This window comes from Agrobacterium vacciniicorymbosi (genome assembly GCF_040427045.1).
In the GTDB taxonomy this organism is placed as follows: Bacteria; Pseudomonadota; Alphaproteobacteria; order Rhizobiales; family Rhizobiaceae; genus Agrobacterium.
In genome coordinates, this window is the sequence record NZ_JBETMF010000002.1 from 442,741 (window position 1) to 499,357 (window position 56,617).

At 57.0% G+C, this 56,617-nt stretch carries 53 protein-coding genes (2 of these 53 running past the window's edge); 22 read left to right on the plus strand and 31 right to left on the minus strand.

What is annotated here, in order from left to right; translation table 11 throughout:
* The 3 genes in view from mltG to gmk are tightly spaced (at most 56 nt apart) and all read left to right on the plus strand, a layout consistent with a single transcriptional unit that may run on beyond the window.
* Nucleotides 1–553, plus strand: the end of a protein-coding gene (gene mltG, locus ABUK73_RS05480; RefSeq protein WP_353576368.1) for an endolytic transglycosylase MltG. Its footprint begins 668 nt before the window's first position; 553 of the gene's 1,221 nt are visible here — the last part of the coding sequence; the start codon falls outside the window, past its left edge; it ends in the stop codon at nt 551–553.
* A 56-nt stretch (nt 554–609) separates the two neighbouring features.
* Complete coding sequence (locus tag ABUK73_RS05485) at nt 610–1,497, plus strand: YicC/YloC family endoribonuclease (protein ID WP_353576369.1); 888 nt, start codon at nt 610–612, stop codon at nt 1,495–1,497.
* Between the two features lie 4 nt (nt 1,498–1,501).
* Nucleotides 1,502–2,173: a guanylate kinase gene (gmk, locus tag ABUK73_RS05490; protein ID WP_113086864.1), complete on the plus strand. Its 672-nt coding sequence runs from the start codon at nt 1,502–1,504 to the stop codon at nt 2,171–2,173.
* Between the two features lie 3 nt (nt 2,174–2,176).
* On the opposite strand, the gene ABUK73_RS05495 is transcribed toward gmk, so the two are convergent.
* The 8 genes from ABUK73_RS05495 to lptF all read right to left on the minus strand — a co-directional run bounded on the left by ABUK73_RS05495 (nt 2,177) and on the right by lptF (nt 10,701).
* Nucleotides 2,177–2,635, minus strand: coding sequence for a type II toxin-antitoxin system VapC family toxin (locus ABUK73_RS05495; RefSeq protein ID WP_353576370.1), 459 nt, complete (start codon nt 2,633–2,635; stop codon nt 2,177–2,179).
* Nucleotides 2,628–2,882: a type II toxin-antitoxin system Phd/YefM family antitoxin gene (locus tag ABUK73_RS05500; RefSeq protein ID WP_353576371.1), complete on the minus strand. Its 255-nt coding sequence runs from the start codon at nt 2,880–2,882 to the stop codon at nt 2,628–2,630. Before ABUK73_RS05500 ends, ABUK73_RS05495 begins: the two co-directional genes overlap by 8 nt.
* Nucleotides 2,883–2,959: 77 nt before the next feature.
* Complete coding sequence (rsmA, locus tag ABUK73_RS05505) at nt 2,960–3,790, minus strand: 16S rRNA (adenine(1518)-N(6)/adenine(1519)-N(6))-dimethyltransferase RsmA (RefSeq protein ID WP_353576372.1); 831 nt, start codon at nt 3,788–3,790, stop codon at nt 2,960–2,962.
* Nucleotides 3,790–4,809, minus strand: coding sequence for a 4-hydroxythreonine-4-phosphate dehydrogenase PdxA (pdxA, locus tag ABUK73_RS05510; RefSeq protein WP_353576468.1), 1,020 nt, complete (start codon nt 4,807–4,809; stop codon nt 3,790–3,792). The genes rsmA and pdxA overlap by 1 nt, the downstream gene beginning before the upstream one ends.
* 16 nt (nt 4,810–4,825) lie before the next feature.
* A complete protein-coding gene (locus tag ABUK73_RS05515) occupies nt 4,826–5,770 on the minus strand; it encodes a peptidylprolyl isomerase (RefSeq protein ID WP_353576373.1) in 945 nt (314 codons plus the stop codon).
* 295 nt (nt 5,771–6,065) lie between these two features.
* Nucleotides 6,066–8,447 carry an LPS-assembly protein LptD gene (locus ABUK73_RS05520; protein WP_353576374.1) on the minus strand — a complete coding sequence of 794 codons (2,382 nt, stop codon included), beginning with the start codon at nt 8,445–8,447 and terminating at the stop codon, nt 6,066–6,068.
* On the minus strand, nt 8,447–9,535 hold the full coding sequence (gene lptG, locus ABUK73_RS05525; protein WP_113086869.1) for an LPS export ABC transporter permease LptG: 1,089 nt from the start codon (nt 9,533–9,535) through the stop codon (nt 8,447–8,449). The genes ABUK73_RS05520 and lptG overlap by 1 nt, the downstream gene beginning before the upstream one ends.
* Nucleotides 9,532–10,701 carry an LPS export ABC transporter permease LptF gene (gene lptF / locus ABUK73_RS05530; RefSeq protein ID WP_113086870.1) on the minus strand — a complete coding sequence of 390 codons (1,170 nt, stop codon included), beginning with the start codon at nt 10,699–10,701 and terminating at the stop codon, nt 9,532–9,534. Before lptF ends, lptG begins: the two co-directional genes overlap by 4 nt.
* Nucleotides 10,702–10,975: 274 nt before the next feature.
* Between lptF and ABUK73_RS05535 the strand changes: the two genes are divergently transcribed.
* The 3 genes from ABUK73_RS05535 (at nt 10,976) to ABUK73_RS05545 (ending at nt 13,746) form a co-directional block, all read left to right on the plus strand.
* Nucleotides 10,976–12,466, plus strand: coding sequence for a leucyl aminopeptidase (locus ABUK73_RS05535; protein ID WP_353576469.1), 1,491 nt, complete (start codon nt 10,976–10,978; stop codon nt 12,464–12,466).
* Between the two features lie 32 nt (nt 12,467–12,498).
* Nucleotides 12,499–12,948, plus strand: coding sequence for a DNA polymerase III subunit chi (locus tag ABUK73_RS05540; RefSeq protein WP_353576375.1), 450 nt, complete (start codon nt 12,499–12,501; stop codon nt 12,946–12,948).
* A 93-nt stretch (nt 12,949–13,041) separates the two neighbouring features.
* Nucleotides 13,042–13,746: a DUF899 family protein gene (locus ABUK73_RS05545; protein ID WP_353576376.1), complete on the plus strand. Its 705-nt coding sequence runs from the start codon at nt 13,042–13,044 to the stop codon at nt 13,744–13,746.
* 17 nt (nt 13,747–13,763) lie between these two features.
* Here ABUK73_RS05545 and ABUK73_RS05550 read toward each other — a convergent pair whose 3' ends face one another.
* Together ABUK73_RS05550 and ABUK73_RS05555 are read right to left on the minus strand one after the other, a co-directional pair.
* Nucleotides 13,764–14,390, minus strand: coding sequence for a LysE family translocator (locus ABUK73_RS05550; protein ID WP_353576377.1), 627 nt, complete (start codon nt 14,388–14,390; stop codon nt 13,764–13,766).
* A 200-nt stretch (nt 14,391–14,590) separates the two neighbouring features.
* Entirely contained in the window at nt 14,591–17,026 is a 2,436-nt protein-coding gene (locus ABUK73_RS05555; protein WP_353576378.1) for a glucose/quinate/shikimate family membrane-bound PQQ-dependent dehydrogenase, read from the minus strand.
* Between the two features lie 638 nt (nt 17,027–17,664).
* On the opposite strand from ABUK73_RS05555, the gene ABUK73_RS05560 reads away from it, so the two are divergent.
* The gene (locus ABUK73_RS05560; protein WP_353576379.1) at nt 17,665–18,693 is read left to right on the plus strand and encodes a sensor domain-containing diguanylate cyclase; all 1,029 of its coding nucleotides are present in this window, start codon (nt 17,665–17,667) and stop codon (nt 18,691–18,693) included.
* Between the two features lie 4 nt (nt 18,694–18,697).
* Here ABUK73_RS05560 and ABUK73_RS05565 read toward each other — a convergent pair whose 3' ends face one another.
* The 3 genes from ABUK73_RS05565 to ABUK73_RS05575 all read right to left on the minus strand — a co-directional run bounded on the left by ABUK73_RS05565 (nt 18,698) and on the right by ABUK73_RS05575 (nt 21,399).
* Nucleotides 18,698–19,624 carry a Gfo/Idh/MocA family protein gene (locus ABUK73_RS05565; protein WP_353576380.1) on the minus strand — a complete coding sequence of 309 codons (927 nt, stop codon included), beginning with the start codon at nt 19,622–19,624 and terminating at the stop codon, nt 18,698–18,700.
* A 111-nt stretch (nt 19,625–19,735) separates the two neighbouring features.
* Nucleotides 19,736–20,578 (minus strand): polysaccharide deacetylase family protein, encoded by an 843-nt coding sequence (locus tag ABUK73_RS05570; protein WP_353576381.1) that lies wholly within the window; start codon nt 20,576–20,578, stop codon nt 19,736–19,738.
* 74 nt (nt 20,579–20,652) lie between these two features.
* A complete protein-coding gene (locus ABUK73_RS05575; protein ID WP_353576382.1) occupies nt 20,653–21,399 on the minus strand; it encodes a response regulator transcription factor in 747 nt (248 codons plus the stop codon).
* A gap of 112 nt (nt 21,400–21,511) precedes the next feature.
* On the opposite strand from ABUK73_RS05575, the gene ABUK73_RS05580 reads away from it, so the two are divergent.
* Complete coding sequence (locus ABUK73_RS05580) at nt 21,512–23,554, plus strand: sensor histidine kinase (protein ID WP_353576383.1); 2,043 nt, start codon at nt 21,512–21,514, stop codon at nt 23,552–23,554.
* Nucleotides 23,555–23,803: 249 nt separating this feature from the next.
* The gene (locus ABUK73_RS05585) at nt 23,804–26,794 is read left to right on the plus strand and encodes an autotransporter family protein (protein WP_353576384.1); all 2,991 of its coding nucleotides are present in this window, start codon (nt 23,804–23,806) and stop codon (nt 26,792–26,794) included.
* A 188-nt stretch (nt 26,795–26,982) separates the two neighbouring features.
* On the opposite strand, the gene ABUK73_RS05590 is transcribed toward ABUK73_RS05585, so the two are convergent.
* Together ABUK73_RS05590 and ABUK73_RS05595 are read right to left on the minus strand one after the other, a co-directional pair.
* The gene (locus tag ABUK73_RS05590; RefSeq protein WP_353576385.1) at nt 26,983–28,866 is read right to left on the minus strand and encodes an ABC-F family ATP-binding cassette domain-containing protein; all 1,884 of its coding nucleotides are present in this window, start codon (nt 28,864–28,866) and stop codon (nt 26,983–26,985) included.
* 62 nt (nt 28,867–28,928) lie between these two features.
* Nucleotides 28,929–29,969: a GGDEF domain-containing protein gene (locus tag ABUK73_RS05595; RefSeq protein WP_353576386.1), complete on the minus strand. Its 1,041-nt coding sequence runs from the start codon at nt 29,967–29,969 to the stop codon at nt 28,929–28,931.
* A 222-nt stretch (nt 29,970–30,191) separates the two neighbouring features.
* Between ABUK73_RS05595 and ABUK73_RS05600 the strand changes: the two genes are divergently transcribed.
* Together ABUK73_RS05600 and ndk are read left to right on the plus strand one after the other, a co-directional pair.
* A complete protein-coding gene (locus tag ABUK73_RS05600; RefSeq protein ID WP_353576387.1) occupies nt 30,192–30,884 on the plus strand; it encodes a glutathione S-transferase family protein in 693 nt (230 codons plus the stop codon).
* 101 nt (nt 30,885–30,985) lie between these two features.
* Nucleotides 30,986–31,408, plus strand: coding sequence for a nucleoside-diphosphate kinase (ndk, locus tag ABUK73_RS05605; protein WP_042618581.1), 423 nt, complete (start codon nt 30,986–30,988; stop codon nt 31,406–31,408).
* Between the two features lie 312 nt (nt 31,409–31,720).
* Here ndk and ABUK73_RS05610 read toward each other — a convergent pair whose 3' ends face one another.
* Both ABUK73_RS05610 and ABUK73_RS05615 read right to left on the minus strand, forming a co-directional pair.
* On the minus strand, nt 31,721–32,224 hold the full coding sequence (locus tag ABUK73_RS05610; protein WP_353576388.1) for a hypothetical protein: 504 nt from the start codon (nt 32,222–32,224) through the stop codon (nt 31,721–31,723).
* Entirely contained in the window at nt 32,221–32,772 is a 552-nt protein-coding gene (locus tag ABUK73_RS05615) for a CGNR zinc finger domain-containing protein (protein WP_353576389.1), read from the minus strand. Before ABUK73_RS05615 ends, ABUK73_RS05610 begins: the two co-directional genes overlap by 4 nt.
* A gap of 63 nt (nt 32,773–32,835) precedes the next feature.
* Here ABUK73_RS05615 and ABUK73_RS05620 point away from each other — a divergent pair, with 63 nt between their 5' ends.
* On the plus strand, nt 32,836–33,732 hold the full coding sequence (locus tag ABUK73_RS05620) for a branched-chain amino acid ABC transporter permease (protein ID WP_353576470.1): 897 nt from the start codon (nt 32,836–32,838) through the stop codon (nt 33,730–33,732).
* On the opposite strand, the gene ABUK73_RS05625 is transcribed toward ABUK73_RS05620, so the two are convergent.
* From ABUK73_RS05625 to ABUK73_RS05645, 5 genes are all read right to left on the minus strand, one after another.
* Nucleotides 33,729–34,184, minus strand: a complete 456-nt coding sequence (locus ABUK73_RS05625) for a molybdenum cofactor biosynthesis protein MoaE (protein ID WP_353576471.1) — start codon at nt 34,182–34,184, stop codon at nt 33,729–33,731. The two genes, ABUK73_RS05620 and ABUK73_RS05625, sit on opposite strands and share 4 nt — an antisense overlap.
* A 9-nt stretch (nt 34,185–34,193) precedes the next feature.
* Nucleotides 34,194–34,448 (minus strand): molybdopterin converting factor subunit 1, encoded by a 255-nt coding sequence (gene moaD / locus ABUK73_RS05630; protein ID WP_353576390.1) that lies wholly within the window; start codon nt 34,446–34,448, stop codon nt 34,194–34,196.
* Complete coding sequence (pgsA, locus tag ABUK73_RS05635; protein ID WP_113086884.1) at nt 34,448–35,035, minus strand: CDP-diacylglycerol--glycerol-3-phosphate 3-phosphatidyltransferase; 588 nt, start codon at nt 35,033–35,035, stop codon at nt 34,448–34,450. The genes moaD and pgsA overlap by 1 nt, the downstream gene beginning before the upstream one ends.
* Before the next feature lie 100 nt (nt 35,036–35,135).
* Nucleotides 35,136–37,178, minus strand: a complete 2,043-nt coding sequence (uvrC, locus tag ABUK73_RS05640; RefSeq protein WP_353576391.1) for an excinuclease ABC subunit UvrC — start codon at nt 37,176–37,178, stop codon at nt 35,136–35,138.
* Nucleotides 37,175–37,942: an SDR family oxidoreductase gene (locus ABUK73_RS05645; protein WP_353576392.1), complete on the minus strand. Its 768-nt coding sequence runs from the start codon at nt 37,940–37,942 to the stop codon at nt 37,175–37,177. Before ABUK73_RS05645 ends, uvrC begins: the two co-directional genes overlap by 4 nt.
* A gap of 369 nt (nt 37,943–38,311) precedes the next feature.
* Here ABUK73_RS05645 and ABUK73_RS05650 point away from each other — a divergent pair, with 369 nt between their 5' ends.
* Complete coding sequence (locus ABUK73_RS05650; RefSeq protein WP_353576393.1) at nt 38,312–38,971, plus strand: outer membrane protein; 660 nt, start codon at nt 38,312–38,314, stop codon at nt 38,969–38,971.
* Nucleotides 38,972–39,206: 235 nt separating this feature from the next.
* Complete coding sequence (locus ABUK73_RS05655; protein WP_353576394.1) at nt 39,207–42,047, plus strand: autotransporter outer membrane beta-barrel domain-containing protein; 2,841 nt, start codon at nt 39,207–39,209, stop codon at nt 42,045–42,047.
* A 55-nt stretch (nt 42,048–42,102) separates the two neighbouring features.
* Here ABUK73_RS05655 and ABUK73_RS05660 read toward each other — a convergent pair whose 3' ends face one another.
* The gene (locus tag ABUK73_RS05660; protein WP_353576395.1) at nt 42,103–42,699 is read right to left on the minus strand and encodes a glutathione S-transferase; all 597 of its coding nucleotides are present in this window, start codon (nt 42,697–42,699) and stop codon (nt 42,103–42,105) included.
* Nucleotides 42,700–42,719: 20 nt separating this feature from the next.
* A complete protein-coding gene (locus ABUK73_RS05665) occupies nt 42,720–43,448 on the minus strand; it encodes a ribonuclease T2 family protein (RefSeq protein WP_353576472.1) in 729 nt (242 codons plus the stop codon).
* Nucleotides 43,449–43,654: 206 nt separating this feature from the next.
* Here ABUK73_RS05665 and ABUK73_RS05670 point away from each other — a divergent pair, with 206 nt between their 5' ends.
* Nucleotides 43,655–44,662 carry a lysylphosphatidylglycerol synthase domain-containing protein gene (locus tag ABUK73_RS05670; RefSeq protein WP_353576396.1) on the plus strand — a complete coding sequence of 336 codons (1,008 nt, stop codon included), beginning with the start codon at nt 43,655–43,657 and terminating at the stop codon, nt 44,660–44,662.
* On the opposite strand, the gene ABUK73_RS05675 is transcribed toward ABUK73_RS05670, so the two are convergent.
* Complete coding sequence (locus ABUK73_RS05675) at nt 44,607–45,452, minus strand: 23S rRNA (adenine(2030)-N(6))-methyltransferase RlmJ (protein WP_353576397.1); 846 nt, start codon at nt 45,450–45,452, stop codon at nt 44,607–44,609. The two genes, ABUK73_RS05670 and ABUK73_RS05675, sit on opposite strands and share 56 nt — an antisense overlap.
* A 17-nt stretch (nt 45,453–45,469) precedes the next feature.
* Between ABUK73_RS05675 and ABUK73_RS05680 the strand changes: the two genes are divergently transcribed.
* From ABUK73_RS05680 to ABUK73_RS05690, 3 genes are read left to right on the plus strand one after another with little or no spacing between them, the layout of a single operon-like run.
* Nucleotides 45,470–47,668 (plus strand): molybdopterin oxidoreductase family protein, encoded by a 2,199-nt coding sequence (locus ABUK73_RS05680; RefSeq protein WP_353576398.1) that lies wholly within the window; start codon nt 45,470–45,472, stop codon nt 47,666–47,668.
* Nucleotides 47,669–47,680: 12 nt separating this feature from the next.
* Nucleotides 47,681–48,277 carry an NUDIX domain-containing protein gene (locus ABUK73_RS05685; protein WP_353576399.1) on the plus strand — a complete coding sequence of 199 codons (597 nt, stop codon included), beginning with the start codon at nt 47,681–47,683 and terminating at the stop codon, nt 48,275–48,277.
* Between the two features lie 17 nt (nt 48,278–48,294).
* Complete coding sequence (locus ABUK73_RS05690; RefSeq protein WP_353576400.1) at nt 48,295–48,900, plus strand: NUDIX domain-containing protein; 606 nt, start codon at nt 48,295–48,297, stop codon at nt 48,898–48,900.
* A gap of 9 nt (nt 48,901–48,909) precedes the next feature.
* Here the strand turns inward: ABUK73_RS05690 and ABUK73_RS05695 are convergent, their stop codons facing one another.
* From ABUK73_RS05695 to purM, 6 genes are all read right to left on the minus strand, one after another.
* Nucleotides 48,910–49,197, minus strand: coding sequence for a type II toxin-antitoxin system RelE/ParE family toxin (locus ABUK73_RS05695; RefSeq protein WP_353576401.1), 288 nt, complete (start codon nt 49,195–49,197; stop codon nt 48,910–48,912).
* Entirely contained in the window at nt 49,194–49,433 is a 240-nt protein-coding gene (locus ABUK73_RS05700) for a type II toxin-antitoxin system ParD family antitoxin (RefSeq protein WP_113086895.1), read from the minus strand. The genes ABUK73_RS05695 and ABUK73_RS05700 overlap by 4 nt, the downstream gene beginning before the upstream one ends.
* 108 nt (nt 49,434–49,541) lie before the next feature.
* Complete coding sequence (locus tag ABUK73_RS05705; RefSeq protein WP_353576402.1) at nt 49,542–49,940, minus strand: type II toxin-antitoxin system VapC family toxin; 399 nt, start codon at nt 49,938–49,940, stop codon at nt 49,542–49,544.
* Complete coding sequence (locus ABUK73_RS05710) at nt 49,940–50,179, minus strand: type II toxin-antitoxin system Phd/YefM family antitoxin (RefSeq protein WP_353576403.1); 240 nt, start codon at nt 50,177–50,179, stop codon at nt 49,940–49,942. The genes ABUK73_RS05705 and ABUK73_RS05710 overlap by 1 nt, the downstream gene beginning before the upstream one ends.
* A 75-nt stretch (nt 50,180–50,254) precedes the next feature.
* Nucleotides 50,255–50,914: a phosphoribosylglycinamide formyltransferase gene (gene purN, locus ABUK73_RS05715; protein WP_353576404.1), complete on the minus strand. Its 660-nt coding sequence runs from the start codon at nt 50,912–50,914 to the stop codon at nt 50,255–50,257.
* On the minus strand, nt 50,911–51,984 hold the full coding sequence (gene purM, locus ABUK73_RS05720) for a phosphoribosylformylglycinamidine cyclo-ligase (RefSeq protein ID WP_353576405.1): 1,074 nt from the start codon (nt 51,982–51,984) through the stop codon (nt 50,911–50,913). Before purM ends, purN begins: the two co-directional genes overlap by 4 nt.
* A 237-nt stretch (nt 51,985–52,221) precedes the next feature.
* On the opposite strand from purM, the gene ABUK73_RS05725 reads away from it, so the two are divergent.
* From ABUK73_RS05725 to ppx, 4 genes are all read left to right on the plus strand, one after another.
* Nucleotides 52,222–53,376 (plus strand): AI-2E family transporter, encoded by a 1,155-nt coding sequence (locus ABUK73_RS05725; protein WP_353576406.1) that lies wholly within the window; start codon nt 52,222–52,224, stop codon nt 53,374–53,376.
* 3 nt (nt 53,377–53,379) lie between these two features.
* On the plus strand, nt 53,380–54,093 hold the full coding sequence (gene hdaA, locus ABUK73_RS05730; RefSeq protein ID WP_353576407.1) for a DnaA regulatory inactivator HdaA: 714 nt from the start codon (nt 53,380–53,382) through the stop codon (nt 54,091–54,093).
* A gap of 145 nt (nt 54,094–54,238) precedes the next feature.
* Nucleotides 54,239–56,440 carry an RNA degradosome polyphosphate kinase gene (locus ABUK73_RS05735; protein WP_353576408.1) on the plus strand — a complete coding sequence of 734 codons (2,202 nt, stop codon included), beginning with the start codon at nt 54,239–54,241 and terminating at the stop codon, nt 56,438–56,440.
* On the plus strand, nt 56,437–56,617 hold the 5' portion of the coding sequence (gene ppx, locus ABUK73_RS05740; RefSeq protein WP_353576409.1) for an exopolyphosphatase. Its footprint extends 1,340 nt past the window's final position; the window shows 181 of its 1,521 coding nt (coding positions 1–181); the start codon lies at nt 56,437–56,439; its stop codon lies off the right edge, out of view. Before ABUK73_RS05735 ends, ppx begins: the two co-directional genes overlap by 4 nt.

Consider the following 56,617-nt stretch of genomic DNA (forward strand, 5'->3'; position numbering starts at 1 on the left):
CCAGACGCGGTTGATCCAGTCGATCTGGGAACGTCGCGACCCGGATCTACCGCTCAAGACCATCGAAGAATTCGTCACACTCGCTTCCATTGTGGAAAAGGAAACGGGCAAGGATGACGAGCGCGGCCATGTGGCATCGGTCTTCTACAATCGCATGAAGAAGAACATGCGCCTGCAATCCGATCCGACCATCATCTATGGCCTGTTCGGCGGCGAGGGCAAACCATCCGACCGGCCGATCTACCAGTCCGATCTGCAGAAAGAAACGCCGTTCAACACCTACATCATTCGTGGCCTGCCACCGCACCCGATTGCCAATCCGGGCCGCGCAGCGCTCGAGGCAACGGCCAATCCCTGGCGTACGGATGATCTCTATTTCGTGGCCGATGGCACCGGTGGCCACACCTTTGCCAAGACGCTGGACGAGCACAACACCAATGTCCGCCGTTGGCGCAAGATCGAAGCCGAAAAGGCCGCAGCTGGCGGCACGCCGGAAACGGCGGTGGACGGGCAGCCGGGCGGATCGCAAGCCGAGAAGCCAACAGGAAATTGATATTTATGCCCACTGCCGCCCCAAAGCGGCAGTGGTTGTTTCAGGGGGTATATTTCATGACATTGCAATCCATGACGGGTTTTGCCCGCAGCGAAGGTTCGTGCGGACGCTACCGCTGGGCGTGGGAGCTTCGCTCCGTCAATGGCAAGGGACTTGATCTGCGTCTGCGCCTGCCGACCGGCATGGAAGCGCTGGAGACGGAGCTGCGCGACATCGCTGCCAAAAGCCTCTCTCGTGGCAATATTCAGGCCGGTCTCAGCCTGTCTGCTTCCGAAACCAAGATGGAAGCCGTCGTCAACCGCGATGCGCTGGATGCCGTTCTGGCCCTGAAGCGTGATCTGGGTGACGCCGTGAGCGACGCACCGCTGAGCTTCGATACGTTGCTCTCCGTGCGCGGACTGGTGGAGTTTCGCGAGCCGGAAGAGGCTGCTGACGAGCAGGATGCGCGCAACCGGGATATCGTCGAGGGCTTTGACGCAGCTATTTCAGCGCTGAAGACAATGCGTGAGCGTGAGGGTGCCTCGCTGTTCAGCATTCTCTCCGGCCACATCGACAAGATCGAGCAACTGACCCGCATCATTGAGGCCGATCCATCGCGACAACCAGAACAGATCAGGGCGCGACTGGCTGCCCAGATTGCTTTGATTGGTGATGGCAATGCCGGACTGGATCGGGATCGCCTGCATGCCGAAGCGGTACTGCTGGCCACCAAGGCGGATTTGCGCGAAGAAATCGACCGTCTGATTGGCCATGTGGCCGCGGCGCGGGAGCTTTTGAGCAGCGGTGTGCCGGTTGGGCGCAAGCTGGACTTTCTTGCACAGGAATTTAACCGTGAGTCGAATACAATCTGTTCCAAATCCAACGCCAGTGCTGTAACCGCTGCTGGTATCGAATTGAAAGTGGTGATCGATCAATTCCGCGAACAGGTCCAAAATCTGGAGTAGACCCATGGCGTCAGCCAGCATTCAACCCGTCCATATCGCCCGTAGAGGCTTGATGCTGGTCATTTCTTCGCCATCCGGTGCCGGCAAATCCACCATCGCCCGCAATCTGCTGGAAAAGGACAAGAATATCAGCCTGTCCGTCAGCGTCACGACCCGCGCGCGTCGCCAGAGCGAGATCGACGGCATCCATTACCACTTCATCTCCAAGCGCGATTTCGAGCGTATGCGCGAAGGTGAGGAATTGCTGGAATGGGCCGAGGTGCACGGCAACTACTACGGCACACCCCGCGAACCTGTCGAAAAGGCGATGGCCGAAGGCAAGGACATGCTGTTCGACATCGACTGGCAGGGCGCCGAGCAGCTTCAGGACAAGATGAAAGCGGATGTCGTCTCCATCTTCATCCTGCCGCCAACGATGACAGAGCTGCAATCGCGCCTCCACCGCCGCGCGGAAGACACCGAAGAGGTCATCCAGACGCGCCTTGCCAATTCCCGCTCGGAAATAGAGCACTGGCGCGACTATGATTACGTCATCCTCAATGACGACCTCCAGGCCGCATTCGAAGCCATCGAAGCCATCGTCAAGGCCGAACGCGTCCGCCGCGACCGTCGCCACGGCATGTTCGATTTCGTAAGAGATTTGTTGCAGGAAGAGCCGACGCTTCCGGGGCGGTGAGGTCTACACATCCGGCTGTTTGAAGCAGCCGGGTAGATCGACCTCGATCTTCAGCGGAATAAAATGTTTCAGGTTTTCGGTCACGACCACCAGATCGTAAGCTTTGGCCGTGGCCGCAATAATCAAATCGCTGACACCGGGGTTTTGCCCCTTGCTGCTCGCCGCATCGGCCAGCGCACCCACAATTCGGGCCACGACGGTGTCCATCGGTAATATCTGCTCACCGAAGTTTTTGGTGAGCGCCTCCAGCCACAAATTCAGGCTATCCGCGCGCTCAACTGCGCCGCGCCGATGAAGGCTGCGCATTCCCTTTTCGATTTCTGCGACGGTCATCGCGGAGAGATAAAGCGTGCCGGTTTCACCATGGTCGTGAAACCAGGCGCGTACCTCTTGAGAGGGAGTGATTTTATCTGGCGCAAATTTCGAGATAATATTTGTGTCGAGCAGGAAGCCGTTACTCAAAATCGGTTTTCCTGATTGTGGATGGATCGCGTTCGATGTCCATCCCGCCCGGATAACTCAACAGAAAGTCCCCGAAATTCGGCCTGTTCTTATTCAATGCCTTTTTGGCCACATCTGCCGCTTCGACAGACACGAGAACGGCAGCTGGTTTCCCATGGCGAGTGATCGTCACGAATTCCCCACTCGCGGCATCATCGACCAGACCCGCAAAACCCGCTTTCGCCTCTGCAACGCTGACACTTGACATGCTTGTCACCCATTTTGACCATATGTGGTCAAAATAGCGATTTGGTTGTTGAAAATCAATCGCCGCTCAAAAGCAGGTTACAGAGAGTTCGCCAGCCGAACAAACTCTTCCACCGACAAAGTCTCGGCCCGGCGTGTCGGATCGATACCCGCTTTTTCAAGAAGCGCTTCACCACCGATGGATTTCACACTCTGGCGCAGCATCTTACGGCGCTGGCCGAAGGCGGCTTCGGTGACTTTTTCGAGGGTAGCCACATCGCACGGCAATGGCCTGTCTTTTGGCAGAAGATGCACGACCGTCGAGGTCACTTTCGGCGGTGGGCTGAAGGCTTGGGGCGGGACGTCGAAAGCCATTTCCGGCACCGTACGCCAGCCTGCCAGAACGCCGAGGCGACCGTAATGATTATCGCCTTCTTCCGCCACGATGCGCTGACCGACTTCCTTCTGGAACATCAGTGTCAGCGACAGCCAGAAGGGCGGCCACTGCTTGGGCAGTAGCCAGTTGACCAGCAATTGCGTTCCGACATTGTAGGGAAGGTTTGCGATAATGCGGACCGGCTCACCTTTCGGCACCATGGTTTCGAAATCAGTCTTTAGCGCATCGCCTTCGATAACCTCAAGGCGCCCGGGATAATGAGCAGCGATCTCGGCCAGAGCTGGAAGGCAGCGGCTGTCTCGCTCGACGGCGATGACCTTCTTTGCACCTAGCGACAGGATGGCGCGTGTGAGGCCGCCGGGGCCGGGGCCGACCTCGAATACGGTGACACCTTCCAGAGGGCCAGCCGTGCGGGCAATCTTCTGCGTCAGGTTCAGGTCGAGCAGGAAGTTCTGGCCGAGCGATTTCTTTGCATCGAGCCCGTGGCGCTGGATGACATCGCGCAGCGGCGGAAGACCATCAATGGCTGCCATTATGCGGCCGCCTGACGGGCTGCTATATCGGCTGCCATTTTCAGAGCTGCGACGAGGCTCGATTCATTGGCAATGCCCTGACCTGCTATGCCGAAGGCGGTGCCGTGATCAGGAGATGTACGGATGAAGGGCAGGCCAAGCGTCACGTTGACGGAATCGTCAAAGCCGAGAGCCTTCGCAGGTATCAACGCCTGATCGTGATACATGCACACGGCCACATCATAGCGCTTGCGCGCGGCATCATGGAACATCGTGTCGGCGGGCAGGGGGCCGAACGCGTCGATGCCGTCCTTGCGAAGCTGGATGGTCGCGGGATGAATGATATCGCGATCCTCGGTGCCGATAGCACCGTCTTCGCCTGCATGCGGGTTGAGACCCGCAACGGCAAGGCGAGGGGCCTCGATACCGAATTTGTCTTTGAGATCGGCAGCGACGATGCGGCAGGTTTCGATGATGAGGTCTTCTGAAAGCGCGCCGGGAATGTCCTTGACCGGAATATGGATCGTGACGGGTACCACCCGCAGCTTCGGCCCGGCGATCATCATCACCGGCTTGACCGTCTGGCCTGTCAACTTGCTGGCAAGGTCCGCCAGAAACTCGGTATGGCCGGGAAAACCGAAGCCAGCCTCGTAGAGAATCGACTTGGCTATTGGATTGGTGACGACAGCTGCCGCTCTTTTTTCAACGGTCAGCGAAACAGCCGTTTCGATAGCCTTGATGGTAGCCAGTGCTGCGCCGACATGCGGTTGTCCGGCCTGTACCTCGAAACCGACAGGAATGGAAATCATGGGCAGCGCATCCGGAAAAACGGATAATGCCTGCTCCGGCTCGCAGACTTTCACATTGATTGCGATCCCGAGGAGATTGGCGCGGCTGGCAATGACATCCGGGTCTCCGATCAAAATGAAAGGAGGCAGGCCAAGTTCCCGGCGCTTTGCCCAGGCGGTGATTGCGATATCGGGACCGATCCCGGCAGGATCGCCCTGAGTGAGGGCGAGAGGCAGTTGTGGCAGGGTCACGAAATCGGCTTTCACATCAGGTGCTGGTGATCTGGGCTTTCTTCCGCAGCTCTTCCAGGTATTTCTTTTCGTTCGGGTTTTCGCCCTTCTCGGCCTTCGTCAGGTCTTCTGCGCGGAACACGACTTCAGCAGCGTAATCATCTGATACCTGCTGTTTTTTGCAGATGGCAAGATATTCGACGCCCTTTTCCGTAACACGCGTTCCGGTGGTGCCACCCTCGGAGGTCTTTTCGACAAGCGGCTTCCAATCCGGCGGCAGTTCCGGCTCCAGAATGCGGCCGAGATCCTTGATGGAAACATCGAGCATGGTGGCTGCAAAAGTCTTGGCCTGCTCACATCCAGGATAGCGCTTGCGCGATGCCTCGGCTTCAGCCTTCCGCTTGCCGGTGATGGCGTTGCGCTTCGCTTCGGGGATGACGAAAATGACCTGTTGCAGGAAATACTCCGTGGTCACCGGCTTTTGTCCAGTCTCTTTGAGACGTGTGACGAAATCCTGCGTGGACATCTTGTTGCGACCGCCATAGCGCGCATTGACCAGACGTGGCCAGCTCATCTGAACGGCGATAAAGGATTTGAAGTGTTCCGCACCGACGCCAGCCTGCGCCAGAACCTTGGTCAGCTGATCTGTGGACATCTTGTTCGTGGCGGCAAAACGCGCGAAGGACGCATCGACATCCGAGGTGCTGACCGACATTTTGACGCGGGCGATTTCCTCGCGCTTCAGCGCTTCATCGATCAGCTGCTCGCGCGCCTTGTCGTTGAGGTTGCCGGACTGGCGCTGCAATTTCAAAAAGGCGACGCGCCGAGCAATGTCGTCACTGGTAATCGGCGTCTTGTTGACCACGACCTTGACCGCGTTTGCTGCAAAGGCCTGATGGGCTGGCAGCGCGATGACCATGGGAACTGCGAAAATCGCAAAGGCGAATGCTACACTGCGCAACGCCGTCTTTCCGAAATTCATCCTGTTCTCTCCCTGTCGACAAGTCGTTTGACCAAACAGCCACGACTTTGTTTTTCGAACATCTCACCATATCGGATGAAGCGGATAATGCCGCTCGTCAACCGATAAAGTTACGTTTTGTTACAGTTTAACCGTGAACGCGCCCGTATATATCATTGGAACAAATAAAACGGCAATCGCTCGTGCGGGCGAACACTGCAGATATGTTGCGGCAAAACGGTGGCGTAGCGCAAACTCTGCCGATCACGCCGGGTAAAATGACAACGGCGGAGTTTTCACCCCGCCGTTACTAAGATTAGAAATTGTTTGGCTTCCAGCCAATTTCCGCATCATCCCAGTCCGTACCGGCAGAACCGACGCTGATGTCGCCCAAAGTTCTGAAGGCGAGACGGGCATTGATCGACCAGTCATTCGCAGACTCGCGAACCGAGTTGATGTTGCCCTCATCCGAATAGCTAACGGTGAAGATGGTGCACTCGTCCTGATAGAGAATGCCGATGCGGCGCTCGCTGGAGAACTTGTTGTTCAGATCGTAGTTGATTGCCCCGAACAGCGACCAGTTGTCATCAAGACGCAGCTTGCCAGATGTCTGAATGATGTCGCGTTTTCTATCATAGCCGTAGTCCGGCTGTGCCTCGACCTGCGTATAGCTGACCTTACCGGAAACGCGGTTGCCATTGTAAGCGACCGCAGTTTCAGAGCGGTTGACCTCGAAATTATCCTTGTCCAACCGCAGGCTTGACGAAAGCGACAGACCCATCGGTGCATCGATGGCTGCCATCGCAACGTAGTCCGAGCGGTCGGTTTCCAGACCCGAGTCGGCGCCGACATTGACCAGATCGTTGGAGGCGAAGGAGTTTTCGCCTGCAAGATGGTAGGACTGACCCGCAACGGCGCGCACGCCATAACCATTATCGAATGTGCCGTTGTAACGCACGCCGATATTGGCGCGTGTACCGCCTTCAATGCGGTCGAAGCCAGAGAATTTGTCGCGTTCGAACAGGTTGGTGGCATCAAACACGAAGGCCTGAGCATCTTCGTTGGGAATTTCACCCGCGTAGGATTCGTTCGGGCGAACGAAGATCTGTGCAATAGGCTCGATCACATGGTTGCTGTGCTGTGCCGTGAACAGGATTGGATAGCGAGCTTCCAAGCCAAGCGTCGCCATGCCGCGCATGCTTGCGTCGTCATTGATGGAACTGTTGTAGCCGTAAAGCGACCCGCCTGACGTAAAGTTGTTTGCGGACATGTCCGTCCACAAGGCATCGCCGCGCGCAGCGAGAAGAGGCGTCAGCAGGAGACCGCTGTCAAACGTAAACGTGCGCTTCCATTCCGCTTCGGTGGAAAGGCGCGTGTAAGTGCCTTCAAGACCATTGAAGCGAACAGAGTCACCCAGATTGTAGGCGTCCTGAGTGCGGCGCGTCAGGCTGGTGAAGTTTGTCGTCAGCGAAAGCTCGCCGCCATAGACGGGATCGGGCAGGAAGTAGCGATAATCGACGGCGGGATGAACGATCGCCTGCTTACGCTCTTCGATTTCCGAATCGTCGTTATCCTGGACGTTGAAGTAATAGGCATTGGCATCGAAGTTGTTACGCTCGCCAAGACCATTCAGATAAAGCTTGTTCGTCTGCACGTCGCTCTTATAGCCCTTGAGGCCGTAAGTGCGTGAGAAGTTGTTATCGGTCTGGACCATGGCATCCCAGCCAAATGTCCAACGCGGATTTATCTTGAACTCAGCCTTGGATGCGATCATGGCGCGCGTGTCGTTCAGCGCATCGCTGGTACCTGGGTCGAAGTCCTGCGGGTTCATCTGGTTGATGCCAGCCGCACGCAAGGTATGCGATCCGGATTCGAAACGCTGGCGCAACTCACCCTCGAGCAGAAGACCCTGAGAGGTATAGTAGGTTGGTGTGACGGTTACGTCGGACGTGTCCGACAGCACCTGAAAGTAGGGGACGCCGATGCCGAAACCGAGATTGTCGGTAATGCTCATCTGCGGGAAGAGGAAGCCGGACTTACGCTTGACCGTATTGTCTGGGACAGTGATGAACGGCAGATAGGCGATGGACTTGCCGAAAAGCTCGAAGCGGGCTTTTTCCAGACGCACCGTGTGAGTCTTGCCGTCCTGAATAACGCGTTCGGCCTTTACCTGCCACAAAGGCGGCTTGTCCGGGCGCTCGGCGCAGGGAAGACATGCGGTGTAAACGCCGTTGTTCAGAATCATGACGTCCTGGGACAGACGTTCGGCGCTTTCGCCTGCAATGCGGGTATTGTCAGTGGTTTCAACGCGAAGCGTGTTGACGAAGCCCTGGCCGAAATCGTTGGTGACATCCATCTCATCTGCATAGATGCGGTTGCCGCCTGGTTCGATCAATTCGATATTGCCGCGCGCAAGCACACGGCCCGTAGACTGATTATATTCGACGCGCTGGGCCACCATGCGGTAGCCGGAATAGTGCATGCGCACGCCGCCGGTCGCGATCACACGCTCCGCGTCACGATTATAGGTCAGTTCATTTGCTGTAAGCAGGAGTTTTGATTGGTCTTGTGGGTCGCCCACGATGACACCGTCTTCAGCGAAAACGCTGGAAGCGGTTGCCACATATGCGCACACAGCAGCCCCAGTCAGAAGGGCTGTCGCCAGCCGTCTGATATTCCCGCGGTCAAATACCGCCACTAGCCGTCCTCCTGATGAAGCAGAATGGTTGCACCCAAAGCCAACGCCACGACAACTGGAACCCAGACCGCAACGAAGGGAGGGACAACGCCGCTACTCCCGAATGCCCTTACGAGCACGGTTACTACATAAAGCACGAAGCCGGAAACGATTCCACCCAGAATCACTGAACGAGACTGTGCAAAACGGCTGAACTTTAATGAAACAGTCGCGGCGATCAAGGTCATCGCTACGAGAAGAAAAGGCATGGACAGCAGGAAGTGGTACTGCGTCTCAAGCGCTTTCGAAGAGATGCCGAAGGACTGCGCAACTTCGATCTTGTGAGAAAGCTCAAAGAAAGCAACGGTTTCCGGCTGGGTCATGCGCTCCTGAACGAATTCCTGTCTCAGATTGGTACTGATTCGCGCCGTCGCTTCCCGCGTTGGCACATGGCCCGGCGTGATCTCCGCAACGTCGTTAAGAAGCCAGTAACCATCTTCCAACTTAGCCGACTTCGCATCCTGCCGCTTGAGGATATTGCCAGCCTTGTCGAGGTGTATCAGCACCACATCCTTGAGCAGGGTGCCGTTGTCTTCGAAGCTCTTGGCGCCGATGATCGTGTCCTGTCCGCCGCTGCTCTGGCGCAACCATGGCAGAACCTGCTGCTGACGCGATGCGCCGCCTTCGTTGCGCCATCCGGCTTCCACGGCAAGCGACTTGCTTTCGCCCCAGGCCGCGATCGGATTGAGCACGGTGATGGAAAGGATGCCAAGCAGAACAGCGCCGCCGATGAAGGGCAGAATGAACTGCCATGCGGAAATGCCCGCAGCGCGCGTGACCACCAGTTCATAACGGCGGTTCAGCGAGATCAGCGTCGTCATACCCACGAAAAGCGCAATGAACGGCACCGTCTGCTGAAGGATCAGCGGAAGGCGCAGCGCCGTGAGTCCGAGTGCCGCCGGAACGGAATAGCCGGGCAGACCGGACATGCGCCGTGCCGTCTCACTGAAGTCGGCCAGAAAGATGATTGCGGAGACGCCAAGCAGGAACCAGAACGTCGTCATGGCGTAGCGCTTGAGGAAATAGCGGGCGAGGGTGCCGAACATCATACGCCTTGCCCTCCGGAGCCGGATGCCTTTGGCGGGGAAAGGCGCTTTTGAATGCTTTGTAGCATGTTGCCGAAGGCGCGTGGCATGTGCAGCTTTTTGCCCGTGAGCAGCACGAAGCAGGCAATGCCGCCGCTAACGACAGGCACTGCATAAACCAGTGGAATAAAGGCAGCGTTCTGCTTGACCTGATTGGTAAAATAGAAGCCGAGCCAGCGCAGCATGAAAGCCGTGAGCAGAGCGGCTACCATGGGGTGCATGCGTGCTTCACGGTGGGAACGGGCATCCGCCGCCACGACCAGCGAGATCAGCGCGAAAACGAAGGGGAACATCCAGTCCACGAGACGGCGATGCAGTTCCGAGCGGAAGCCTCCGGGAGACTTCTTGTAGCTATCCACATTTTCATCTGGCGAGAGCAGGAATGCCAGGCTCGCATCGCTGGATGAGATAGACGGTTCATTGTCCGACTTTTCCGACATGGTGGACAGGTCGAAGGCATAGGACAGGAACTTGACGACCGAAACCTTGCCATCAGGCGTCTTCTGCTGGACTTCGCCATCGCGCATGGTCAGCGAAGTGCCGCCCTCATCGATCATGCCTTCCTTAGCGTAATAGATGAGATCGTAATTCGGGTCGCGCCGGTCTGCCACGAAGAGGCCGCGCAGAATACGGCCCTGACGTTCGCCGATCTGGACATAGAGACCATCCTGAATGGTGCGGAAGGTCTTTTCCTCGATGACGGAAGACAGCAGGTCCGCATAGGCCGCAGCAACCATCTGGCGTGCAGCGGTGCGGGCAGGCGGTTCGGCAAAATTGGTGATGCCGAAGGAAACGAGGCTCAGCACGGCACCGAGAATCAGAATCGGCTTGAAGATGATCGAGCGCGGTGCGCCCGACGCATCGATGATCGCCAGCTCCGAATCCGTATTCATCGCCGTCAGCGTCTGGGTAATGGCAATGACGAGGGCGAAAGGCAGAACGACCGGAATGAGCGTCGGCAACAACATGGTTGCCAGCGTGACGAACGAGCCCATGGACTGGCCGGTATCGGTGACGAGATTGATTCGCTGAAGAACCTGAATCGTCCAGATAATGGCCAGAACGGGCAGCAGCGCGACCAGAAACATCTGCGTCGTGCGTCGCAATATGTATCGTTCAAGAAGCGTCATTCAGTCCCTGATACGGTATTTTCGTGCCTGTTCCCCCCGCGGGAACTGCACCTATCTAGCTGCAACAATCGATAATGGCGACTCCGCAGCGCACACAAATCTGTTTTCTGCGGCAATTTTTCTGATGCCTGTGTCTTTTTGTTAAAGCGGATTTTTCTCACCCCTGCATAAGTGATTCACAAAATTGACACGCCGGGATTGGATTGCAGGGTTGCGCTGGGGCCGGAAAAAGCCATGATCCGGCGCATCCTGAATTAGATTGATGAGCGAGAACATGTCCGCCAAATTCGATATATCCTTTGCCAATTCCGCTTCCCTTGAAAACGCCAGCGCTGTTCTGCTGCAGGTATCAGGCGAAAATGCGCCCGCCGGTCAGGCGCAGGTCGATCCTGCCGGTGTGCTGACCAAGGCGGCCAAGGTCGCAGGCTTTGCCGCCAAGTCCATGAGCGTGCTGGATGTGCTGGCGCCTCAGGGCTCCGACGCTGACCGCATCGTCGTTATCGGTCTCGGCAAACCCGCCAAGCTGACGGCGCATGACTGGCTGCGCGCTGGCGGAACGGCGGCGGCGCACTTCAAGAAGGCGGAAAAGGTCGTCGTCTATCTGGATGCACTCGGCATCGAAGTGGATGCAAAATCCGCAGCGGATTTCGCCCTCGGCCTGCTGCTGCGTGCCTACAGCTTCGACGCTTACAAGACGAAGAAGAAATCCGACGAAGACAAAACGCCAAAGAGCGTCGATGTCACCATCGTAACGGCGGTTCATGACGAGGCGAAAAAGGCGTTCGAAACCGCCGAAGCCGAAGCGCAGGGCGTGATTCTCGCACGCGATCTGGTCAACCTGCCGCCAAATATTCTTGGCCCTGTCGAATTCGCCGAAAAGGCCGAGGAGCTGAAAAAGCTCGGCGTCGAGGTTGAAATCCTTGGCGAAAAGGAAATGAAGAAGCTCGGTATGGGCGCTCTGCTCGGCGTGGCTCAGGGCTCCGTTCGCCCGCCGCGCCTGGCCATCATGCAGTGGAAGGGCGGCTCCAAGAAAGATGAGCCGATCGCCTTCGTGGGCAAGGGCGTGGTCTTCGATACCGGCGGTATTTCGCTGAAGCCCGGCGCTGGCATGGAAGACATGAAGGGCGACATGGGCGGCGCGGCAGCCGTGACCGGCCTCATGCACACGCTGGCGGCGCGCAAGGCAAAAGCAAACGTCATTGGCGTCATCGGCCTTGTGGAAAACATGCCTGATGGCAATGCGCAGCGCCCGGGCGATATCGTCACTTCCATGTCCGGCCAGACCATCGAAATCATCAATACGGATGCCGAAGGTCGCCTCGTGCTGGCCGATGCGCTCTGGTACACCAATGATCGCTTCAAGCCGAAGTTCATGATCAATTTGGCGACGCTGACTGGTGCGATCACGGTGGCACTCGGCAATCTTCAGGCGGGCCTGTTCTGCAACAATGACGAACTGGCCGAACGCCTGACGGGCGCGGGCGACACGACACGGGAAAGACTGTGGCGCATGCCGCTGGGCAAGGATTACGACAAGATCATCGATTCCAAATTTGCCGATATGAAAAACAGTGCTGGCCGTCTGGCCGGTTCCGTCACCGCCGCCCAGTTCCTCAAGCGCTTCGTGGGCGAAACACCTTGGGCGCACTTGGACATCGCCGGAACGGCCATGGGCTCACCTCTGACCGAGATCAACCAGTCCTGGGGCTCCGGTTACGGCGTGCGTCTGCTCAACGAACTCGTTCGCGCGCATTATGAGGATTGAAGAGTGACGCAGAAGCCGGTACGGGCGTTTCGATGACAGAGATACTGTTTTACCATTTGACGGAATCGAAACTGGAAGACGCCCTGCCGCCGCTTCTGGAGAAATCCCTGGAGCGCGGCTGGAAGGTCGCGGTCCAGACCACAGCCGAAGAGCGCCGCGATGCGCTCGACGTTCACCTGTGGACCTTCCGCGATGACAGCTTCATGCCCCACGGCACGGATGCGTCCGAAAACGCCGCCCAGCAACCAGTCCTGCTGACGGCCAGCGGCGAAAACGCCAACGCCGCCAACGTTCGTTTTATCGTTGACGGTGCCGCGCCGCCGGCGATCGACACCTACGAGCGCATCGTCTTCATGTTCGACGGCTACGATGCCGAGCAGCTTGAAGCCGCGCGTGCACAGTGGAAAAAGCTGAAAGGCGAGGGGCATACGCTGACCTACTGGCAGCAATCGCCGGAAGGGCGATGGCAGAAGAAGGCTTGAGAGCCGCTTCTATCTCCAGTGATGTTCCAGCCTAGAGCATCTGGAACTGTGGAGCGATTGGGCGCGTTTTCCCCGAGGTAGGAGGAAAACGAAATGCAGACTGAAACGCATATTCCAGCTTCCCAACTCGCCGCCAAAGCCCAAAATCCTTTTCCAGGCGAGTCGGAAGACTATCGCAAGGCAAGACAGGCCTTGCTAGCAGAAGAGATCGAGTTTCGCCGTCACATGACGAGACTGGTCGAACAGCGGCGCGCCTTGCCGGATGGACCGGTCATCACCAAAAATTATCGATTCATGGATGCCGCTGGTAACGACCTCGGGCTTGCCGACTTGTTTGGCGATAAATCGACATTGGTCACCTATTTCTGGATGTTCGGCCCGCAGCGGGAGCGACCCTGTCCCATGTGCACGAATTGGCTGGGTTCGGTGAACGGGAATGCTGCCGATATCAAACAGCGTGTAGCGCTCAAAATTCTCGGTCGAAGCCCGGTTGAACGACAGGCCGCATTCGCATCCGAGAGAGGATGGCGTGACCTCGATTTCGTTCAGACCGTCGGCGATGATTATGCAAATGACCTCGGCTTGATCAACGAGGACGGCAGCGAAAATCCGGCGCTTGCTGTGTTCAAGCGTGATGGTGAGAAGGTTCGTCTGTTCTGGTCCAGCGAGATGCGCAGCGAAATGGCCGATCCGGGGCAGGATCCGCGTGATGCACCCGATATCGCGTCCCTGTGGTCAATTCTCGATCTCACGCCCGATGGACGCGGGACGGATTGGTATCCACAGCTGAGTTACTAAGCGGCGGCGCCCAACCGTTACAGTTTCTCAGAAATCAGACGCAGACCGAAACCTGCAAGCAGTGTGCCTATTGCGCGTTCTATCCAGCGACCAAAACGATCATAAAGGCCTCGCGCCTGCCGGGTGGAGAGAAACACGGTGACCAAGCCATACCAAATGATTTCGAGAGCGAAGCCGCCCGACACGATAGCCAGTTTCGCCCAAAGCGCTGTTTCCGGAGGAACAGCGACGGCATAAAGGCCGATGAAAAAAGCGATGCCTTTAGGATTGGAGAGGTTGACCACCAACCCCATCCGAAAGCCGCGCAATATATTTTTAGAATCGTGCGATTTCTCCGCAGAGACCATGTCTGTGCCGCCGGATGTCCATGCCATGATACCGAGATAGATCAGATAACACCCTCCTGCGATCTGTACGGCGCTCGCGAGCCAACTGATGCGTGTCAGAACGATGGCAAGGCCAGTCATCGATAGAACTGCGTAGAGCGTTGCAGCAACAGCCAGTCCGAAAGTTGCTCCAACGGCGGTGGACCGAGCACCTGAAACCGCGAGTCTGCTGATAAGGGCGAAGTTCGGCCCGGGACTGATGACCACCGCAGCGTACAACGCAAGTGTCGTGGCGACTGTGATCAAGTCTTGATTCATGTCAGAATATCTTTCCTTCTGAACGGCCTATCAGGTTCACTCCACGGAAGAGGAGTGATTAATTCCGCTATTTCCAGTTGCTGAGATTATTTGCAATTTATTCGCTATGCGCAATCCAGATGAAGCGGCAATGTCATATCTCACATAAGAAAATGGCCGAGTCATCCCCGGCCATTTCCAATTCTAAATATCGCTAAGCCTCACTTCTGGCCCGGCAACGCATAGGCAATCACGTAATCGCCACGGTCCGGAGACTGGCGGGCGCCGCCTGCGGAGATGACGACATATTGCTTGCCGGTCTTGGGCGACTTGTAGCTCATCGGGCCGCCCTGGCTGCCCACTGGCAGGCGGGCTTTCCAGGCTTCCTTGCCGGTCGCCGTGTCGAAAGCGCGCAGGTAGTAGTCCTGGGTGCCGGCGATGAAGACGAGGCCGCCCTGGGTGGTCATGGTACCGCCCAGTGTCGGCATGCCGATTGGGATCGGGAGGCCCATCTTGATGCCCAGCGGGCCGGTGTCTTCAACCGTGCCGACAGGAACCTGCCAGTTGATTTTCTGCGTCTTCATGTTGATGGCGGTCAGCGTTCCGAACGGAGGCTTCTGGCAGGGAATACCGAGTGCCGAAAGGAAGCGGTTCTTGTTGACCGCATAGGGCGTGCCCTTCATTGGCACGACACCCATCACCGTGTTGGTGGCTTCCGAACCGCTGTTGACGGCCGTTGTCGGTGCCGCTTCCTGCATCTGGATCCACAGGCCAAGGCGCATGTCGTTGACGAAGATCGTGTCGCTGTTGGGGTCGATGGAGATACCACCCCAGTTCATGCCACCCAGCGAGCCGGGGAAGTTCAGCGCCAGATCGGTGCCGGGAACGGTGTAGACACCGTCATAACGCATGCCCTTGAAGGCCACGCGGCACAGAAGCTGGTCGAACGGTGTTGCGCCCCACATGTCGCTTTCGGTCAGCGTCTGCGCGCCGATCTGCGGCATGCCGACGGAGAGAGGCTGGGTAGGAGCGTAGTTTTCGTTCGGGATGTTGCCCGGCTTGACGGGAACGTCCTTCACTTCCGTCAAAGGCTTGCCTGTTGCGCGATCAAGCACGTAGAGCTGACCAGCCTTGGTGCCGAACACCAGTGCGGGAACGGTGGAGCCGTCTGTCTTGGGGAAATCGATGAAGCTTGGCTGCATCGGAACGTCGAAGTCCCAGAGGTCATTGTGAACCGTCTGGTAGACCCACTTCTCGCGGCCCGTGGTGGCGTCGAGCGCCAGCATGGATGCGCCGTATTTGTGGTCGAGGGCGGTGCGGGTTGCGCCGTAAAGATCGACCGATGGGCTACCGACCGGCATAAACACGGTGTTGGATGCCGCGTCATAGGACATGGAAGCCCAGACGTTTGGTGTCGAGCGTGTATAGGTCTGGCCCGGAGGCGGCAGCAGGGTGATATCCGGATTGCCCGGATCGAACGCCCAGCGCAGCTGGCCGGTGATGACGTCGAAACCGCGCATGACGCCGCCTGGCATATCGACCTGCACGTTGTCGGCAATACGCCCGCCGATGACGATGGTTGTACCAGCCAGCGTCGGTGCGGATGTCAGCACGTAGCTTGGGTCAGGCGCGTTGCCGAGACCTTCCTTGAGGTTGACGCGGCCATTGGTGCCGAAATCGGGGCAGAATGCGCCCGTGTCGGCATCGAGAGCGATGAGTTCCGCCGTGATTGTGTTCATCAAAATGCGGCGCTGGCACAGTGCGCCTTCGGCAACGGTAGCAGCGGTGACCGGCGTGGAGCCGGGAATACTTGGCTGATCGACCGGGCGAGTGGCATCGAAATAAGCGAGGCCACGGCAACGCATCCAGACGGATGACTTGGCGTTGATCTCGTTCTTCCAGATTTCCTTGCCGGTATCGGCATCCAGCGCGATGACATTGTTATGCGGTGTGCACAGGAAAACACGGTCGCCGACCTGCAAGGGTGTCTGCTGGTCTTCGGCACCGCCGCCACCGGGGCTGATGGGCGTATCGCCGGTGTGATAGGTCCAGGCAACCTCGAGGTTCTTGATGTTGTCGCGATTGATCTGGTCCAGCGCCACGAAACGGCTGCCGCCCGGCGTATTGCCGTAATGTTCCCAGTTCTTCTGTTCCGTTTCAGCCGTGACCGGCGTCAGGGCAGGGACGTCACCGCTTGCTGTAACCGTTGGATGCGGCACGAACATGCCAGCCATGCCGGCAGCCGATGCTGCACCCAGAATGAGCGCCAGAATGAACGAGCCGGCATAGGCCGGTGCTTTTCCGGCGGCGCGGCGCAGCAGGGGAAGGGAAAGGGCAACGACCGTCGCGCCGACCGTCAACGCCAGCAGGCGGGAGATCAGCGGCCAGTAATCAAGACCGACTTCCCACAGCGACCAGGCCAGCGTGCCGATGAAAACGAGGCCGAAAAGCGTGGCCCCGAGCGGCTTGCGCAGTGCAATGAGCAGACCGCCGAGAATAAGGGCAATACCGGAGATGATGAAATAGAGGCTGCCGCCGAGCATGGCGAGCTTGCCTCCGAAATAAGCGAAAAATAGACCCGCAGCGACCAGGACGAGGCCCAGAAATGCGAGCCATATCTTGGAAAGTGCAGATAGGGGTTTGGGTTGGTAAACCATCAAGATTTCCTGACTGTTTTAAGTTTGGCAGCCAGACAAAAAGCCATCGCGCTCTAAGCGAGCAGAAGGCATTCCGTGCTGACAGATGACGCAGGACCTTGAGCCGCCGAGAGGCTGCTGTGACGAGAAATGGGCCAAGCCTATAAGCATGCTGTCCATGATAACTTTCCGCAAAGGGATATACCGGCGGGCCCGGCAAGCCTTTTACGGCTGGCCTCAAAGGCGGCGATACGTCCCGTCAAGATCCGAGTTTCCCTCGCAACCCCACTCCTCCACGGATTGGTACGGGCGGTTTGGCTTTCACCAAGTCCTGCGTAAATACGCCGCACCGCTGATGTTAACAAGCGCGCAGATGCCAGATTTCTGCTCAAATTCCTGCTGTAAGCGACTCTTTCTGCTCGCTTTATTTGAATATCACGGTTTTGTGAACGAGGCGGCAACGTGCGAAAGTCGCGGCCCAACGAAGGCAGCTTAGAAAAAACCTACGAATCAGTAGGTTTTAGAAATTGGAAACGAAAATATGATTTGGAAACTTCGTCTTGCCTTGCCTACGTAGGTTCTAATGTAGTGCATTAACAAAAATGCTGTATGCATTGCGCAACAAACGGAGCCTTGCGTGACAGTTGGAGGAGAATGAAATGGGTCAATCCGCCCCGTGGCCAGTCAACGAAACAGAGCGTCTCGTTGCCGTCCGGTCCATCCTGCCTCTGGGGTCCGGCCCAACGCCGGAGCTGGCAGCGCTTTCCGAGCTCGCCAAAGGCGTTTTCGATATAGGGCGCGCGGCGGTTCACATCGTAGACGAAGACTGGCTGCGGATTGCGCATCAGGCGGGCATTCAGGTCGGCGAGTGCTCCCGAGACATTTCCATTTGCACCCGGGTCGTTCTTTCCAATGATGTGCTGATCGTTCCTGATTTAAGCGCGCACCCCGAAATGCGCAACTTTCCCTATGTGGAGGGTGGCCCAAAGTTCCGGTTTTATGCCGGGGCGCCAATCGAACTTGAGCCGGGGGTGACGGTGGGGGCATTCTGCATTCTCGATACGGCTCCGCGCCAGTTGCGACCGGACGAGGTGGAAACCCTGAAGCGTTTTGCAGTTCTGGCTGCGGGCTTGCTGCGCCTGCAAAAGGCCAATTTCACCATGAGCCTTGCCGAACGCGCCTTGCGCGATGCGGCCATGACCGATCCTTTGACGGGCTTCTATAACCGCAAGGCGCTCAGCGCACTGGTGGATTCGCAGATGTATTCCGCCTTGCAGTCCAACGAGACATTCGGCGCGCTGTATCTGGATATGGACGGGTTCAAGACCATCAACGATACGCTGGGCCACGCCGTCGGCGACCGCGTTCTGCATGAAGCCGCCTCCCGCATCCGCGATGTCATCCGCTCGGAGGATATTGCCGTTCGCATGGGTGGAGATGAATTTGCGGTGTTCATTCCGCGCCCGGCTGGTTCGCACGTCATTTCAAAGCTGGCAGAGCGCTTGCTGGAAGCCTTCCGTCAGCCCTTCAATATCGATGGTCGCTTGATCCATGCACCGCTCAGCATTGGTGGTGCCATTGCGCCGCAGGCGGGACAGGATTGCCTGTCGCTGCTGCAAAGCGTTGACGAGGCACTGTATCAGGCCAAGAAGGACGGGCGCGACCGTTTCGTCAGCCGCGCCATCTGAACGATCAATCGAAGAACGAGTCGACGAACTTGTGGCGACCGAGCAGGAATGCGTCGGCCACATGCATCAGCGGGGCCAGATCGACGTCGGAGGTCTTGGCCTTGATGATCTCCGCGAAGCGCTCGTAAAGGGCAGGGTATTCGCGCTCCGGCTCGGACAGTTTCTGCTCGCCACCGATGGAAAGCCTTGCGCCACCTTCGGAGAGAACCATCTGACCGGCTTCTGTTTCGGCCACGATATCCCAGCTCTGCTTGCCCGTCTGACGCCAATCGAATTCGGCGTGCACAGGCATCTGCGTCACGTCGGAGAACTGAATGTCGGCAGCAATCGGCGCGTCGCGATTCTCGGGGAATTCCAGCGTTGCCTTGGTGATGAACAGCGCGCGCGGCAGGATGTGGGTGATGATCGAGAGAGCGTTGATGCCTGGATCGAACACGCCAAGGCCACCGGCCTGCCAGATCCACTCCTGGTTCGGGTGCCAATGGCGCACGTCTTCCTTCCAGATGACGTGGACGCTGTTGATCTTGGTGGAGGCGAGGAAGCTCTTTGCAGCCTCGACGGCGGGTGCATAACGCGAATGCCAGCTGGCAAAAAGCGACAGGCCCTTGGAATCGGCCAAGCGCACCAGATCCTGCACTTCCGACAGTGTTGCACCCGGCGGCTTCTCAAGGAAAACATGCTTGCCAGCATTCAGCGCGGCGTAAGCTGCCGTGTAACGGTACTGTGGCGGCATGCAGAGCGAAACGGCCTGTACATCCGGCACGGCGTCCAGCAGCGCTTCGATGGTACCGTAGGATGGCACGCCATCTACGGTGCCATGGCGGCTGGCGGTGGCGATCAGATCGAAATCCGGATTGGCTGCAATGGCTGGAAGGTGCTGATCGCGAACGATTTTGCCGACGCCGACGATGGCGAGCTTGGTAGCTGACATGTAAGAAAAACCCGTCTGAATGTTTCACTCGAATAATAGTACTTTATCGAGTTCTAGCAGAAACCCAGACGTCGGCAAGGCCAACTCAGCGGCCTTCCGTCTTTCCAGCCATCAGTTCAGCGAAGCGACCAGCAGGGATTTGCTGGCGGGCTTTTTATGGACGAGATGCACGACCTTATAGCCCTCCGCCTTCAACTGCGTCAGCAAAGCTGGCAGCATGGCGGCGGTACGTCTGTGGATATCATGCATCAGAATGATGCCGCTGCCGCGATGGCGCAAAGCAGCCATGGTGCGGGAAGCGACGACGGCTGGCGAATCCTTGAAGTAATCCTTCGAATCGATCTGCACATCCATGATGACCATACCACGATCCGTGATCAGGCTCCGCAGGCGGCCATTATCCGCGAGGTAAGGGAAGCGGAAGAAGGAGGCGTCGGTGTCCGTCGCCTTGGCAACGGCACTGGCACCCTTGGACACTTCCGCCAGTGCGCGGTCGAATGAGACGCTGCGCAGGTTGGCGTGGCTGAATGTGTGGCTACCGACACTGTGGCCCTCAGCCACGACCTTTTTGGCGATGGCCGGGTGCGCCTGCGCCATCTCGCCCACCATCAAAAACGTTGCTTTAACGCCAAACTCATCCAGCGTCGCCAGAATGCTTTCCGTCCTGCCCGGCACCGGGCCATCATCGAAGCTCAACACCACTTCCTTGTTGGCAAGCGCAATGTCCTTCAGCGACGAAACTTCGATATCGCGCCCGGCAAGACCGGTCGGATTACGAGGACGCATCCACGCCGCGGGCGACAGTGCCACAGGATCATTCGCCTTGAGGGACGGGCCAGCAGGCATGGCGGCGGCAAAGGATGTCTTCAGCGAGCCATCTGGCTGTGGTTTGCCAGCACAGCTGGACATGCACAGCGCAACGGCTGCCGGGACAAACAGTGTGAGAAAGCGCATGGAGAAGCTCGGCAAATCAGTGTGAAGTTGCCGTTGAGCTTTCTATGATTATGGTTAATGTCCAGTTACCGCGCCTATATGACTTCGATGGTTTCGACCAGTCTTACGCCTGCGCCGCGAATGACCTGTACAGGCAGTTCTACATCCGCCTCCTTCGCCTTCACCCGTAGTCGGCCGAACGCGACATCAAAGCGTCGGCTGAAGGGATCAGAGGAGGTGGGATCGTAAAACTGGAGTACATCCATGCGGGTAATCATCGGCGCTGGATGATTGGCGAAAAATTCCAGAAGCATCGTCTCCCGTACGGATAGCTGTATTCCCTTTCCGTTCGGGGCGATCAGCATCTGACGTTTGCGGTCAAGAATCCACTTGCCCCGTACCGAAACCTCTTGAGCATGCGGAGCTTCTTTCGGCACATCGCGTCCAAGCCGCTCTCGCCGCACACGGCGCGTTAAATTCTCCGCCGCCTGCGCCAGTTCTTCACTGTCCACCGGCTTGGTAAAATAAAGATCGGCGCCGTCGTTATATCCCCGCAGGCGATCGTCTCGCGCCCGTAGCGCTGTGAGAATGATGATGCCCATGTCATGACGTTGCGCCAAAAAACGTGCCAGGTCGAACCCGCTGATATCGGGAAGGTTCACATCGAGAATGGCGAGATCGTAAACCTCCTCTACAAGAAGAGAATGAAACTCAACACCATTTGCCGCTTGTGCGACGACAAATCCGCGCAGTTCCAGATATTCAGCCAAGCCATTACGCAAATCGTGGTCGTCTTCAACGAGGATTAGCCTCGGTCTTTCTAGCTTTACCATCTCACTCATAATATTCTATTCAATATCAGTCTTTCAAGTTTTGATATCGTGAAGCCTGAAGCGGGAATAAAATCCACATCAACTCGCGCCTCGGGAATTTTTTTAAAGTCTAGCGATGGTTATGATTTACCCGGTTCTACAATTAATCAAAGTCTATCTTAGAACCATCTATATCGTTGCGGGATCGATTTTTCTATCATCGGTATACGCCCACGCCTCCGAAACTCTTGGTGTTCCGGCGCTGGATGGACACATTTTCATGTTTGCGGAAGAGGGCGGCGAATACAATCTTTCCGATATACTGCTGCCTCAATATCAGGCCAGGTTTCAGCCTGTGACCGGCAAGAGCATCAATCCGGGCTATACGAGAAAAGCCTATTGGATCAAACTTGCTTTGCCCGCATCCCAGAATGGACCTGGCGTTCTTTCTCTATCCCCGAATTTTCTGGATTTCGTGGATGTCTATGTGCAGCGGGGCGGCAATGCAGATGACGCCCGTCAATTCAATCATTACGAATTCGGCGATCACAGACCGCTTCCGGTAGACGGTATCTCGGGAATAAGTCCCGCGGTCCGGTTGGATTTCTCGTCTGGCCAAACCAGCACCGTCTATATTCGCTTGTCCAACACCGGCTCTTTCACCCAGCTTCACCTGCGCCTCGAGCCGCGTGAGTCAGTCCCGCTCCGGCGCGTTACCGATGGCCTCACCTTCGGCGTGTGGTTCGGGGCGATGGCCGCACTCTTTCTTACGCAACTCGTTTTCTTCCACTTCGACCGCAAAGTGCGACATCTTCTACTGGCGGCAAGCACCCTTGGGGTTATTCTTGTTTATGTCGGGAATCTGGGCTTGAGCCGTATCTTTCTGTTTCCAGATGATGGCGTCGCAAACGATGTGTTCATTGGCGTGACAGCATGGGGCGGCTTTAGTGCCAGCGCACTGGCCTATGCCTCTATCCTGTCCCTATGGCGAAGGTCCCGAAAGCTCTATGCCCTTTATTGTCTTTTTGCGCTGGCCGGATTGGTTGGGGTCTGCTTTGCAATCGCGGGAAAAAATATCGTTTCTGGCCCTTATATCTCCCTGATTGCGATCATCGCCGGCTTCACGGCCATGATCGTGGGCTGGCGGCAGGCCAGGGTTGACGGACAGGCCGGCAAGCTCGCAGCCGTGGCCTTCACGCTTGTCGCTATTGGCGGCTCTGTTGCGATGGTACAGCGGCTGGGCATTCCGTGGATGCCCGAGTGGGTATTCAATCTCTATGGCCTCTCGGCCTTATGTCAGACACTGCTTTTGACCGGCGCCAAGGCCCTGCGCCTCCGTGATGCTGAAGCTTTGAACAGCTCGTTGAAGGCGGAAGCGTTGAACGAGGCGCAGCGTTCGGAAACCAGAGCGATACGACTGGTGGAAGAGAGAACGCGTGAACTGGTAGAGGCGCGAAAGGTGGCTGAAGAGGCGCTGAATGCGGAGACCGAATCGCAACTGCGCCAAGTCCGCTTTCTTGAGGTCATTTCCCACCAATACAGAACGCCGCTGGCGTCGATCCGGTCCAATATTGATGCTGTTGAATTGTCGATGCCGGAAGACGATCATCCAAACCGGCGTCGCATCATGCGTGTCCGCAATACGATCTCCAGACTGACTGAAGTTCTGGAGTTAAACGTCACGCGCAGCCAAATCCAGGGTCCATCGTTCCGGGTGGATATGAGGCGTGTCCGTATTGGGGAAATTCTCGATGGCGCATTACAACGCGCCGGTGATCTGCTCACGGAACCGCATATTTCCTATCGGGCAAAGGATAACGCCGACATGCTAAGCGTGAAAGCGGATCCGCAGATGCTGGAGCTCGCCATCGTCAACCTGCTGGAAAATGCGGTTAAATACAGCAGCCCCCAAGATACCCAACACATCGTTCTCTCTGTCGAAAAAGCAGGCGGGGAACTGGTGATCGGTGTGGAAGATCGCGGCCTTGGAATTCCTGCCGACGATTTGCCGCATATCTTCGAAAACGCGAGACGAGGCGCCAATACGCAGAACCTCGAGGGCACCGGGCTTGGTCTCTTTCTTGTAGAAAAAGTCGCAAGCGTCCATCAAGGCAGGGTGGATGCCCAAAGTATCGAGGGAGAGGGCACCCTTATCCGAATCATCCTGCCGATTGACCTCGCGTAAGGCCAACTCGCGGCCGCGGGAGATTGAGAGGAGCGCGTGCTTAGCTCCTGTACGTGCCAATATTGTGCAATCTAAACGATTGTGGCTTCAATACAACGCTTTCTGTTACGTGGCGTTACGTAGAGTTACGTTGTGTTACACTAAATATCTGCGCTCCGAACCTGAATTCATTAAATTTGCTCGCAATGCGCGAGGGGATTTGCGCATGCGGCGAGATGCCGTTTTGATTTTTGAATTCAGGGGATATGAATGCGCGGAAATTCGGTGATGACGGCAAGTGTTGTGCGGCGGTCAAAAGGTGTGGGTGCTATAAGCCGCGGAGCGCTGCTTGCCTCTACGGTACTCTTAACGATGCCGCAGATTGCTTGGGCTGATCCCTATCTTGTTATTGAGACGACAAAAAACCTAGAAGAGCCATTCAATGTAAATGCGATGAGTCCAACAGTGATCACTAAAGGTGGTCGGGTGAATGCCCCTACGGCTATTATCGCTGGAAAAATCGGTGAGCACGGCGAGTTAAACGTTGAAAATGGCGGAGTATTGTCCAGTAAGGGAGACCTCATTGTCGGTGATTATGGCACAGGTACTCTGAATATCGGTCCTGAAAGTCTCGTCAATAGCATGGAGTCAGTTATAGGGGCGTCTGTTACCCCGCCGCCGCCAAATACAGGTGATGAAGATGAAGGTGGAGACCTCGAAGGCGAGGGCGGCTCCCCCTCCAACTCCGAGTCGGGTTTCCCAACGCCGGGCAACGGCAAAGTACACGTTGCTGGGAAGGGCGCAGTCTGGAACAACAGTGGAACTCTCACAGTTGGTCGTGCTGGCGACGGTGAACTGGCGATTAGCAATGGTGCTGTTGTTTCCGTCGGTAAAAACATTGATGGCGCTTATGACGGCACTGTGAAAATTGCGGATGAGGTTGGTTCAACCGGTAGACTCATTATCGGAACAGACCCGAACATGATTGGTAGTGTTGGGGCCGAGGCAGGCGTTTTGAATGCTGAACAGATCGCTTTTGGCCAAGGTCACGGCGATATTGTTTTTAATCATACAAGTAAGGATTACGACTTTTCGGCAGACCTAAGCGGAAAAGGTACTATCCTTCAAAAGGCTGGTGAGACAATATTGTCCGGCCACAGCTCCGATTTCACTGGGACTATGAGCGTCCAAGGCGGAACACTCAATGTTCGGGGTGAGCTAGGTGGTAAGACAACTATTGAAGGTGGAGATCTGACGCTTTCGAATGGCGGACGAGTCACTGGCGATGTTACGGTCAGTTCAGGCGTGCTCAACATCGGTGCGGCTGAAGGGGAAAAGGCTGCCGAGGCAGGTTTTATCGGTGGTAATGTGACCATATCGGGTGGAAATCTGGTGTTTAATCATACGGACATCGATTACAATTTTTATACCGACATCAATAATTCCTCACCTTCAAATAACGTCGGTATGATCAAGCAAATTGCGGGTGTGACGACCCTGTCTGGTCATGAAAATAGTTTTAATGGCGTGACAGAAGTTTACGGCGGCACTTTAAATTTGGCGTCTCTAAGCACGCTGGGTGGTGACGCAACCGTGTACGACGGAGGCACGATCGGTGGCAGTGGTACATTCTCTAATAATCTGACCATACGAAGTGGTGGAACATTGCTTCGAGAGTTTTCATCTATTGAGGAGGAGAAAAAAAGCCCTTCGATAGACGGCCCCCTGAAAGTCGGTAAAAATCTTACTTTCCAGGCGGGATCGACGTACAAGGTAGATCTAACCAATGCCGCGGTTGATTCGACCGATTCAACCGTTTCAACTTCAAGCTTCCTCGACGCTGAAACGGTGACTATTCTTGCTCCATTAATGAACAGTGAGGAGCATTCTGAGGGCGCAAAGGTCCAGATTAAGGCAATTAACAACAGTCTCAGTTACAAAGAAGGGCAGACTTACACCATTCTTAAGGCCGAAAATGTCATAAACGGAAAGTTTTCGAGTATAGACAATTCATATGCCTTTCTCGAAGCAAGTTTTGTTGACAGTCTTAGCGATACAGTTCAGCTAAAACTGGCCTTGAAAACAAACGACGGCTTCGTAAGTCACGCTCAGACATCCAGTCAACGTTCGCTCGGCTCCGCATTGAACTCGTTGGACCAGACGGCGAACAGCACGTCGCTCAAGCTTTACAATGATGTTTTGTTGCTTGAGGAAAATCAGGTTCAGAAAACCTATGAGCAGCTTTCCGGCGAAGTTCATGCGACGGCGCAAGGCGCTTTCACGCAGACCAATCGTGCAGTCAACACTGCCCTCAACAGCCGTGTTCGCTCGGTAACGGACGGAGTGGCGGCTCCGTCCTCCCTGGCGCTTGGTTATGCCGAGGAAGAGGAAAGCCCGGTCAAGGACGATCGTTTCGCTGCGTACGAAAACAAGAAGTCGTTCGATACGGACCGTTTCGCAACCTGGGTCAATGGCTTCGGCTCGTGGGGTAAGGTCAGTGGCGTCGATGGCAGCAGCGATACGGATGTCTCCAATGGCGGCGTGCTCGTCGGTGGCGATGTCGGTTTCGGTGAAAATACGCGCGTCGGCGTTCTCGGTGGTTACAGCCGGTCGTTCTTCAGCACTGACAGCAGCAGCGGCAACAGCACCAACTATCATGTCGGCACCTATGCAGGCACGAAGATCGGCGCGGTTTCGTTGCGCACCGGCGCGAACTACACATGGCACGATGTCGACACCATGCGCTCCATCACGGCGCTCGGCCAGTCGCTGTATGGTGACTATGATGGATCGAGCTTCAACATCTATGGCGAACTCGCGTATCGCATCGAGGCAGGCAAATCTGCATTCGAGCCCTTCGCAGCACTCGCTTATAGCCGCACGAAGACGGATGGTTTCACCGAAACTGGTGGCCCTGCTGCATTGACGGTGGAATCCTCGGCGATGAACACGACCTACACCACGATGGGTCTGCGCGCATCCTCCGACTTCGAGGTCGGTGGCGTTGCCTCCGTCGCTCGCGGTACGTTCGGCTGGCAGCATGCCTTTGGAGACATCGATCCCGTTTCCACGGCGCGGTTTGCAACGGGTGACAGTTTCTCCACATCCAGCACGCCGATTGACCGTAACACGGCTCTGCTGGAAGCTGGCTTAGACTTTACTGTCACGCCATCCTCCACTGTCAGCGTCAGCTATAATGGCCAGATCGGTTCCAACGCCTACGACCACGGCATGAACGCCAAGTTCCGCCTGAAGTTTTGATTAGGCTGCGGCGCATAGGCTCTCAGCCTTACAACATCCTCCACGACCGCCCGTTCATCGAGCGGTGGTGGAGACCTGAGGCCGGGTCGGCGCGGTGCAAGTGTCGATCAAAGTTTGCATGAGAAAAGGGGCGGTGCTTTTGCGCCGCCCCTTTGTCGTTTGGACTAACGGAAACAGATAGTCGGGTCCTATCCCGCCATCGCTTCTTCATATTCACTGGAAAGCAACAGCCACTGTTCTTCCGCGTCCGCCAGCTTGCTGGCCGCTTCGCCGCGTTCCTTGACCTTCAGCGCTGCCTTGGCCGGAGCCTTTTCGTAAAGGGCGGGGTCGCCGAGTTCTTTATCGAGTGCCTGAATCAGCTTCTCAAGCTTTGCCGTCAAGGATTCGATATCGTTGATCTTTTTCTTGAGCGGGGCGAGCGAGGCGCGCTTTTCGGCATTCGCCTTGCGTTGGTCAGCTTTTGAGGCACCGTCTACGACGACTTCAATTTTTTCGTCTTTTTTTTTACCCGAGGACACGATGAGATCGCGATACTCGTCCATATCGCCTTCAAACGTAGTGACCGTGCCGTTGTTGACCAGCCAGAGACGGTCGACGGTGGCTTCGATCAAATGGCGATCATGGGAGATGAGGATGACGGCACCGTCATAGTCGTTCAGCGCTTCGATCAGCGCGCGGCGGCTGTCGATGTCCAGGTGGTTGGTCGGTTCGTCGAGGATGAGCAGGTTCGGCGCGTGGAAGGCAGCGAGACCCATCAGCAGGCGAGCCTTTTCACCACCCGACAAATCCTTGGCAGGCGTTGCCATCTTTTCAGTTGCCAGACCCATCTGCGCCACGCGGGCGCGGACCTTGGCTTCCGGCGCCTGCGGCATCAGCTTGCGCACATGCTCGACCGGGTTATCCTCCGGCACCAAGTCGTCTAGCTGATGCTGGGCGAAGAAGCCGATTTTCAGGGATGGTGCCAGTCGTAAGTCGCCCGCTTCCGGCGCAAGACGACCTGAGATGAATTTGGCGAAGGTGGATTTACCGTTGCCGTTCGAACCCAGCAGCGCGATGCGGTCGTCATTGTCGATGCGCAGGTTCAGACCCTTGAGGATCGGCTTGCCCGGCTCGTAACCCACGGAACCACCATTGATGGCGACGATGGGCGAGGCGGGCTGCTTTTCCGGTTCCGGGAAGGTGATCGGCTGGACGTGATCCTCGATGACGGACGAGACCGTGCCCATGCGCTCCAGCGCCTTTACGCGGCTCTGCGCCTGCTTGGCCTTGGAAGCCTTGGCCTTGAAGCGGTCGATGAAGCTTTGCAGATGCTTGCGCGCCGCATCGTTCTTGGCTTTCGCCTTGGTCTGCAACTCGTCAGCTTCGGCCTTCTGGCGCTCGAACTGGTCGTAGCCGCCGCGATAGAAGGTCAGCTTCTTCTGGTCCAGATGCACGATGGCGTTGACGGCGTTGTTGAGCAGATCGCGGTCATGGCTGATGATGATGACGGTGTAAGGATAGCGGCGGATATAGTCTTCCAGCCACAGCGTGCCTTCAAGGTCGAGATAGTTGGTCGGTTCGTCGAGCAGCAACAGGTCTGGCTCGGCAAACAGAACCGACGCCAGCGCCACGCGCATACGCCAGCCGCCGGAGAAGGACGAGGCGGGGCGAAGCTGTGCATCCTGATCGAAACCCAGACCCGCCAGAATGCTCGATGCGCGGGCTTCCGCCGAATGGGCGTCGATATCGACAAGCCGCATCTGGATTTCCGCGATGCGATGCGGATCCGTCGCCGTTTCCGATTCCAGCATCAGCGCTGCGCGTTCCTTGTCGGCAGCCAGCACGATGTCGATCAGGCTTTCTTCCGTCGCCGGAGCTTCCTGCGCCACCTGGCCCATGCGGGCATTCTTCGGGATGAAGACTTCGCCGGTCTCGGCTCCAAGGTCACCGGTGATGACGCGAAAGAGCGTGGACTTGCCCGCGCCATTGCGACCGACGAGCCCAGCCTTCGTGCCCGCTGGAAGCGTCACGCTGGCATGATCGAGGAGGAGGCGCCCGGCAATACGGGCGGAAACGTCTGAAATCGTAATCATGGCGCCGTTTTGGCCGAACTCACTGCTGAACGCAAGAGCGCGAAAGCCACAGTTTCAACGGTTTATCCGCCGATCTGCATGAGGTAGCTGTTGCGTGAGCGTTGGGCCACTTCCCGGCAATAGGGAATGACGCAATTGCGTGCGCCGCTGCGGGCTGCCAGAAGCGCCAGCTCGGCATGGCCGTAGAACTCCGCAGCACTGGCTGTACCTTCGGAGGCTGCTACGCCCATGGAAACGGTCAGATGCTCACCGTCACCTTCTTTCGTGGCGAAACGCAGATTTTCAACGGTGTGACGCAACCGTTCTGCAATACTCTGAGCCGTGCTTTGCGAAACGCCGGAAAACAGGAAGGCGAAGTCATTGCCGCCGATGCGTGCGACGAAATCATCCTTCTTGATCGACTTGCGGAACAGCGCAGCCAGCCGCCGCAACGCCTTGTTGCCAGCGGCGGTGCCGTATTTCTCGTTGATGTCGCGGAAGCGGTCGACATTCACCAGCACGAGGCAGTTGGAGGCTTCGGCTTCACCCTGAAAAATTTCGGCAAGTTTTGCCAGAAAAGCGGCGCGATTGGGCAGGGTGGTCAAGGCATCTTTCAGGGATGCCGTTTGCAGCCTGCGTGCGCTGTTTTCCTGCTCACGGATTTTCTCCAGCCCGTGGCGCACGAAATTATGCAGGCTTGCCTGTTCGTGATGAATATCCAGAAGCAGTTCCGCAAGATATTCCTGCGTGGTGGCAGAGGCTGGGCGGTCGGAAATGGCAGCGAGCAAGGCTTCGGAGCGTTCCAGAGATGCGGCAAGCCGTGCCGAAATCTGCTCGATCGTGCTGGCCGCTTCCGTTGCCGCATGGGCGGCGGCCATGCGCGAAAAGCCGGGGAGGTTATGCTTCTGGCCGATCATATCGACATCATGCTGCTGCGGCGAATTACCCAGCACCAGAATATCGCGGCCCATGGCGGCGTTGTGCCCGGACAGGACTTCGAAGAACAGCTCGTAATTGCGTGGCAAAGGCGCAAGATTCATCTTGGCAATGAACTGCGTGATCTTGGTGACGATCAGGCCGCTTCTGGACGTATCCCGGCTTTTATTGCTGGCTGGTAGTGTCATGCCCCCGCATCTCCATACGTGCCATTCGCCACAAGCGCCCGGCGATCTCAAGCTCATCAGCATCTATTGTTCGAGACACTTTAAAATACCCTAAATGAGGCATACCAATTGTAGGTGGTGCGGGCATCTGCAACGGTGATGCGTCCCATCAGTATTCGTCATTTGATTGTGCGCCGACCCGCTGATTTGATGGCGCTGAATTTCACAATGGAAGGACCGGTCATGACATCCAGAACCCTTTATTCTCTCTGCGGCAGCGACGAAACCCGCCCGTTTTCTCCCCATTGCTGGAAAACGGTTCTGTCACTGGCGCATAAGGGATTGGATTTCGAAGAACGTCCATTGGCGTTCACAGCCATTCCGGGCGTGGAAAACGGTTTCTCCAAACTGGTGCCGATCCTTCGCGATGGCGACCAGTTGATCAAGGACAGCTTCGACATCGCGTTGTATCTGGATGATGCCTATCCAGATGCGCCATCGCTGTTTAACGGGGAGGGCGGCAAATCGCTGGCCCGGTTCGTTGAAAGCTGGTCGCAAACCACGCTGCACCCCGCCATCGTCAAAATTGCCGTTCTGGATATTCACGATATGCTGGACGAGACAGATCAGGCCTATTTTCGCGAAAGCCGCACCAAGGCACTGGGTCGCACGCTTGAAGAGGTCATCGCCCATCGCGATGCCGAGATCGCCGCTTTCCCGGCAAAGCTTGAGCCGATCCGTCGTATGTTGAGCTTCCAGCCGTTCATCGGTGGCGACAGTCCGCTGTTTGCCGATTATATCGTCTTTGGTGCTCTGCAGTGGGCGCGCGTTACCTCGGGCTTTGATCTGTTCGGGCAGAAGGACCCGGTGCGTGACTGGTTCGAACGCTGCCTGGATTTGCATGGCGCGAAGGGACGAAGTGTGACAGCGGCATGAAATGTGACACGCTGTTGGGCAAATCCAGCCATCCCCCTTGTTTTCGGGCCTTCGGGCGGGTAAACACCGCCCACTTTCTTCAAGAATAAGGAAACGGACACATGGCGATTGAACGCACATTTTCGATGATCAAGCCGGACGCAACCAAGCGTAACCTCACGGGTGCCATCACCAAGGTATTCGAAGACAACGGCCTGCGTATCATCGCATCCAAGCGCGTCTGGATGAGCAAGCGCGAAGCAGAAGGCTTCTACGCCGTTCACAAGGAACGTCCTTTCTTCGGCGAACTGGTTGAAGGCATGACATCCGGCCCAACCATCGTTCAGGTTCTGGAAGGCGAAAACGCAATCCTCAAGAACCGCGAAATCATGGGCGCAACAAACCCTGCCAACGCAGACGAAGGCACCATCCGCAAGCAGTTTGCGCTGTCCATCGGCGAAAACTCCGTTCACGGTTCGGATGCTCCTGAAACCGCTGCTCAGGAAATCGCCTACTGGTTCGCTGAAACCGAAATCGTCGGCTGATTCAGTTTTTGAAGCGGCGGAATCGGATTGTGAGACCCGCGCTTTAAGTTGATGAAATGATTGGGAAACGGGGCCGTGAGGCTCCGTTTTTTTGTTGTGAATGTGTTGGTGGGCGTTTTGCCGTGTGGCTGCCCCCCTCTGTCCTGCCGGACATCTCCCCCACAGGTGGGGAGATCGACTCGTGGCGGCCACTCGGCCATCTCTGATGTCGAGATTGAGGTGGGTGTTCGCGCCCAGCTGATCTCCCCACCTGTGGGGGAGATGGCCGGCAGGCCAGAGGGGGGTGAGCCACACGGCAAAACCTTGAATACTTCACCCAGCCGGACACCCCTCAACCCCTCCCATATCCACACTCCCATCCGCCTTGAACACATCAGGGTTGGGCGTATAAAGCGGGCCCACCACCAGCGGCTTTGCGGGCAGCAGCGACTGGTCCGTATCTGACGTGATGCTCGTCTCTATCGTCTGCATCACATGCCCGTCCGGTGCTTTCAGCTTTATCGTCACCTTATAGGGACGGCCTTCTTTCACGCATTCCACTGGCGGGCTTTGCAGCACGATTTTCGGGCTTTTGGGGAACAGCTTCTCCGTCACGGCAAAAGCCTCGCCGCCACGCGGGTTTTCGAAGCTGGCTTCGATGGTGCTTCCGTCTTTGATGGGGGATGTCGGCTGGAGCGTTACCAGATAAGTCGCCGTGGCCACGCGATAATTGAAGACGAACATGCGCCCGGACAGGCTGACCACTTCTCGCTGCTCCTCCCGCTGGCAAGCCGACAGCATGAGAGCGGCGGTGATGAGAGTGGCGAGCCTCTTCATGATACCGTCTCCTTTTTCCGCCGGTAATGCTTGGCCGCTTTCTGGCGATTTCCGCAGACCGCCATGTCGCACCAGATGCGGCTGCGGTTCTTGCTGCGGTCAATGAACAGCCAGCCGCAATGGCCGCAAATCCGCAATCGCGCGCGATCCGGCCCGGCCATGAGGTTCAGCACGGAGCGAGCAGTCGCGGCTTGAAGGCTGTGCGTGTGCGGCGCGTTTTTGAGGGCGGTGGCTGAGGCGGTGAGGAGATCGGCCAGCAGGGCATTGTCGTCCTGTCCGGTTTCGATCAGTTGACGGAAATACCGGTCGGTCGCCTCGCGCAGTTCGATCAGATGCCTTCTGCTCGTAGCAGATGGCGGGGCGAGGGTAGGGAAGATGTTCCGTTCCGCCGAAAGCCGCGTTGCCGCCTCGCAAAAACTATCCAACTGCTCAGACACGGCAAAGCGGTCCACAGATTTCTCGTGGTCAAAGCGCAGGATGACACTGTTGGCGACATCGAGCGCCAAAGCTCCTCCGACAAAACGATGTGGTGTCCAGCTAAACGTCATGTCGCAATTATAACTGTCAAAATCTTTTTTACCAGTTATAATAAATGCGGGGGAGGGTTGGGCATCGCTTACTTTCTGCAGCAGTTTTTGAATGCGGTTCCGGTGGCTGCGCTCTATGCCGCTCTGGCCTTCGGCTATGTCATCGCCTTTTCCATCACCAAACGGGCTGATGTGACCTACGGCGCCATCTTCGCATTCGCCGGTCTCACATGTCTGCTGTTTGCGGATTTCGGCTGGAACCAGTTGTGGCTCATCCTGTCTGCGACGTTGGCGCTTGGTGCTGCAGCGGGTGTTTTCGGCGGATTGTGGGCTGGCGTTTTCATCGGGCGCGTGGTCATGCGTCCGCTGGCCAGTGCGTCACCCAATGCGGTCACCATCGCATCCATCGGGGCGCTGATTGCGCTGATGGAAAGCGCGCGGCTGGCGGCAGGCACGCGCTCTCTCTGGTTGCCTCCCATCCTCAACGACCCAATTTACGTCTGGCGCAACGCGGATTTCGCCGTGACCACAACGCCGATGCAGCTCATCAATTCGGCGGCGTTCCTGGCGTTGGTCGCCGTTGGATATCTTGTCCTGCAAAAAACGAGCGCAGGACGGCACTGGAAGGCCGTATCGGAAGACCCGTTTGCCGCCTCGCTTCTCGGCGTCAATGCCGGGCGCGTATTCCTGGCGTCCTACTGCGCAGCCGCATTCGTCGCCTCCATCTGCGGTGTACTGGCAACGTTCTATTACGGCAATATGGATTTTGGCGCGGGGCTGGTGTTTGGCTTGAAAGTGGTGCTGATCTCAGCTGCGGGCGGCTATACCAGCCCGCTGAAATGTGCGGTCGGAGCCGCGGCCATCGGCTTTGCCGAAACATTTTGGGCGGCCTACGGCCCTGTCGCGTGGCGAGATGCGGCGGTGCTGTTGATGCTGGTTCTATGGCTCATCGCCATGAGAAGCGAGCGGGAAGCCCCTTAACGCCACTTATCCTTGGCGGTTTCATCGACATCCTTGGCAGATATCCATTCGCCAGATTTTCCGTCCTTGCCGTGCTCCTTTTTCCAGAAGGGCGCGGAGGTCTTGAGATAGTCCATCACGAAATTCGCACCATCGAAAGCGGCCTGCCGGTGGCGGGATGCGGCGATGACGAGGACGATGTTTTCGCCGGTCGCGATCTTACCATAGCGGTGGATGGCGGTGAGGCCGAGAAGCTGGAAGCGCTCAATGGCGAGCTTGGCGATGCGCAGCATCTCCGCTTCGGCCATGCCGGGATAATGCTCCAGTTCCAGCGCCGAAAGCGCGCCGCCATCATCGCGGCACAGGCCGGTGAAGGTGACGACCGCGCCGATGGTCTTGTCCGTCTGCGTCAGCATCTTCGCCTCGGCAGCGGCATCGAAATCCTCAGCCTGAACGCGGATGGTCGGCTCGATTGTCACGGCTCAGCCACCGGTCATCGGCGGGAAAATGCCGATTTCGTGGGCGCCTGCAATGCTTTCATCGTGATCGATATGTTCCTGATTGACCGCAACGCGGATGACATCGGGAAACTCGAAGGCCGCTTCGTATTCATCACCCAGCGTTGAAAGGTGCTGGATCAACTGCCGCGCAGTCGTGACCTCTGCTGGCAGATCGATATCCTCTTCGGATTTGCCGATCCGCTCCCGCACCCATGCGAAATAGACGATATGCACCATTAGTCCGCATCCACGATGTGCTTGAGGCCAGCCTTGAAATAATCATAGCCGGTATAGATCGTCAGCGCCGCTGCGATCCACAGCAGAGTGATGCCGATTTCGGTGGTGTAGGGCAGCACCTGATCTCCCGCCGGGCCAGCCAGCAGGAAGGCGATGGCGACCATCTGGATGGTGGTTTTCCACTTGGCGATCTGCGTCACCGGAACGGAAACCTTCAGCGCGGCCAGATATTCGCGCAGGCCGGAAACCAGAATTTCACGGCAGAGAATGGTGATGGCGGCCCAGAGCGACCAGCCGGCAATGGTGCCATCTGCGGCCAGCAGCAGAAGAATGGAGGCGATCAGCAGTTTGTCTGCGATAGGGTCCAGCATGCGGCCAATATTGGACGTCTGGTTCCAGATGCGGGCGAGATAGCCGTCCAGAAAATCCGTCAGCGACGCAATGATGAACAGCCACAGGGCTGTCCAGCGCGCGAAATCCGAACTCTCCAGCTTTCCTTCGATGAAGAAACACAAAACGATGACCGGAACCGCCAGAATGCGGCCATAGGTCAGAAGGTTCGGGATATTGTACGCGCGCGAAGCCATAGGAAACCTGTCATTCGATATAAAGCGTTGATGCAGCCCTAAGCGGCAAGCGTCAACACCCTATTGTGTTTTTTTGCGGGTGCCGGTCGAAAGCGTGGGCTCAGTCCTTCCCGCTCTCGTGGAAGTGATTGTAAACCTGCTTGGCAACCGCCTCGGAAATACCGCCAACGGCCATGAGATCGCTCAACGCCGCGCGCGACACTGCCTTTGCCGTTCCGAAATGTTGCAGTAGCGCCCGCTTGCGGCCGGGGCCGATGCCGCTGATTTCATCCAGCGGGTTTTTGATCATTTCTTTCTTGCGGCGGGCGCGGTGGGAGCCGATGGCAAAACGGTGCGCCTCATCGCGCATGCGCTGGATGAAATAGAGCACCGGGTCGCGCGGCGGCAGCGAGAAATCGCTGCGCGTATCGGTAAAGAACCGCTCACGCCCTGCATCGCGGTCCACGCCCTTCGCCACGCCGATGGCGGTTACGCAATCACGAATGCCAAGCTCGTCCAGAATCGTCCGCACTGCTGTCATCTGGCCCTGGCCACCATCGATGAGGATGACGTCAGGCCATGCGGGGAAGGGCATGTCGGCGGCATCTTCCGGCGAAACGGTCTGGTTGCGATCCGGCCTACCTTCTTCCTTCAGTAGACGGGAGAAGCGCCGTGTCATCACCTCACGCATCATGCCGAAGTCGTCGCCGGGAGTGATGTCGGTCGATTTGATGTTGAACTTGCGGTAGTGGGCTTTGGTAAAGCCATCCGGCCCCGCCACCACCATGCCGCCCACGGCATTGGTGCCCATGATATGCGAGTTATCGTAGATCTCGATACGGCGTGGCACATACGGCAAGGCGAAGGTTTCGGCGAGGCCCTTCAGCAGGCGGGCCTGAGACGATGTTTCCGCCAGCTTGCGGCCATGTGCTTCACGCGCATTGCCCAGAACATGGCCGACGACGTCCTTCTTCTCGCCGCGTTGCGGCACTGATATCGTGACCTTGTGGTTGGCCTTTTCGCTGAAGGCGGCGGCCAGAAGCTCCTGCTCCTCGACCACTTCCGACAACAGAATCTGCTTCGGCACGGGCTTGTCATCGTAGAACTGCGCCAGAAAGGCACTGAGAATTTCAGAGCCGGGCAGCGACGGATCAGCCTTGGGGAAATAGGCGCGGTTGCCCCAGTTCTGCCCGGTGCGGAAGAAGAAAACCTGTATACAGGATACGCCGCCTTCGTGGTGGATGGCAAAGACATCCGCCTCATCAATACCCGCCGGGTTGATGCCCTGATGGCTCTGCACATGGGAAAGTGCGGCCAGACGGTCGCGGTAGACGGCGGCGCGTTCGAAATCGAGGTCTTCCGACGCCTCGTTCATCTGGGAAGCAATCGTCGCCTTCACGCTCTGGCTTCTGCCGGAGAGAAAGTCCTTCGCCTCTTTCACCAGCTCCGCATAGCCCTCATCGCTGACCTCATGGGTGCAGGGGCCGGAACAACGTTTGATTTGGTAGAGAAGACAGGGGCGGGTACGGCTTTCGAACACGCTGTCCGTACAGGTGCGGATAAGAAAGGCGCGTTGCAGCGAATTGATGGTGCGACCCACGGCGCCTGCCGAGGCGAATGGCCCGAAATAGTCACCCTTGCGCGCCCGCGCGCCGCGATGCTTGAAGATAGCCGGGGCGCGATTATCCGCGGTAATCAGAATGTAGGGGAACGACTTGTCGTCGCGAAGCAGAACGTTAAAACGCGGGCGTAAGCGCTTGATGAGATTCGCTTCCAGCAACAGCGCTTCGATTTCCGTGCGCGTCGTCACAAATTCCATATGGGTCGTCAGCCGCACCATCTGGCCTATGCGGTTGGAGTGGAACCGGCCCTGCGCGTAATTGCTGACGCGTTTCTTCAGCGAGCGCGCCTTGCCGACATACATCACGTCGCCGGCATCATTGAACATGCGGTAGACACCGGGGCTGTTGGGCAGATGTTTGACGAACTCGGCAATGAGATCCATGCCCTTGAGGCCGGATTCGTTTTTCCAGCCCGCATTCCAGTCCATGGACGCGGGGGCGTATTCGCTCACGACATCACTGAAGGGGGCGGTTACATCGTCTTCATCTTCTTCATTATCATCGAAGAGAATACCGCCATCCGGCAGCTTCTTTCCGTTCATTCAGGTATCTCCGCCACATCAGGGGTTTCCCAGCTGAGATGCTGGCCTCCGTCGAGTGCGATCATTTGGCCGGTGATCGACGGGGTGTCATATAGAAAGCGAATGGTCCGCCCGAACTCGTCCGGTTGCGGCCCGCGCTTTAATATAAGGGCGTCGATCTGCGCCTGAAAGTGCTCAGGCTCCTGTCTTTCACTTTTAAAGGACGGGCCGGGGCCGATGGCATTCACCCGCACACGCGGCGCAAAGCTCTGCGCCATGGTTTTCGTGGCCGTCCACATGGCGGATTTCGATAGCGTGTAGGAATAGAAGCGGGGCGTCAGCGCAAGCACCCGCTGGTCGATGATGTTGACGATCAGGCCCGATGCCGTCTCCGGCAGTTGCCGCACAAGTGCTGCACCGAGAATGGACGGCGCGCGGACGTGAACGGCAAAATGTGCATCGAAAGCCGCGCTATCGAACTCTTCGGCGGTGTCATGGCGGAACACAGATGCGTTATTGACGAGGATTCCGATGGGTCCGAGCGCAGAATTTGCGCTTTCCATCAATTTCTCCGTCGATTCCGTATTTTCCAGGTCCGCCTGAACAACGGCGGCTTTTCCACCTTTTTGCCTTATTGTGTTAGCGAAATCCTCCGCTTCAGACAGAGAAGAACGCGCATGCAGGCCAATAGCAAAGCCTTCCGCAGCAAGATACTGCGCGATTGCCCGGCCCATGCGGCGGGCGGCGCCGGTAATCAATACGGTCTTTGGTATATTCTCGTTCAAAGCTGACCTGCGCCCTGCCTATGTCGTGTTAGGCATTCGATATAAATCGAAACGGCAAGTTTTGCACAGGGCGTGCGCCATTTATACAGAGTTATGCCTGAGCGATGCCTTTGAAGTAATTAGATTTAAATACATGTAAAATTGCAGTGTTCTTCAGTTAACGGCTCATTATCCTTAATAGATTTTTGTGTCATTTTAGCAACGTCCCATTTCTGTCACGTCGCTGCCCCAATCAATTCACATTTTGGCTGTGTGATCTCCTCATTCACCCATCATTTTGATCATCAGTCGGGCAAGGGAACAAACTGTTTTACACCGCGTTTGGGAACAAGTGTTTGAGCACCCCGCGGGTATGAAAAGGAGAATAGCATGCGTACTATCGTTGCAACACTTATGGCGACCACTATGGCAGCTGCAGCATTTTCGGCAGCCAAGGCAGCTGACGCCGTGAACGAAGTGCCGCAGGCACCTGTCGCTTACGAACAGCCAGCGCCAATCAGCAACTGGTCTGGCGCTTACCTCGGTGCGACTGCCAACTACGACTGGGGTCGTTTCACTGGCAACGGCGGCGACCGTGATGCTGACGGCTTCGGCGGCGGTCTCTACGGTGGTTACAACTGGCAGAGCGGCCAGCTGGTCTACGGTGCAGAAGCTGACGTTAACCTCGGCGACAACAAGGGTTCTGCTGGAACCGGCAACCTTGGTGAATCTCTCGATGGCAAGCAGGGCGTAAACGGCTCTATCCGCGCCCGCGTTGGTTACGACATGAACCCGTTCCTGATTTACGGCACAGGCGGTCTGGCGATTGCTGACCAGAAAGTCAGCAACTCTACATCCAGCGACAGTGCAACAGCACTCGGCTACACAGTCGGTGCCGGTGTCGAAGCCATGGTAACCAACAACATCACGGCTCGCGTTGAATACCGTTACAGCGACTACCAGGACAAGGACTTCTCGTTGAGCTCCGGAACCGTATCTCGCGGCTTCGACGATCACAGCGTTAAGGCTGGTATCGGCGTAAAATTCTAATCCCTAATCGGATTGACTGTTGAAAGCCGGGGTTCGCCCCGGCTTTTTTCGTTTTTGTATCGCTTTTCACCGCTCCCAATCCCCGGTCGAGCGTCCATTTTTGATCGTTGCTCCATTCGGTCTTGTTTTTCCTCAAACTCCGTGGAAATTCGCTTTATGAGACCTGAAAATTTGAATCGGGTTCGATAGGGCGACATTTCGAGCGAGACATCGCTCGGTTCGGGGATTTTGAGAGATGAAAAATTTTACTCTGCCATCAGGCGGACCGGCGAAGCTTCGCGTGCGCAAGCCAACCATGGCAGCGGTTTTCATGACAGGCGTGTCGGCGATTACGCTTTTTGCCGCGATGTCGGTGAGGGATGCCGCCGCTACGGACTGTACGGTTTCCGGCAGCACCATTTCCGGGCAGACGGATTGTACGGTAACGAATTCGGGAGAACTGACGTCCCCCGAAGGTGGACTGAAAATCAATCAAGGTTCGGACGGCGTTACTGTCAACAACGAGTCCGGCGGTACCATTTCCGGCACGGGCGGCTGGTCGGGAATCATCATCAGCGCGTCGGACAACACGGTCATCAACAATGCCGAAGGTGCGACCATCAGCGGTGAGGGTTCCAACGCTGCCGGCATAACGGTTACCGACCCGGATTATTCGGGGTCTTCTCCAGCTGGAACAATTATCAGCAATGCGGGATCTATCACCGGGGAAGATGCAGGTATCGATCTCAGATATTTTTATGGAGCCTCCATCGTCAACCAAACTACAGGGGCTATTGCGGGTGGTTATGGCATATATGCCTATTCATCTTCCGGGGTCCTTGATGTCCAGAACGATGGTACGATAACGGGAGACTCCGACTACGGTATCTACATCGCTAATATGTCCGGTGCCAACATAAGCAATGCTGGTTGGATTTACGGCCTCAACACGGGTATAGAAATCAATGGCGCAACGGAAATAGCTATAACCAACAGTGGTACAATCTCATCGAACGCACGTGCCATATATGCTGGTTCGATAGATAGTTTTTCGCTTATCAATAGCGGCACGATTTCCTCAACCGGGACCGACGACCTCTATTTTGGCATAAATCTCTACAACGTAAATGCTGCCACCATCGTCAACAGTGGTACCATCTCGTCTTATCTTGCAGGACAGGATCGCGGCCTCCGCCTAAACGAGGTGGATGACGCCACGATCATCAACAGCGGAAGCATTCTTGGCGCCTATTTTGGTATCGAATTTATTGGAAACGATTCTTCGGCGACGATTACCAATACCGGGACTATCTCCGGTGGCGTGTTCGGTATCTGGGCCAACGACACCGACTTGACCCTATTGAACGCAGGAACGATCAGCGGTGGCGTGCGCTCTTCCTATAGTGGAAGTCTGAACGCGACAAACACCGGTGCCATAACCGGTGGTTTTGATCTTGCTGCCCTGAACGAAGCAATCATCTCCAACAGTGGGACAATTTCTGGCGGTATTCTCACCGGTGACGTCAATACCGTTGATATCACCAATAGCGGTACGATCTCCAGCGGCTCGGACGGTGTTAATGCAACGAATGCGGCATTCTCGTTGATCAATAGCGGAACTATTTCCGGCGAGTCCGATGGTGTTTATGTTCGGGAATCCACTGCATCCATCATAAACAGTGGGACGATTTCAGGCGTGGATTCCGGTATCTACTTAAGAGACTCGGCGCTAACTATTACCAATACCGGAACGATTTCTGGTAGCGATTACGGTATCTACTCAGACAGCACACGCCTCACCATCACCACTAGTGGTACGATTTCTGGTGACACCGCGTCCATTCTATTCAGCAGAAATAGCAACACGCTGAATATTCTGTCTGGTGCTGTGTTTGACGGGGTCGTGGATTATGACGGTACCGTGAACAACACAACGAACTTCGGTACGGGCAGCTACTCAGTCGCTGTCGCCAATTACGACGCGGCTGACAACACTATCAATCTAAATAATTCACACCAGACGCTGGTTCTAACGGATGCGAACACGAGCAGCGGCACGGTCAACGTCGTCGATGTCAACTCGACGTCCATGGATTCTGCCGTCAGGGGGTACACCAATTCCGTCGGCAACGTTCTGGGCTCGATCCTCAGCATCGATGTCGGCTCGTCTGCCGGTGGGTCTAGCGATCAAACTAGCACCGGCGCTCTCGGTTATGCAGAAGAGAAGAAGCCAACGGGTGCCGCCGCTGCCGTGCAGAAGCTGGGTGACGATACAGCGGTCGATCGCTTTGGCAACCTGTTCTGGATCCGCGCCTTTGGTGGCCAGACCTTCGACAATGCGAGAGACACCAGCTCCAGCAATTACGGCGTTGCCGCCGGTGTGGACCGCCAGTTCGATGAGGGCCGCTTCGGTGTGCTGGCAGGTTATGGCCGCATCATCAACAAGGCCGATGACGGTTCCGGCAAGACCACTGGCGACACGGGCTTCGGCGGTGTCTATGTCCGCAAGGATGTCGGTTCGGTCACGCTGGATGCTTCGCTGATCGCCGGTGGTATCGGCAATGACAGCCGCCGCGAAATCGCTGGTTCCGATGCTGCCGAGGGCTCATTCACCGGCTGGTACGTCTCACCTGAGATTGCGATTTCGCAAAAACACGAGTTCGCGCCCGGCTGGACCTTCACGCCATCCGCACGCCTTCGCTACACCGCTGGCTTCTACGAGGGCTACACCGAAACCGGCTCGACCCAGAACATCAGCTATGAGGATCGTACCTCAAATACGCTGGAAGGTATTCTCGAGGGCAAGATCACCAACCGCAACGAACTGGCAAACGGCATGAAGGCCAATGTCTCCTTCTCCGCTGCTCTGGTCGATACGCTCAACCTCGGTTCGTCCGATATGAATGCCAGCCTCAGCGGCACGGACTTCACCGTCTCTGCTATCGGCAACCGCAATCTCATCGGTGGACGCTTCGGTCTTTCGGGCGATGTGCAGCTCAGCCAGCAGACGACCATATACAGCGGTGTGACGGTTGGAACCTACTCCAGTGAAGTCGGCTCCTGGTCTGCGAATGCGGGTGTGAAGGTCAAGTTCTGACGGATGTCATATGATTGGAGCGGGATGGGTGATGAGCCCATCCCGCTTTTTCGTTTCAGGCAGGCGCCTTCATCTCTGCATAATCCTTGAAGCGCTTTCCGAATTTCTCCGGCCATTCTGCCAGTGTCTTGCGGCCATCTGCCCATTCGCCCGCAAAACGCAGGTCGAGATAGCCAATCATCGCGGCCAGCGCGAAGTGACCGCCATGCAGCTTCTTGCCGGTTTTCGGTAGGTTGGTGTTCAGATAGTCGAGACCCCTGACGACCTTGCCCCACTGCTTATCGACCCATGGCTGGTGGATTTTGTCTTCCGGGCGGAAGCGGCGCTCATAGACGATGGCCAGCAGACAATCCATGATGCCATCGCACAGGGCTTCCAGCACTTCGGCTTCCGTGCGCTTTGCATGCTTCTTCGGATAGAGCTTGTTGCCGGATTGGCGATCCAGATAGTGCATGATGGCCACGCTGTCATAGATCGAGCCGCCATCATCCAGCAGCAGAACCGGAATTTTGCCCAGCGGATTGTTGTCCATCAGCGTGGCGGGTTCGGCGCTGGTATCGACGCGAACATCGGTAATGCCGATGTCGAGATAGCGTGCTGCCATGCGGACTTTTGCCGAGTAGGGAGAGGCGGGAGAATATAGCAATTCCATAGATGTTTTACCTTTGAGTTTTAACGGATGGGTATGATGTCGGTGGTGTTTGCGCGGCAGCCCTGACGGTCTACCTCGGTGCAGGTGCGAAAGCTCAGATCCTTGTTCATGCAGATACGAACTTCCTCCAGTTTGCGGCCTTCGCAGCTGATGGCAATGCCCTGTTTCGTCATCGCTGGATTGGCGGCGATGAAGGCGCTTTCGATGGCGTCCGATGACAGTGTTTTGCTGCTGGCACCGGAGGCGACGTCGCTCGGAAGGTTCACCTGCTCATAGGCGGCGCGTGTGGTGGCAAAATAATCCTTCTGCGAAAGCCCGCTGCATGTGCCGTGCTTGCGCCATTGATGGCCGATCAGACCCATCGAGGGCATGATGTCGAACATGGTGCGGCCCAGGCTTTCCGGCACGCGCTCTTCACGGTCCTTGCCGCAGAATTCGGGATAGCCGCTTTCATTTTGCGGCCACAACCCGTGAACCACGAAGCCGTATCTGCGATCCGAACCACATTGCTGGCGGCTGTTTCGGCCCGCATCGCTCTCACAGAAGGCGGGCGACCAGGAGAGTGACAGCACGTAAAAATCAAAACCGGAACCTTGCGGTGCCTGCTTTGTTTGCTGCTGAGAGGGCGCACTGGGCGAGCCGCTGGCAGGGCGCGAAGGCGGTTCCTGCTTCTCGGGCGCCAATATCATCCAACCTGCTGCGGCAAGCGAAAGCACGGCCAAGGCGATAAAACCGGCATATTGTTTCATCTGGGCCAATGTCTTTCTGCGCGGCGATGACGAAGTCTTGATCGATATCGGGTTTTATACCATCTGGCCCCTGTGGCAAACAGGCGACCGAAAAATGAATATCGGCAACAGTCTTTGTTGTAACGGAGCTTGTATAACGAATAAGCTCTACGAATCCGGCAAAGAGCGATGGTGCCGGAAGGAGGAGTTAGTCCGGGCATGTTCGCATGAAATTGAAGAAATACATCTGGCCTGTCGTTGGTGTGGCAACAATCGGATTTTCCGTCTGGCTGCTCTATAAGGAATTGCAACACCTTTCTCTCGATGATGTGTGGGACAGTCTCGCTGCAATCGGCACGCATGACTGGATCATGTCGGGCCTCTGCACGCTGGTCGCCTATGCCGCGCTGGCGGGATATGACCGCATTGCCCTGCAACATCTCAAACGCAAGGTCGGCTGGGTCTTCATTACGCTGACATCCTTCACCACCTACGCGCTGTCGCACAATGTCGGTGCTTCGGTGTTCTCGGGCGCTGTCGTGCGCTACCGTGCCTATACGTCGAAAGGGCTGAGCGCTTCGGAAATCGGCGTGCTGGTGGCGCTGTGTTCCTTCACCTTCGCCATTGGCACCATCATGCTGATCGGCTTCGTGCTGGTCTATGAGCCTGACATTACCGAACGCTTCGTGGATATTTTGCCCGTCGAAGCCTCCAGAACCACCGGCTTCCTGCTTCTTGGTGTCGCCGGGCTTTATCTCCTCGGCAGCCTGCTGAAGCTTCGTCCGCTCAAGATCGGCTCGTTCACGCTGTTTTACCCGGCCCCGCGCCTTGTGTTGCAGCAGCTGATCATCGGCCCCATCGAGCTGCTGGGAGCGGCAGGCATCATCTATTACGCGCTGCCGGATGCCGGAAATCCGGGCTTCATGATCATTCTCGGCATATTCCTGATTTCGTTCTCGGCGGCGCTGATCTCGCATGCGCCGGGCGGGCTCGGCGTGCTGGAACTGGTCTTCGTCACCGGCCTGCCGGATATGAACCAGGCAGATGTAATCGCGGCGCTGCTGGTATTTCGCCTGTTCTACCTCATCATTCCCTTCGTGATCGGCCTGTTCATCATCCTCTTTTTCGAGAGGTCGCAGTTGGCCGCCGCCGAAAGGGAAGAGCGACAGCTGGAGCAGACTATTCGCCACGCAGCCAAAATGCACGCTGCGAAGCATAACGATCCTGCGCCATGATTGTCTTCAGCACTGGCAACAAGGTGTGCAACTCATCCTTCAGTGTGAAGGGCGGGTTGACGATGATGAGGCCGGAGCCGCTGAGGCCTTCCAGCCGGTCGCTGCGAACCGATAGCTCTGCGCAGAGCATTTTGGGGATTTCGTAGGATTGCAGCAGCTCGTGGAAATCCTTGATCGGCGCGCCCTTTTTTAGCGGATACCACAGGCAATAGGTGCCGGTCGAAAAGCGGCGATAGGCCTTGTGAAAGCCTTCTGCCATGCGCTCATATTCATTCTCTTTTTCAAACGGCGGATCGACCAGCACGAGGCCGCGCTTTTCTTTCGGCGGCAGATGCGCGCCGAGTGACAGCCAGCCATCGAGTTCGGTAACGCGGGCCTGATAATCGCCTTCGAACAGGCGCGAGAGAGCGCGAAAATCATCCGGGTGCAGTTCCATGGCCGAAAGTCGGTCCTGCGGGCGAAACAGCATGCGCGCCAGCTTAGGAGAGCCGGGATAGTACTGGATGCCACCATCAGGATTGAGATCTTTGACTGCGGTCAGATAGGGCTCCAGCAATTCCGCAACGGCTGGCGGCAGATCAGCCTCCAGTAGTTTGCCGATGCCGGTCTGCCATTCGCCGGTCTTTTGCGCCTCTTCGGAGGACAGGTCGTAAAGACCGATGCCCGCATGCGTATCCAGCACGCGGAAAGCCTTGTCCTTGTTTTGCAGATAGCGAACCAGCCGCGCCATGACGGCGTGTTTGAGAACATCGGCAAAGTTGCCTGCGTGGTAAATGTGCCGATAGTTCATGCGCGCCGATGCCTTTTATGAATATTCTTGATGGTCGTCACTTCGGCCTTTTGGCCTTCACCGTTTTGCAATATACAAAAGCGATGAACGATGCGACCCCGATTTCCGCCAAAGCCGTGACTGGTGCTGTCAGCATCGGCCACACCGTCTGTCCCCATGACTGTCCAAGCGCCTGTGCGTTGGAAGTGGATATCACCTCGGATGGGCGCATCGGCCGTGTGCGCGGGGCCAATGCGAACACTTACACGGCTGGTGTCATCTGCGCCAAGGTGGCCCGCTACTCCGAGCGCATCTATCATCCGGGCCGCCTGCTGACCCCGAAGCGCCGTAAGGGCGCCAAAGGGGCGGGCGACTGGCAGGAGATCAATTGGGAAAACGCTCTCGATGAGATTGCAGACGCTTTCGTAAAAGCGGAAGCCAAGCATGGCGCGGAAGCCATCTGGCCTTACTTCTATGCGGGTACCATGGGGCAGGTGCAGCGCGACAGCATCGAGCGCCTTCGGCATGCCAAGAAATACTCCGGCTTTTTCGGCTCCATCTGCACCAATATGGCCTGGACCGGTTATGTGATGGGCACCGGTGCTCTGCGTGGCCCGGACCCGCGCGAAATGGCGAAAGCCGATGTCGTCGTGATCTGGGGCACCAATGCGGTGGCCACGCAGGTCAATGTCATGACCCATGCGATTCGTGCTCGCAAGGAACGTGGCGCGAAAATCGTTGTCGTCGATATCTACGACAATCCGACCATGAAACAGGCGGATATGAAGCTGATCGTGCGCCCCGGCACTGATGCGGCACTCGCCTGCGCCGTGATGCACATCGCTTTCCGGGATGGTTATGCCGACCGCGCCTATATGGCGAAATTCGCGGATGATCCCGCCGGTCTGGAAGCGCATCTAGCATCCAAAACGCCACAATGGGCCGCCGAAATTACCGGACTTTCGGTGGAAGAAATCGAGGCTTTCGCGAAACTCGTTGGCACCATGCAGAAGAGCTTCTTCCGTTTGGGCTACGGTTTCGCCCGCCAGCGCAACGGCGCGGTTGCCATGCATGCGGCGCTTTCCATCGCCACCGTGCTGGGCTCCTGGCAATATGAAGGCGGCGGCGCGTTTCACAACAATGGCGACATCTTCCGGCTGAACAAGGCGGAGCTGATGGGCACGGCCTATGCCGATCCGAATGTGCGCCAACTCGACCAATCGCAGATCGGTCGCGTTTTGACCGGCGATGCCGAGGCTTTGCGCTATGGCGGGCCGGTGACGGCGATGCTGATTCAGAACACCAACCCGGTCAATGTCTGCCCGGAGCAGCGGCTGGTCAAACAGGGCTTCCTGCGCGACGATCTGTTCGTTGCCGTGCATGAGCAGTTCATGACGGAAACGGCTGACGTCGCAGATATCGTGCTGCCCGCCACCATGTTCCTCGAACATGACGACATATATCGCGCCGGTGGTCAGAACCACATTCTGCTCGGCCCCAAACTCGTGGAGCCGCCTGATACCGTTCGAACCAATCTCTTCGTTATCGAGGAACTGGCCAAGCGCCTCGGCGTATCGGATATGCCCGGTTTCAACATGACCGAGCGCGAGCATATTGATCTCATTCTCGGCCCCGGCGGTTGGGGTGATTTCGACAGCCTTGCCGAAGAGAAATGGATCGACGCGCAGCCGCCGTTTGAGGTCGCACATTATCTCGAAGGCTTCGGCTATGCGGATGGCAAATTCCGCTTCAGCCCAGACTGGCAAAGCGGCCCATCACCCAACAAGCCGCCGAAGAACGTGCCGGTCATGGGGCCAGTGGCGGAACTTCCGAAATTCCCGGATCAGGTGGATGTCATCGAAGTGGCCGATGCCGAGCACCCGTTCCGCTTGGCGACATCGCCTGCGCGTAACTTCCTGAACTCGACCTTCGCCGAGACGAAGACCTCAGTTCAGAAAGAGGGTCGCCCGGAACTGATGATCTGTCCGGCAGATGCGCAGCGTCTTGATATTGTCGATGGCGATATTGTGCGGATTGGCAATGCGCGTGGAGATTTGCGCATTCACGCCAAGATCGTTGAAGGGGCGAAAGCGGGCGTGCTGATTGCTGAAGGCCTGTGGCCCAACAAGGCGCATCTGGATGGCGAAGGTATCAATATTCTCACCGGCGGTGACGCCGTGGCGCCCTATGGCGGTGCTGCTTTTCACGACAACAAGGTTTGGTTGAAGACATTTTAACAGGAATACGAAATGCAGAAATTCGGTAATGCGACGATTGAAATTCTCAAAGACGAAACACTTTCAAAAAACTGGTACCACCTTCGCAACATCACCTACAATTACACCAATTCCAAGGGTGAGACGAAAACGCTGAAGCGCGAAGCCTATGATCGCGGCAACGGCGCGACCATTCTGCTTTACGACCCGAAAATCGACAGCGTCATTCTGGTCCGGCAATTCCGCGTGCCGACCTATGTGAACGGCTATCATGGCTGGCTGCTGGAAACACCCGCAGGTCTGCTGGATGGCGACAACCCCGCAGACGCCATCGCCCGCGAGGTGATGGAGGAGACCGGCTACAAGCTCCGCGACACACGTTTCCTGTTCAAATCTTTCATGTCGCCGGGCTCAGTGACTGAAGTGCTGCATTTCTTCGCCGCAATCGTCGATGCCTCCGACCGTGTGGAAGAGGGCGGTGGTGCGGCCCATGAAGACGAAGACATCGAAGTCGTCGTGCTACCCTTGGCTGATGCCATCAAAATGATCGAGGACGGCGATATCTGCGATGGCAAGACCATCATGCTGTTGCAATGGGCCGCTCTCAACCGGGCATCCCTAACGCAGTGAAACTGACGGAGTTTGATGTGGACGAAAGAGCGACAGCAACGCGCGACGAGGACAGGGTAAAGCTGGTCTCGAAAGAAACGGTCTGGAAGCGTTTCGTCCACCTCCAGACGCTGGTCTTCGATCAGAAAATGCCCGATGGCCGTGTTATCCGCATCGACCGCGAGGTGCACGACCACGGCAGCGCCGCCGCTATTCTGCTCTTCGACCCTCAAAAAGACGCCGTCGTTCTCGTCCGCCAATTCCGCCCCGCCGCCTTCGTCAACGGTGATCCAAGCTTCATGCTGGAAGTGCCCGCAGGCCTCATCGATGACGACCAGCCCGACGAAGCCATCCGCCGCGAGGCGATGGAAGAGACCGGCTATGCGGTAAAGGACGTGCAATATCTCTTCGAAACCTACGCCAGCCCCGGCACGCTGACGGAAAAGGTTGCGCTGTTTTACGCGCGCATCGATCTGGACGAAAAAGCCGGTCTCGGCGGCGGTCTGGATACGGAAGGCGAGGACATCGAGGTTCTCTCCATCCCGCTGGATGAAGCTTTCGGGATGATCACGACCGGCGAGATATCAGACGCGAAGACGATTATTTTGCTGCAGTGGGCGATGCTGAACCGTGGAATATTGTGAGCCGCGGTTTCACAGGCGGCTCGTATCCATCCGGTGATGTAATATACGAATAACCTCGATCGCGTCGTTGTTTTCCCTGAAGAAAACAACATGAGAGCCGATTAGTGATTTGCGATAGTCTGTCCGAATGTGCGCAGCAGACTGTGAGATGATCGAGCCATCGGCCAAACCATCCAGCGTCTTTCGTACTGACTGTACGTAGACCTCGGCTTGCGAAACGCCCCAGTTCTTTTCCGTATAGTCCCAGATAAGTTCGAGATCGATTTGCGCCTTCGGCGTAAGACGATACGTCCTCATCCGGCACTTTTCTTCCGCTGGATGAAGGCATCGAAATCGAATGGGACGGCAGAGCCAGAGCTTTCTCCCTCAATCAGGGCGGCGCGCAAGTTGCTCAACTCAGCCTCTCGCTCTTCAAGAAGTCGAAGGCCGGCGCGAACCACCTCACTGGCCGAGGTGTATCGACCTTGCTCAATCTGCTGTTCGATGAAGGTATCGAAGTGATCGTTGAGATTTACGGACGTGTTCTTTCCCATTGCTTGCTCCCTGCATGGAGCACATAATGTACCAAAGATTGGTAGTTCGTGGAATAGCTGGGAGTTTTGATTTTTACTTGGGGCACGCGAAGGCCGCTTGTCGATAGATCACCCAAACGCCACGCTCTCAGCCATTGCAGCGGCAGCGAGTTTTTTGTCATTCGTTGCCAACGGAATTGCATGTGAGACCGCGAGCGCCAGATAGGCCGCGTCGTAGGCGGAGAGGGTATGCCTTTTTGCCAGCCCCATGATGGTGATGTGGTCACCGCCGCTGACGAGGGTAAGGGGCAGGCTGTTGAAGCGGAGAAGGATTGAGAAGATCGCGTCTTGGTCTATGCGTTTACGCTTTTCTGCGGAGAGCAGGATGTTCCGCAGTTCATGCGATAGAAGATCGGGCGCGATTGCGTCGTCCGTTTCCAATCTGTCCAGGGCATTATCGGCGATGTCGCTCGTCTCATCCGGCAGGAACCATGCGGCGACAATGGATGCATCGACCACGAATGGCATCAACGCCTGCCTTCGTTTTTCCAAGTCTGGATGTCGTCTGCGCTGACGAGAGAGCGTTGCGCTCTTTCTGTCCGCAGGGCATCCAGCATTCGGCGGCGCTCTTGGGTGTCGTTGGCCTTGATCAGGCGGGCGATGGGCTCGTTGCCGCGCGCAATGACGACATCTTCACCGGCTTCGACTTTTGCGAGAAGCTCGGAAAGATGTGTTTTTGCTTCACCGACTTTGACCGTGAGCGTCATTATGCCGAACTCCGTTTCAAACCCAAAATATCAAACTTGCCGGTAGTTGGTCAAGTGCTTGGCCAAGTGAGAGGTTTATGCAGAAATAAGCTGCTGCCCCGCCTCACAGGCGTCATCGCTGCGAACGGCCTTGCCGCCCTCCATCCGCACCTTGCCCTCTGCCAAAAGCTTGAGGGTGAGGGGGTAGAGCTGGTGTTCCACGGTCAGAACACGGGCGGCGAGTGCGTCTGCATCATCACCTGCCAGGACCGGCACTGCCGCTTGGCCGATAACCGGGCCTTCGTCCATGCCTTCGGTAACGAAATGCACGGTGCAGCCGGTGATCTTCGTGCCGCTTTCGATGGCGCGGTCATGGGTGTGAAGGCCGGGGAAGAGCGGCAGGAGCGATGGGTGGATGTTGATGATGCGGCCCGCATAGGGTGCGATGAAATCGCCGGAGATGAGGCGCATATAGCCCGCTAGACAGATGATGTCAGGCGCGATTTCGCCAAGCGCCGCCAGAATGGAGGCTTCGTGTTCGGCCTTGCTGGAATAGGTCTTGCGCTCGAAAACGAGCGTCGGAATGCCAAGGCTTTGTGCTTTCGCCAGCCCGCCAGCCGTTGCCTTGTCGGAAATCACGCAGGCAATTTCCGCCGGAAAATCCGGTGCCTGACAGGCCTGCGCCAGCGCCATCATGTTGGAGCCGCTGCCGGAGATGAAAACGACGACTCGCTTGCGGGCGGAAGAGGCGATCATAGGGCGAGGGTGCCCTTGTAGATCGTGCCGTGTTCGCCTTCCGCACGCGCAACCATTCGGCCCAGCGCGAAGACGGTTTCGCCTTCGGCTGTCAGAGCGTCGGTGACCGTCTGAGCGTTCTCAGGCGAGACCACGACGATCATGCCGACGCCGCAGTTGAAGGTGCGCAGCATTTCATTCGGTGCAACGCCACCTGTCTTGGCAAGCCATGAGAAGACGGCGGGAACCTTGATGGCGTCGAGGTCAATTTCAGCGGCCAGATGCTTTGGCAGAACGCGTGGAATGTTTTCCGGGAAGCCGCCGCCGGTGATATGCGCCAGCGCCTTGAGTGCACCGGTCTCGCGGATGGCCTTCAGGAGAGGCTTTACGTAAATGCGGGTAGGCGTCAGCAGCGCTTCGCCCAGCTTCTTGCCATCGGCAAAGGGGGCTGGGGCGTCCCAGTCGAGACCGGACAACGAGACGATCTTGCGAACGAGCGAAAAACCGTTGGAGTGAACACCGGAGGATGAGAGGCCTAGAATGACATCGCCTTCAGCGATGTCGCCCGCAGGCAGAAGCTGGCCGCGTTCGGCGGCACCGACGGCAAAGCCTGCCAGATCGTAATCACCATCCGAATACATGCCCGGCATTTCAGCGGTTTCACCACCAATCAGCGCACAGCCGGATTCGCGGCAGCCTGCGGCAATGCCGGTGACGATAGCGGCACCCTGATCCGGGTCGAGCTTGCCGGTCGCAAAGTAGTCGAGGAAGAAGAGCGGTTCTGCACCCTGCACCACAAGATCGTTGACGCACATGGCGACGAGGTCGATGCCGACGGTGTCGTGATAATTCGCGTCGATAGCGATCTTGAGCTTGGTGCCGACGCCGTCATTGGCGGCCACCAGAACCGGGTCGGTAAAGCCAGCGGCTTTCAGATCGAACAGGCCACCAAAGCCACCGATTTCACCATCCGCACCGGGGCGGCGGGTGGAGCGCACGGCTGGCTTGATCTTCTCGACCATCAGGTTTCCGGCGTCGATATCCACGCCTGCATCGCTGTAGGTAAGACCGTTCTTGCCCGACTGGCTCATGGCTCTCGTCTCCACTGGTTCCGTTTGGCGTCGCCATTCGCATGAGACGGGTGACGATGCAAGTATGGGCGCGGGAAAACTCATGTTTTTCACGCCTTTTGGCTGTTTTAGCCGTATTGTTATGGGAAAGGTCAGCCGTGACGAATTTGGCAACGGTGCCACACTTGACCAGTCCGGTCCACGCATCCTATCTCCTAACCACGGCGTTATGAGTTCAGGCGCTCAAAGGAGCAGATGATGCAACCACATATCAGAGGCATGAATCTGAGACGCCAGATCTTTTTCTGGCTGGGTGCGCTCGTCATCTTCATCCTGTTTTTGATGGTCTTCAGTTCCATTTTGCTGCCCTTCGTCGCAGGCATGGCGCTCGCCTATTTCCTCGATCCTATCGCGGATTGGCTGGAGCGGCGCGGTCTGAGCCGGATGATGGCGAGTGTGATGATCCTCGTCTCCTTCGTGCTGCTGTTTGCGCTGTCGCTCATCATCATTATCCCCCTGATCGTCGCGCAGGCTTCGGAATTCATCAGCCGTATTCCGCAATATATCTCGTCTCTTCAGCAACTCATTGCAGGGGCGGACACCAATATTCTACCGGGCTGGGTCAGTTCGCAGATCGACACCGTGAAGGAAAACTTCTCCAAGCTGCTGACAGAGGGCGCTGGCTTTATCGGCACCTTGCTGACGCAAATCTGGAACTCCGGCAAGTCGCTGGTGGACGTCATTTCGCTTCTGGTGGTGACACCGGTTGTGGCCTTCTATTTGTTGCTGGACTGGGACCGGATGATCGAAAAGGTGGACAGCTGGATACCGCGCGACCATGTGGCGACCGTGCGCCAGATCGCTCGCGATATGGACAGTACCATTGCCGGCTTTATTCGCGGGCAGGGTTCGCTTTGCATCATTCTGGGCGTTTATTACGCCGTCGGGCTGTCGCTTGTGGGTCTGAATTTTGGTCTTCTGATCGGCTTTTTTGCGGGTGCAATCAGTTTTATTCCCTATATTGGCTCAATGGTTGGCCTGGTGCTTGCCGTTGGCGTGGCGCTGGTGCAGTTCTGGCCGAACTACGTGGATGTCATTCTCGTGCTGGCGGTCTTTTTCTCTGGTCAGTTTTTGGAAGGCAACATATTGCAGCCGAAACTGGTCGGCAGCAGCGTCGGGCTTCACCCCGTTTGGCTGATGTTCGCGTTGTTCGCCTTCGGCGTGTTGTTTGGCTTCGTCGGCCTTATGGTCGCGGTGCCTGCGGCGGCTGCGGTTGGCGTGCTTGTCCGCTTTGCGCTGTCGCGCTATCTTGATAGCGATCTTTACCATGGTCGTGCCGCCAATCTTCCCTGGGACCCTGAAGAGTCTCAGCTGGAGGCTTTGCCGCCGAAAAAGATCGATTCTCAGAGCTGACAGATGACGGATAACAACAAACCCGGTGGCGCACGGTCCAAGGCCGAGCAGTTGCCGCTTGCTTTTTCCCACCAGACGGCGACGGGCCGAGAGGATTTGCTGGTGGCGGCACCTTTGGATGCTGCCGTGAGCATCGTGGATGAGTGGCCGCGCTGGCCGTCGCCTGTCGTCATTCTGGTCGGGCCGCAGGGCTCGGGCAAATCCCATCTCGCCAGCATCTGGAGAAACACCAGCGGTGCCGCAGAGATTAAGCCTTCGCCGGGCAATGCGGCTGCGCGGGTAGCGGAAAACGGCCCCGTTTTGTTCGAAGACGCTGACAGAAACGGCTTTGACGACACCGAGCTTTTCCACGTCATCAACAGCGTGCGTGAAAACGGCACCTCGCTTCTCATCACCACGCGGCAATGGCCCGCGGCATGGCCGGTGACGTTGCCGGATCTGCGCTCGCGTCTCAAGGCGGCGACGGTGGTGGAAATTGGCGAGCCGGACGAGGATTTGCTGGCGCAGGTGCTGATGAAGCTCTTTGCCGACCGCCAGCTTTACATGGATGACAAACTTGTCAGCTATATCGTTGCAAGGATGGAGCGTTCCCTGAATACGGCGCAGACGATTGTCGAAAGGCTGGATCGGCTGGGACTATCGAGAGGAACGCGCATCAGCCGGGCAATGGCAGCGGAAGTGCTGACGGAGCTTGGTGGCGACCCGGACGAGGATTGACTGTCACAGTTCCGTAGTCAAACTGTTATACGGGCATGAGGGCATCGAAACGGTTTGGTCTATCCGATGCTTCAACAAAAACAGGGCGGCGCGGGCTTTCATGGTTCTGCATGCCGGTCTGAATATTTAAAGGGTGGATTGTTTGATGGACTCGGTGATGCAGGAACATATCGAAGAGGGCGGCAAGACGGCACCGGAGGTGCAAGACCTCTGGGATAGCCCGACGCGCTTCGTAAACCGCGAATTCTCCTGGTTGCAGTTCAACCGTCGTGTTCTGGAAGAAACGCTGAACACCGACCATCCCTTGCTGGAGCGCCTGCGCTTCCTGTCGATTTCCGCCGCCAACCTCGATGAATTCTTCATGGTCCGCGTTGCCGGTCTGGAAGGACAGGTCCGCCAGTCCATCACCGTGAAGACGCCTGATGGCAAGACGCCAGCCGAGCAGCTCGAGGAAATCCTCAAAGAGATCGACAATCTCCAGATGGAGCAGCAGGCATCGCTGGCCGTTTTGCAGCAATATCTCGCGAAGGAAGATATTTACATCGTTCGCCCAGCATCGCTGTCGGATGAGGATCGCGTCTGGCTGGAAAACGAATTCGAAGCGCTGATCTTCCCTGTGCTGACGCCGCTTTCCATCGATCCGGCGCATCCATTCCCCTTCATTCCCAACCTCGGCTTCTCCATGGGCTTGCAGCTGGATAGCGTCAACGGTCGCGAGCCGATGACTGCGCTGCTTCGCCTGCCACCCGCGCTGGACCGTTTCGTGCGTCTGCCGGATGACAAGACCGCGATCCGTTACATCACGCTTGAAGATGTCGTCGGCCTGTTCATTCACCGGCTTTACCCCGGATATACGGTGCGTGGCTTCGGTACGTTCCGTATTATCCGTGACAGCGATATCGAGCTTGAAGAAGAAGCCGAAGATCTGGTCCGTTACTTCGAAAGCGCGCTGAAGCGCCGCCGTCGCGGTTCGGTCATCCGTATTGAAACCGATAGTGAAATGCCGCCATCACTGCGCCAGTTCGTGGTGCATGAGCTGGGCGTGCCGGATAACCGCGTTGCCGTTCTGCCCGGTCTGCTGGCGCTGAATACGATTTCTGAAATCGTCAAGGCACCGCGTGATGACCTGAAGTTCGAGCCCTACAATGCCCGTTTCCCGGAGCGCGTGCGTGAACATGCGGGCGATTGCCTTGCTGCCATTCGCGAAAAGGACATGGTGGTTCACCACCCCTATGAAAGCTTCGACGTGGTTGCGCAGTTCCTGCATCAGGCCGCGCGTGACCCCAACGTACTGGCCATCAAGCAGACGCTCTACCGTACCTCCAATGACAGCCCCATCGTGCGTGCGCTGATCGATGCTGCCGATGCCGGTAAGTCTGTAACGGCGCTGGTGGAGTTGAAGGCGCGCTTCGATGAAGAGGCGAATATTCGCTGGGCGCGCGATCTGGAACGCGCTGGCGTGCAGGTCGTGTTCGGCTTCATCGAGCTGAAGACGCACTCCAAGATGTCGATGGTTGTACGGCGTGAAGACGGCAAGCTGCGGACCTATTGCCACCTCGGCACCGGCAACTACCATCCGGTGACGGCCAAGATTTACACCGACCTGTCCTTCTTCACCTGCAATCCAAAGATTGCGCATGATATGGCGAATATCTTCAACTTCATCACCGGTTACGGTGAGCCGGAAGAGGGGATGAAGCTGGCGGTTTCGCCTTACACGCTACGCGCACGCATTCTCAAGCACATCCATGATGAGATCGAGCATGCCAAGGCGGGTGCCCCGGCTGCGATCTGGATGAAGATGAATTCGCTGGTCGATCCTGAGATCATCGATGCGCTTTATCGTGCGAGCGAAGCAGGCGTCGAGATCGATCTGGTGATCCGCGGTATTTGCTGCCTGCGTCCGCAGGTGCCGGGACTTTCCGACAATATCCGCGTCAAATCCATTGTCGGTCGCTTCCTGGAACACAGCCGAATCTTCTGCTTCGGCAATGGTTATGGCCTGCCATCCGACAAGGCGCTGGTCTATATCGGCTCTGCCGACATGATGCCGCGAAACCTGGATCGTCGCGTGGAAACCATGGTTCCTTTGGTCAACCCAACCGTGCATGAACAGGTTCTTTCACAGATCATGCTGGGCAATCTCATTGACAACCAGCAGAGCTACGAGATACTTCCGGACGGTACGTCCAGGCGCATCGAGGTGCGCAAGGGTGAGGAACCGTTCAACGCGCAGCACTATTTCATGACCAACCCGAGCCTTTCCGGACGTGGTGAAGCCTTGAAATCCAGTGCGCCTAAACTGATTGCTGGGTTGATATCATCCCGCAAGAAACAGGCTGAATGACAAGATCAGAAGCACAGGGGCGGCTGTCAGGCATTGCCCCCGTTTCCGTCATAGATATCGGCTCGAACTCTGTTCGCCTCGTTGTATATGAAGGTCTCTCGCGCGCCCCTGCGGTGCTGTTCAATGAAAAAGTATTGTGCGGGCTGGGCAAGGGTCTGGCTCTGACCGGTCGCATGG

Excerpts from the sequence above, each read along its gene's own strand:
- ABUK73_RS05485 (WP_353576369.1), top strand. The coding sequence starts at position 610 with ATGACATTGCAATCCATGACGGGTTTTGCCCGCAGCGAAGGTTCGTGC.
- gmk (WP_113086864.1), top strand. The coding sequence starts at position 1,502 with ATGGCGTCAGCCAGCATTCAACCCGTCCATATCGCCCGTAGAGGCTTG.
- ABUK73_RS05500 (WP_353576371.1), bottom strand. The coding sequence starts at position 2,882 with ATGTCAAGTGTCAGCGTTGCAGAGGCGAAAGCGGGTTTTGCGGGTCTG.
- rsmA (WP_353576372.1), bottom strand. The coding sequence starts at position 3,790 with ATGGCAGCCATTGATGGTCTTCCGCCGCTGCGCGATGTCATCCAGCGC.
- ABUK73_RS05515 (WP_353576373.1), bottom strand. The coding sequence starts at position 5,770 with ATGAATTTCGGAAAGACGGCGTTGCGCAGTGTAGCATTCGCCTTTGCG.
- lptG (WP_113086869.1), bottom strand. The coding sequence starts at position 9,535 with ATGATGTTCGGCACCCTCGCCCGCTATTTCCTCAAGCGCTACGCCATG.
- lptF (WP_113086870.1), bottom strand. The coding sequence starts at position 10,701 with ATGACGCTTCTTGAACGATACATATTGCGACGCACGACGCAGATGTTT.
- ABUK73_RS05535 (WP_353576469.1), top strand. The coding sequence starts at position 10,976 with ATGTCCGCCAAATTCGATATATCCTTTGCCAATTCCGCTTCCCTTGAA.
- ABUK73_RS05540 (WP_353576375.1), top strand. The coding sequence starts at position 12,499 with ATGACAGAGATACTGTTTTACCATTTGACGGAATCGAAACTGGAAGAC.
- ABUK73_RS05545 (WP_353576376.1), top strand. The coding sequence starts at position 13,042 with ATGCAGACTGAAACGCATATTCCAGCTTCCCAACTCGCCGCCAAAGCC.
- ABUK73_RS05550 (WP_353576377.1), bottom strand. The coding sequence starts at position 14,390 with ATGAATCAAGACTTGATCACAGTCGCCACGACACTTGCGTTGTACGCT.
- ABUK73_RS05555 (WP_353576378.1), bottom strand. The coding sequence starts at position 17,026 with ATGGTTTACCAACCCAAACCCCTATCTGCACTTTCCAAGATATGGCTC.
- ABUK73_RS05560 (WP_353576379.1), top strand. The coding sequence starts at position 17,665 with ATGGGTCAATCCGCCCCGTGGCCAGTCAACGAAACAGAGCGTCTCGTT.
- ABUK73_RS05565 (WP_353576380.1), bottom strand. The coding sequence starts at position 19,624 with ATGTCAGCTACCAAGCTCGCCATCGTCGGCGTCGGCAAAATCGTTCGC.
- ABUK73_RS05570 (WP_353576381.1), bottom strand. The coding sequence starts at position 20,578 with ATGCGCTTTCTCACACTGTTTGTCCCGGCAGCCGTTGCGCTGTGCATG.
- ABUK73_RS05575 (WP_353576382.1), bottom strand. The coding sequence starts at position 21,399 with ATGAGTGAGATGGTAAAGCTAGAAAGACCGAGGCTAATCCTCGTTGAA.
- ABUK73_RS05580 (WP_353576383.1), top strand. The coding sequence starts at position 21,512 with ATGATTTACCCGGTTCTACAATTAATCAAAGTCTATCTTAGAACCATC.
- ABUK73_RS05585 (WP_353576384.1), top strand. The coding sequence starts at position 23,804 with ATGCGCGGAAATTCGGTGATGACGGCAAGTGTTGTGCGGCGGTCAAAA.
- ABUK73_RS05590 (WP_353576385.1), bottom strand. The coding sequence starts at position 28,866 with ATGATTACGATTTCAGACGTTTCCGCCCGTATTGCCGGGCGCCTCCTC.
- ABUK73_RS05595 (WP_353576386.1), bottom strand. The coding sequence starts at position 29,969 with ATGACACTACCAGCCAGCAATAAAAGCCGGGATACGTCCAGAAGCGGC.
- ABUK73_RS05600 (WP_353576387.1), top strand. The coding sequence starts at position 30,192 with ATGACATCCAGAACCCTTTATTCTCTCTGCGGCAGCGACGAAACCCGC.
- ndk (WP_042618581.1), top strand. The coding sequence starts at position 30,986 with ATGGCGATTGAACGCACATTTTCGATGATCAAGCCGGACGCAACCAAG.
- ABUK73_RS05610 (WP_353576388.1), bottom strand. The coding sequence starts at position 32,224 with ATGAAGAGGCTCGCCACTCTCATCACCGCCGCTCTCATGCTGTCGGCT.
- ABUK73_RS05615 (WP_353576389.1), bottom strand. The coding sequence starts at position 32,772 with ATGACGTTTAGCTGGACACCACATCGTTTTGTCGGAGGAGCTTTGGCG.
- moaD (WP_353576390.1), bottom strand. The coding sequence starts at position 34,448 with ATGGTGCATATCGTCTATTTCGCATGGGTGCGGGAGCGGATCGGCAAA.
- pgsA (WP_113086884.1), bottom strand. The coding sequence starts at position 35,035 with ATGGCTTCGCGCGCGTACAATATCCCGAACCTTCTGACCTATGGCCGC.
- uvrC (WP_353576391.1), bottom strand. The coding sequence starts at position 37,178 with ATGAACGGAAAGAAGCTGCCGGATGGCGGTATTCTCTTCGATGATAAT.
- ABUK73_RS05650 (WP_353576393.1), top strand. The coding sequence starts at position 38,312 with ATGCGTACTATCGTTGCAACACTTATGGCGACCACTATGGCAGCTGCA.
- ABUK73_RS05655 (WP_353576394.1), top strand. The coding sequence starts at position 39,207 with ATGAAAAATTTTACTCTGCCATCAGGCGGACCGGCGAAGCTTCGCGTG.
- ABUK73_RS05660 (WP_353576395.1), bottom strand. The coding sequence starts at position 42,699 with ATGGAATTGCTATATTCTCCCGCCTCTCCCTACTCGGCAAAAGTCCGC.
- ABUK73_RS05665 (WP_353576472.1), bottom strand. The coding sequence starts at position 43,448 with ATGAAACAATATGCCGGTTTTATCGCCTTGGCCGTGCTTTCGCTTGCC.
- ABUK73_RS05670 (WP_353576396.1), top strand. The coding sequence starts at position 43,655 with ATGAAATTGAAGAAATACATCTGGCCTGTCGTTGGTGTGGCAACAATC.
- ABUK73_RS05675 (WP_353576397.1), bottom strand. The coding sequence starts at position 45,452 with ATGAACTATCGGCACATTTACCACGCAGGCAACTTTGCCGATGTTCTC.
- ABUK73_RS05680 (WP_353576398.1), top strand. The coding sequence starts at position 45,470 with ATGAATATTCTTGATGGTCGTCACTTCGGCCTTTTGGCCTTCACCGTT.
- ABUK73_RS05685 (WP_353576399.1), top strand. The coding sequence starts at position 47,681 with ATGCAGAAATTCGGTAATGCGACGATTGAAATTCTCAAAGACGAAACA.
- ABUK73_RS05695 (WP_353576401.1), bottom strand. The coding sequence starts at position 49,197 with ATGAGGACGTATCGTCTTACGCCGAAGGCGCAAATCGATCTCGAACTT.
- ABUK73_RS05700 (WP_113086895.1), bottom strand. The coding sequence starts at position 49,433 with ATGGGAAAGAACACGTCCGTAAATCTCAACGATCACTTCGATACCTTC.
- ABUK73_RS05705 (WP_353576402.1), bottom strand. The coding sequence starts at position 49,940 with ATGCCATTCGTGGTCGATGCATCCATTGTCGCCGCATGGTTCCTGCCG.
- ABUK73_RS05710 (WP_353576403.1), bottom strand. The coding sequence starts at position 50,179 with ATGACGCTCACGGTCAAAGTCGGTGAAGCAAAAACACATCTTTCCGAG.
- purN (WP_353576404.1), bottom strand. The coding sequence starts at position 50,914 with ATGATCGCCTCTTCCGCCCGCAAGCGAGTCGTCGTTTTCATCTCCGGC.
- purM (WP_353576405.1), bottom strand. The coding sequence starts at position 51,984 with ATGAGCCAGTCGGGCAAGAACGGTCTTACCTACAGCGATGCAGGCGTG.
- ABUK73_RS05725 (WP_353576406.1), top strand. The coding sequence starts at position 52,222 with ATGCAACCACATATCAGAGGCATGAATCTGAGACGCCAGATCTTTTTC.
- hdaA (WP_353576407.1), top strand. The coding sequence starts at position 53,380 with ATGACGGATAACAACAAACCCGGTGGCGCACGGTCCAAGGCCGAGCAG.
- ABUK73_RS05735 (WP_353576408.1), top strand. The coding sequence starts at position 54,239 with ATGGACTCGGTGATGCAGGAACATATCGAAGAGGGCGGCAAGACGGCA.